Here is a 55,246-nt window from a genome sequence, read left to right as displayed (position 1 = left end):
CCGGATGCCGGGACCTCGGCCAGCGCGGTCGCGTCCGCCATGACGGCGAAGCGCAGGCCGTGCCCCTCGGGCAGGGCGTCGCGCAGCGCGGGAGTGACACCTGACGGGTACCCGCCGTAGGGGCCGCGGTCGCTCGGGGAGAACTGGGTGTATCCCAGCTCGACCACGTCCACGCCGGTCGCCACGCAGGCTTGGAGGTACTCCTCGACCAGGGTGTCCTCGAACTCCCAGTTGGTGTAGTAGCCACCGTCGCGCAGCGTGCAGTCCAGGACCGTGACGTCCGCGCGGGTCACGGCACTCACTTGTCCTCCAGGTCCGGCAGGGTGCTGGTGAAGTCGACGTGGTGGATCCGCCGCATCGGCGCCCAGTTGAGGCGTCCGTCGTTGCCCGGGTGACGGACCAGGAGGCTGCCGCCGCCGTCGTGCATCATGTCGTCCCATTCCTGGACCCGGGGGTGCAGGTCGTTGGCGCGGAGGAAGTCGTGGACGGGCTCGAAGTGGTCCTCGGCCTCGACGTACATGAAGAGCGTGAGCGGATCGATGTAGAAGATCTGCAGCTTGCGGACGCCGATGGTCTCCAGGGCGCCGCCCGGTCCGACGATCTCGGGCCACACCTCGCGGTGCAGCGCGATGTACTTCTCCGCAGCGGCCTCGTCACGAAGGCGGATGGTGAAGGCGTGGTTCTTCATGGGGCGAGCTCCTTGGCAAGGGTGAGCAGGTGCCGATAGGTGCGGTGGACCTCGGTCCAGGACTCTTCGTCGAGGACGTGGCGGCTCGGACCACGGACATAGGTGGTCTTGATCAGGCCGCGTTCCTTCAGAAAGCGCTTGGCGATCGACAGGTAGTAGTCGGTGCTGTTCATCATGTGGCACATGAGGTATGACAGCGGATAGCCGATCCGTTCGGCCTTCTCCCGCTCCCCGGCCTCCAGCAGGCGCCACAGGGTCACCACGATCTCGGCGATCTCGGTCGCGGGGATCGTTCCGACCAGGCCGCGGCGGTGGCAGTCGAGGAGCATCATGCCGCCGTCGCCCTCGAAGATGCGGGCCCGTCCGCCGGTGGCGTCTCGCAGTTGGCTGACCCTCGGCGGCGACGGCTGGGCCTCCGGCTTGAACAGCACCCGCTCGGGGCCGTACCTCTCCAGCAGCCGGGCCTGGGTGCCGATGGTCAGCGGCAGCTTGGCCAGGCTCTTGGCGTGGTGGACGATCACGGGGATCCGGACCGACTCCACGACGCGGGAGTAGTACTCCACCATCCCGTCCTCGTCCAGCGGGATCGTGGCCGGGTGCATGACGAGCAGGGCGTCCACCCCGACGTCCTCGGCGTGCCTGCTGTACTCGACGGCCCCCTCGGGCGTCTCGGCCCCGGTGCTCATCACGGACACGCCGCGTCCGTCGGAGGCCTTGGCGCACAACTCGGCGACGCGCATCCGCTCGGTGTGCGTCAGCCGCAGCACCTCCGAGACCTGCCCGACCACGAACCCGTCGCAGCCGACGTCGAACATGTGCTCCGTCTGGAGGAGGAAGTCCTCCTCGTCGAGGGCGCCGTCGTCGGTGAAGGGCATGATGACGACCGGCAGAACCCCCTTGATCTCCTTGGTTCCGTGGGGCCGTTGCTGACTCATCGGTCTTCTCCGTTCCTCTCGCGCGGCCCCTGCGGCGCCGTCCGGCCGATCACGCGACACCGGCCAGGCGTGCGATCTCGGCGGCGGCCCAGGGCGCCATCTTGAATCCGCCCCCGTTGAAGCCGGTGGCCAGCAGCAACGCGGGCTCGTCCGGGTGTGCGGCGACGCGGGCGCGGCCGTCCGGGGCCCAGCACTCCGCGGCGCGCAGCCCGCCGAGAGAGCGGCTGCCGGGGAGCCACCCCCAGCGCCGGGCGCCCGCCTCGGCGGCCAGCCGGGACTGGGCCGCGTCCACCGGTTCCCGGCCGGGCGGTGAGGGCAGCCGGTGCTGCGTGGGGTGTCCGACGTACACGCCGCCGGAGTCCGGGTCGGGCCGGCCGTTGACGTCGTACTCGTCGTCGGTGTAGGCGGGCTGGTCGGGCACGGGCCCGTCGGGCAGGTACAGCTCGACCTGAACGGCCTGGGCCCACAGGTCGTGCGCCAGTCCCCAGGAGGTCAGCAGGTGCGGGGTAACGGCTCCGGTGGCCAGGATCACCCGGCCGGCCCGGACCGCTCCACCGGTCGTGCGCACCCCGGCGACGTGGCCGTCGCCCGAGCGCAGCAGGCTGTGCACGGCGACGCCTTCGAGGACGGTGCCGCCCCGGCGTCGGCCGGCGCGCAGGAAGCCGCGGGTCACCTCGGCGGGGTCCAGCCAGCCGGACTGAGGTTCCCACACCGCTCCGGTGGTGGCCGGCCCGGCCATCAGGTGGCCGAAGCGCTTGGTCACCTCCTCGGCCTCCAGCCAGGTCACGGGCAGGTCCGCGCCGAGCCGGGCCGCCTCCGCGCGGGCGTGAGCGGCGCGGTCCGGGCGCGGCAGGTACAGGAACCCGCTGGTGTGGAAGGTGGCCGGTTCACCGGTGTGCTCGGCGAAGCGGCGGAAGTAGTGCCATCCGGTGACCGCCCGGTCGGACAGGACCGTGTCGTCGTGGTGGCAGCGGACGATGCCGCCGCTCCAGGCCGTCGTGCCCAGCCCGCTGCGGTGCTGCTCGACGAGGGTGACCCGGGCGCCGCGGGCGGCCAGTTCGTGGAAGACGGCCGTTCCGAGCACGCCCGCGCCGACCACGACCACGTCGGCCGTGTGGCCGGACTCAGTCATGCACCGCCCCTTCCAGGGCGAGCGGTTCGTCGTCGCTGTCCCTCGCCGTCGCGCGATGGTCCAGGACGGAGCGGAGTATCTCGCCTGAGCGGACCGCGACCATGGACAGCAGCGACGAGGTGATGCCGTGCGTATGCTCGGTGCCTCCCTGGACATAGATCCCGGCACTGTCCAGGCCGTCGACGGTGAGCCGGTAGTCCCGGCCGACCCGCAGCCGCCCGGCGGCGTCCCGGGCGCAGTACGGGGCCAAGCCGCCCAGCGGGGACAGCGGGTCCTGTTCGGCGTAGCCGGTGGCGAACACGACCGCGTCGGCGGTGACGTCCTCCTCCGCGCCGGTGGCCTGCGAACGGACCCGGACGGTGACACCCGCTCCCTGGTCGCGCACCCCGGTGACCTCGCTGACGCCGCGGATGTGCAGGCGGGTGCGGCCGCGCACCTTCTCCTGGTAGGACCGCCGGTACAGCTCCTCGATCAGATCGAGGTCCACCACCGCGTAGTTGGTGTTGCGGTGGTAGGTCATCAGCCGTTCCTTGGCGGCCCCGTCTGCGTCGTAGTAGACGTCGACCGCCTCGGGGTCGAAGACCCGGTTGGCGTACGGGCTGTCGTCGGCCGGACTGTAGCCGTAGCGAGCGAAGACCGCCTCCACCTCCGCCTGCGGGTAGGTGCGGTGCAGGTACTCGGCCGCCTCCGCGGCGCTCTGCCCGGCGCCGACCACCACGAACCGGCGGGCGTCCGCGGCGCGCCCGGCGAGCCGGGTCAGCAGTTCGCTGCTGTGCCAGACGTTCGCGCCGGCCTGCACCCCGTCGGGCATGCGGGGGCGCAGACCGCAGGCGACGACCACATTGCGTGCCCGGTGCACGGCGGTGCCGGCGGATCCCTGGACGACCACTTCCAGAAGGTCGCCTGCCGCGCGCACCTCGGTCACCTCGCTGGAGTACGAGACCAGATGGTCGACTCCCGCGGCGGCCCACTCCAGGTAGTCGTGGAACTCCTCGCGGGTGGGGTAGAGGATCTTGTGGTTGATGAAGTCCACCAGCCTGCCGCGTGTGTGCAGGTAGGAGACGAAGGCGAAGCGGCTGGTCGGGTTCCGCAGAGTGACCAGATCCTTCAGGAACGACACCTGCATCGTGGCGCCGTCGATGAGCATCCCCCGGTGCCAGCCGAAGCTCGGCTGCCGCTCCAGGAAAAGTGCTGTGACCGCCTGGTCGCGTGGCGCGCTCTCGTTGTGCTCGTCAAGGGCGATGGCCAGGGCCAGATTGGCGGGCCCGAAACCAATTCCCACAACGTCGTAAACCGGCGAGAGATTGTCGCGCGGATTCCCCATCAAGACATTTCCTTCCCGTCGGGCCGTTGGTTCGATATGCCATTGCCCGAGGCGATTTGGACGCTATCCCGAATCCCGGCCGAGTAGTCGACGGGTAGCGGAACGTGGCAGCGGGCTGCCATCCACGGGACTCCACACCCCACCAACTTGTCTGAAATAACTAGATATTTCACTCCTTGTGCATGACATCTTCCTGCAACATCACCGGTGTGTGCTGGATCGGCACCACGGCGCCCACGCACAGTTGGCCGGGGCAGGAGATGAATGGGAATTACCCTGCCCCACCGGCCGAGCGACCCTTCTCGGGATATGGACAGGGCATGATCACCAAGTTTCGGATAAATGAAGGCGCCGCCGTGAGCGAGTTCGGCATGGCGTGCCAGCGGATCATTCCGTGGCAGGGACACGAGGGCCAGGAGGAACCGCCGTTCGGCGGCATGGCCTGCTTCCTGCCGGCCGGCGCCTCCTCGGACCCCGACTGCCACGACCAGGACGAGGTCATGGTGATCCTCTCCGGTTCCGGAGCCATCGACCTCGCCGGCGAGAAGGGCGAGTTCACCACGGGTGACGTGGTCGTCCTGCCCCGCGACCAGGAGCACGTCGTGCACAACCCGGGACCGGACACCCTGACCTGGCTCTCGGTGTACTGGCCCCTGCACGAGCCGCGGCAGAAACCGCACGGAGAGGTGACCGCATGAGCGCTCCGGTCTGGATCACCGCCACCCCGCCCACGCCCAACGGCGACCTGCACGTCGGCCACCTCGCCGGTCCCTACGTCGCCGGCGACGTGCTGCGCCGCTTCCTCGCCGCCGACGGCGTCGACGTCCGCTACACCACCGGCCTCGACGACCATCAGAGCTACGTCCCCGTGCGCGGCGCGAAGGACGGCGGGCGCACCGGCGAGGAGGTCGCCGACGGCTACGGCGAGTCCATCGTCCGGGTCTGGCGGCAGGTGGAGGTGGGATTCGACCGGGTGGTGCGGCCGCGTAAGGAGGACGGCTACCTCTCCTACGTCCAGGACTTCCTGCGGCGGCTGTACGACGCCGGACACGTCGTCGCCCGCACCCGGCCGCTGCCGTACTGCGCCCCGTGCGGGCGCTGGCTGTACGAGGCGTACGTAACGGGCAAGTGCCCGCACTGCGGCTCCGCGTCCAACGGCAACGCCTGCGAACCGTGCGGCCGCCCCAACGACTGCGCCGATCTGGCCGACCCGCACTGCACTCTCTGCGGCACACCGGCCGAGGTCCGTGACGCCGCCCGGCTGTACTTCCCGCTGGCACCGCTCGCCGATCGTCTCGAGGCGTTCTGGACCCAGGTGGACATGCCGCCCCACCTGCGTTCCCTGTGTGACCGGATGCTCGCCGACGGACTGCCGGAGATCGCCGTGAGCCACCCCGGCGACTGGGGCGTGCCGGTGACCGTGCCCGGGTTCGAGGACCAGCGGGCCTACGTGTGGTTCGAGATGGCACCGGGCTACCTGTGGCAACTGCCCGAGCAGGAGCGGGAGAAGGGGCACTGGCCCGCCCCCGTGCAGTTCTTCGGCTTCGACAACGGCTACTTCCACGCGGTGCTGTTCCCCGCCCTGTTCGCCGCCGTGCACCCCGGGACGGCCCTGGCGAGCACCTTCGTGGTCAACGAGTTCTACCAGCTGGACAGACTGAAGTTCTCCACCAGCCGGCGGCACGCCATCTGGGCCCACGAGGCGCTCGCCGAGGCCGGATCGGACGTCCTGCGGCACCATGTGCTCGGCGACCGGCCCAACGGGCGCCAGACCAACTTCACCCGGGCCGGCCTCGAACAGACCCGGATGCTGCTGACCACACAGTGGAACGGGTGGCTGGACCGGTTGCTGGCGGCGATCGCCCGCGACAGTGACGGCCGGGTTCCCGAGGAGCGGCCCGAGGGGCATGCCTGGCAGCGGCTGCGGGCCCGTCTGCTGCGCACCGTGGACGATCTGCGCGAGGCGTACGGGGTGGAGGGCTTCGACCCGCGCCGCGCCGTAGCCCTCCTGGACGAGGTCGTCGCCTGTGCCAACGACTTCTGGTACGTCCACGAGCACGAGCGCCACCGTTCGCCGTCCGCCCACCGCGCCGCCCTGACCGCCCAACTGGCCGTAGCCGGCGCTCTGTCCGCGTGGGCCGCGCCCGTCATGCCGGCCGGCGCGGCAGGGCTTGCCGTGCTCCTGGGCGAGGACGCGGACCGCTCGGTCGACGCGGCCGCGCTGGTCGCGCCCCCGGCCGGCAGGCCGCTGACCGTGCCCGACCGCCCCGTCTTCGGTGACTGAGGCCATGGCAGGGGGGCGAAAGGCGGACACCTCCCCGGTACGCGTCGCCGTCGTCGGGCCCTTCAGTGGCCCACGGGCCGCCTGGGGCGAGCTGCTGACCCGAGCCGCCGCGGAGCACGGCGATCCGCGTGTCGTCTGGGAGTTCCACGACGACCGGGGTGACGCCGAACAGGCCGAACGCCTCGCGCGCGCCCTGGTGGCGGACCCGCGCTCCGACATACGCGCCGTCATCGGGCACTTCAACAGCCTGGGCGCCGCACGGGCCCTGCCCCTGTACCGGCAGGCCGCTCTCCCGGTGCTGCTGCCGCTGGCCACCGACCCGGACCTCCTCGCCTCCGGCGGCGGAGCGCTGCGCTGGTGCCCGCACGACTTGGGCCAGCCCGCGGCGATCCGCCGAGCCGCACAGGACCTCTCCGTCGGCATACCGGCCGTCGTGGACGACGGCAGCCCCTACGGCTGCCGTCTCGCCGGCCGGTTCGGCGCTCTGCAGCCGGACCCGGCCGGGCCGGGCGGGGCCCTCGTCGTCTGCGGGACCCACCACGGTGCGGCGGCCACCGCGCGCCGCCTGCGCATGGAGGGATACGGGGGACAGCTGTTCTTCACCGACGACTGCGCCGTACCGGAATTCGCCGCACTGCTCGGCGACGAGGCGCGCTCCGCCCGGGTGGTACGGCTGCGCGGCGGCGCGCATCTCCAGGTCGACGCGGCTTTCGCGGCGCTCGTCAAGGCCCTGCGCGCGGACCCGTCCGCCACCGGTGACCGGCTCCTCGCGGCCGTTCGCGCCGCCGCCGGCATCTCCTTCGACGCCGACGGCGATCCCGTGGACGCGGACGACGACGCCGGCTGGGAGGTCGTCCCGGTGTCCCTGCTCACGGCCCCGGCGGCCGACACTGCCACAGTGGCGTCACGACGAGCGGCGGGCAGCCTGGTCACGGGCTACGACGTCGTGGTCGTCGGAGCCGGTGTGGTGGGGTCCGCCACCGCGGCGGAACTGGCCGCGGCGGGCCTGCGCGTGGCTGTCGCCGACCCCGGCCCGGGTGCCGGGTCGGCCACCCGCTTCTCCGGGGGCCTGGTCCGGGCGTACGAACCGGACCCCGTCGTACGCGACCTGGCCGTGCGCAGCCACCGACTGCTGTGGGGCGCCGCGGCCCCGCCCCGGTCGACCGGTTTTCACCGCACCGGCTCGCTGGTGCTGCTCGGCCCGGACGACGTCGCCGAGGCCGAACGCGGCGTCGGCGAGCTGCACGCGGCGGGGATCGAGGCGGACCTGCTCTCGCCCGGCGAACTGGGCGAACGGTGGCCGGACCTGGCGGTGGACGGCGCCGCGGCCGCGGTGTGGGAACCGGGCGGCGGCTACGCCGACCCGGCCGGTACCGCCGCGCTGTATCTCACCCGGGCACTCAGGCACGGGGCCGTGCTGCTGCCCCCGGAGCCGGTGCACGCGCTGGAGCCGCACCGCAGGGGCGTGCGCGTGGGCACCCCGACGGGCTCGGTCACCGCCCGCTGCGTCGTGGTGGCCGCGGGCAGCGGCACCCCTGCCCTGCTCGGCGACCGGCTGCCACCCCGCCCCGGCAGCCCGGCCCCGCGCACCAAACGCATCCGGTACGCCTTCTTCCGCCAGCCCGGCCGGCCGCTGCCGGCGGTCAACGACCTGACCACCGGCGTATGGGGCCGCCCCCAGCTGGACGGGCCGTTCGCCGGCGGCCACCTGACCGGCAGGCCGGTCGACGAGTGGGACGTGCCGGCCACGGGCGGCGACACCGTCACCGACGAGCAGGTCGCCCACATCCGTGCCGGGGTCGTCCACCGATGGCCGTGGATCTCTCAAGTTCCTTATCTGGGCGGGCGGTTCGGCGCGGACTTGTACCATCCAGACGGGCCTTTCCTGGGCCTTCTTCCCGGTGAGTCCCCGGCCGTGGTGGCCGCTTGCTGGTCTGGAGCCGGTTTCAAGACGGCGCCGGGCGCCGCCGAAGAGGCGGCGGTCGCCGTGCGGTGCCTGCTGCGGTGGCAGGGCGCCACGCCGTGACCGCCCAGCCCCCGCACAGCGAAGGTGACACCTTGAGCACTTCCCCGCACCATCCCCTCGGCGACGAACTCCCGGTCACGGACCGGACGCGGCTGCGCCGCATGAAGGAGAAGGGCCGCACCGCCCGCGCGGACCTGGACGCCGTGCTCGCCGCCGGGTTCCTCTGCCACCTCGGCGCCGTAGTCGACGGCACACCCGTGGTGGTGCCCACCGTGTACGGCGCCACCGCCGACACGCTGTACGTGCACGGCTCCGTCGCCGCGCGCAGTCTGGCCGCGGCCCCGGAGCAGACCGTCTGCGTGACCGTCACCCACGTGGACGGGATCGTGCTGGCCCGGTCACTGTTCGAGCACAGCGTCAACTACCGCAGCGCCATGATCTACGGCGTCCCGCGCCTGGTCACCGACCCGGAGGAGACCCTGACCGGGCTGCGCCTGATCGTCGAGCAGGTACAGCCCGGTCAGTGGGACTACGCCCGCCGGCCGAGCCGCAAGGAACTGGCCGCGTCGGCGCTTGTGGCCCTCAGCCTGGAAGAGGCGTCGGTCAAGGTCCGCACCGGACCGCCGGACGACGGCGACAGCCCGGACGCCGACCTCGGCCTGTGGGCGGGCGTCGTGCCCCTGAGCCTGGTCAGGGGCACCCCGGTGCCCGACCCCGCGCTTGCGCCGGGCATTCCGCTGCCACGCCATCTCGGCTGACACCCCGACCGGGGTTGCGCTCCGCGCCTGCCCTCGAGTCGTAGAACGACGAATCAGAAAGGCGAACGCCATGTGCGGACTGACCGGTTGGGTCTCCTACGGACGGGACCTGCGAAGGGAGCAGGAAGCGGTCGCGGCCATGACCGCGACCATGGCCTGCCGTGGCCCGGACGACTCCGGCGTGTGGACCCGGCCGCACGTGGCTCTCGGCCACCGGCGGCTCGCCGTCATCGACATCGAGGGCGGCCGCCAGCCGATGTCCTTCGACACCGGCGGCGGCGAGGTCGCCCTGTCCTACACGGGTGAGATCTACAACTTCGTCGAGCTGCGCGACGAGCTGCGGCACCGTGGCCACACCTTCCGCACCCGCAGTGACACCGAGGTCGTCCTGCACGCCTACCTGGAGTGGGGCGAGGCGCTGGTCGAGCGGCTGAACGGGATGTACGCCCTCGTCGTCTGGGACGGCCGCACGGAACGGCTGCTGCTCGTCCGGGACCGCCTCGGTGTCAAGCCGCTGTACTACACCACCACCGAGGACGGGGTGCTCGTCGGCTCGGAGCCCAAGGCCATCCTCGCCCACCCCGACGTGGAGAAGGCCGTCGACCTCGACGGCCTGCGGGAGGCGTTCTCCTGGATCCGCACCCCCGGGCACGCCGTGTGGCGCGGCATGCGGGAGGTCCGTCCGGGCACCCTGGTCACCGTCGACCGCGCAGGGGTCCGCACCCACACCTACTGGAAGCTCGAGGCCACCGACCACACCGACGACACCGCCACCACAGTCTCCCGGGTGCGGGACCTGCTCGCCGACATCGTGCGCCGCCAGCTCGTCACCGACGTGCCGCGCTGCACCCTGCTCTCCGGCGGCCTGGACTCCAGTGCCATCACCGCGTTCGCCCAGCGGGAACTCGGCGACCGGGAACGCATCCGCAGTTTCTCCGTCGACTTCGAACGGCACACGGACAACTTCGCCTCCGACCCGTTCCGGGCGGACGCCGACGCCCCGTTCGCCAGGGAGACCGCCGCGCACTGCGGCACCGACCACGAGAACCTGGTGTTCGACGCCCAGAGCATGGCCGATCCTGCCGTACGGCGCGCGGTGGTGGCCGCCAAGGACCTGCCGGTCGGGTTCGGCGACGCCGACAACTCCCTCTACCTGCTGTTCAAGGCCATCAGGGAACGCTCCACCGTCGCCCTGTCCGGAGAGTCCGCCGACGAGGTGTTCGGCGGCTACAAGTGGCTGCACCAGCCCGAGGCCCAGCGCGCGGGCACGTTCCCCTGGGTCGACCACACGCATGTGACGAGCCCGCACACCGGCACCGGGGTGTTCGACAGCGGCCTGATGGCCGACCTCGACCTGCCCGGCTACATCCGGCAGCGCTACGCCGAGGCGGTCGCCGAGGCGCCCCGGCGGGAGGGGGAGGACGAGTTCGAGGCGCGGATGCGGCTGGTGTGCTATCTGCATCTGACGAGGTACCTCCGCATCCTGCTGGACCGCAAGGACCGGCTCAGCATGGCGGTCGGTCTCGAGGTCCGGGTGCCCTTCTGCGACCACCGGCTGGTCGAGTACGTCTTCAACACGCCGTGGTCGATGAAGACCTTCGACCATCGCGAGAAGAGCCTGCTGCGGGCGGCCTCCGCCGACCTGCTGCCCCGTTCGGTGGTGGAGCGCCGGAAGGCTCCCTACCCGTCCACCCGTGACCCGTTCTACACGGCCGCGCTCCAGCAGCAGGCCAAGGAGGTGCTCGCGGAGCGGGGCCACGCCGTGCACGCCCTCACCGACAAGGAGTGGGTGCAGCAGACGGTGGCCCGTTCCGCCGCCGACGTCGACGGCGCCACCCGTACGGGCCTGGAGCGCTGGCTCGACCTGGCCACCTGGCTGGAACTGCACAACCCCCGGCTGGTCCTGTCGGCCTGAGCCGGCCCGGGCGGCTCCCCGTACGGATGCCCCGCTCAGCGGGTCGTCAGTTCTGTTGCTCTTCCTCGGCGATACCGCCGGCCCCTGCGCGGCGCCCGACTGGGAACGGGTACCAGCGGTGGACGACAGCGGCAGTGGTGCCTTCGAGGCGCCGCACGGTTTCGGCGAGTTGGTGCGAGGAGAGGCCGAGTGCCTGAACGAACTGCGGTCGTTCTACCGGGAGTGTCCGAGGGCACCGTCTTCACGGATCTCACCCACGCCTTCCGGCCGGGGGCAGCCGCACTTCCCCGGCTTCGGTGACGAGCGGCGGGAAACCCTCTTCGAGGTGGAGCGCGGCGACGGCTTCGCCGTGCATCCGGCGGAGTGACCGGCCGTCACATCAGCGTCCCGGCCCCGGCGTCCGCCCTGCCCGCCCGGCGGACTGACTGCCCGTCACGTCAGCACCCCGGCCAGGGTCCCCGCCACCGTGAGCGCGAGGAAGGCCGCGCCCCAGACCATCGCGTGCCGTATGCGGCGGTACTTGATCCGGGCGGTGCGGGAGACGGTCTCCACCCGGGTCAGGTCCCGGGCCCGCGGTCCGGGCAGGCCGAGGAGGACGAGGGAGGGTGCGCACGCGGCGCAGCCGGCCCACACCAGGAGCTGCGGGACCACGGCGTACTGGCCGGGCACGATGACACCGCTGCCGATCGCGCCGAGCAGGGCGGCCAGCACCCCGCCCAGGGTCGCCAGCGTAAGGCCGGCCTTGCTGTCGGCCTTCACGAGTTCCTGGCGTGCCTCTCTCAGGCGAGCCTGCGCGGGTTCCGCCGCACGATCCGTGTCGGTCCGGCCTACGGGTGTCGTCATACGTCCCCCTGTTCGCTCGCTCGTGAGAGTCCCCGCCCGTGGCACCGTACGCACCGACCGCGGCGGAACGGCTTCTCCGAGTACCCCGGAACAGCGGTTCCACTGCCCTCGGCGTCAGTTGCCCCAGGTCTCGTACGGGTCGCGCGGTACCGCCACCGGCCTGGCCCGGGTGACCTCGACGTACGGGATCGGGCCGTCGTTGACCGGGTCCTTGGTCCGGCGGTGTGTGTAGCGGCCGGTGACCTCCAGCCAGGTGTCCGGGCGCAGGACCGGGGGGATGTCGCCGGTGAGGGCGATCTTGATCGGCTGGGCGTCCGCGGCGCAGCAGTTGAGGCCCATGCGGACCAGGTACGGGGCGCCCGCCCGGTCCAGGGTGACGAATCCGGTGATCTTCAGCTCGCGGTCACGGAGCGAACGGCCGTCGTCGTAGACGGCTCGGCCCGCGTAGTCGGCGACCCCGAGGCGGAGGGGGTCGCCGTCGGGCAGGGCCGGAAAGCCGAGGGGCTTCGTCAGGGCCGTGCCGGTGTGGGCGGCGCTGTAGGAGCCGAGGGCCGGTGGGGAGACCAGGATCAGGGCGAAGACCGGGAGGGTGAGGAGCCAGGAAACACGGGGTTCGTGGTGGTGGGCGCCCGGGGAGGTGCGGCGGCGGTCATACCAGAGGGTCGCTGCGGCCGTCGCGATCAGGACCGCGCCCGCCAGGAGGACCAGGGGGCGCAGGCCCTCCTTGACGTAGCGGAGGTAGAGGTCGGTCGTGCCGGCGTGCAGCAGGGTCGCGCCGAGCAGGAAGAGGAGGGCCGACTGGGCCTGGCGGTTCACAGCAGGACCGTTCCGGTCAGGGCCGACACGACGACGGCCAGGGCGAAGGTCGCGGGGGCGAAGCGCAGGGCGAAGGCGCGGCCGAAGGTGCCCGCCTGCATCGCGAAGAGCTTCAGGTCGATCATCGGCCCCACGACCAGGAACGTCAGACGGGCCGTCAGGGAGAACTGGGTGAGGGACGCCGCGACGAACGCGTCCGCCTCCGAGCAGATGGAGAGCAGGACGGCCAGGGCCGCGAGGACAAGGACCGACAGCACGGGGTGACCGGCCGCGAGTGCCAGCCACTGCGCCGGTACGACCGCCTTGAGTGTCGCCGCGGCCATCGCGCCGACCACGAGGAACCCGCCCGCGTGGGTCACGTCGTGGCGCACCGAGCCCCAGAAGGCCGCCCCCTTGCCCTGGCCCTCGTACGACGCCCGGGCCGGGGGCCGCAGCCAGTCCGCGCGGCCGACGCATTGCCAGAGCCAGCCCATCGCACAGGCCACCAGCAGGCTGGCGACGAAACGGGCCAGGACCATTTCGGGGTTGCCGGGGAACGCCACGGCCGTCGCCGTGAGCACGATCGGGTTGATGGCTGGCGCCGACAGGAGGAACGCCAGGGCCGCCGCCGGGGTGACTCCTCTGCGGACCAGGGCCCCGGCCACCGGTACCGAGGCACACTCGCAGCCCGGCAGCACCGCGCCCGCCGCGCTCGCGACCGGCACCGCCAGGGCCGGGCGCTTCGGCAGGGCCCGGGCGAAGAAGGAGGGCGGTACGAACACCGCGATCGCCGCCGAGAGCAGTACGCCGAGCACCAGGAACGGCAGCGCCTGGACCATGACCGCGACGAACACCGTCATCCAGCTCTGCATCATCGGCGCGGCCAGGGCCCCGCGAACCGGGCCCTGGAACATCACCGCCGTGAGCAGCAGGAGCGTCAGCAGGAGAGGGGAGGTGAGATGCCGGCCCTCCTCCTCCGCCCGGCGCTCCTCCGCCCGGTCCGCCCTGCTGTCCCCGCTCTCCCGCGGGGCGGTCTTCGTGGTGGCCACGGGCCCGGTACCTCCGGTGGTGCGCGAGGGTGGTGCGGCGAGGGCATTCCCCCTTCCCTCCCGATACGTACGAGCGGGGGCGACCGGCCGTTCACGCACCACCGTCCCCTTCTGGAACCAGCCGTATGGGCCGAGGGCCGGATGGTGCCGGCGGCGACGCGGCGGGGGTTGGCGGAGTTGCTGGGGCGGAGCCGGCGGGAGCGGGCCGGGGCGTGACGCCGAGCGGTGTCCCGCAGGGCTCGGCGTCACGAGGTCGACACCCCCCTTACCGCGTGGTGACGTTCTTCAAGTGCCGCTCCGCGAACTCCAGTTCCAGCCGCACCTGCTTGATCCGCTCGTCGACCACCAGCGATCCGTGCCCGGCGTCGTAGCGGTACACCTCGTGGACCGCGCCCCTCGCCTCCAGACGCTTGACGTAGTTCTCGATCTGGCGGATCGGGCAGCGCGGGTCGTTGACGCCGGCCGAGATGTAGACCGGGGCCTTGACCTCGTCGACGTAAGTGAGGGGGGACGACGCCTCGAAGCGGTCGGGGACCTCCTCGGGGGTACCGCCCAGGAGCGTGCGGTCCATCGCCTTCAGCGCTTCCATCTCGTCGTGGTACGCCGTGACGTAGTCGGCGACGGGCACGGCCGCGATGCCCAGTGCCCACGCTTCGGGCTGGACGCCGAGGCCGAGGAGGGTGAGGTAGCCGCCCCAGGAGCCGCCGGTGAGGACGAGGCGGTCGGGGTCGGCGAGGCCGGAGGTGACAGCCCATTCGCGGACCGCGGCGATGTCCTCCAGCTCGATGAGGCCCACGCGGTGCTTCAGGGCGTCCGTCCAGGCACGGCCGTAGCCCGTGGAACCGCGGTAGTTGACACGGATCACCGCGTAGCCGTGGTCGACCCAGGCCGCCGGGCCCGCCGCGAAGGAGTCGCTGTCGTGCCAGGTCGGGCCGCCGTGGATGTCGAAGACCGTGGGGAGCGGGCCGGTGGTGCCCTCCGGCTTCTGGACGAGGGCGTGGATACGGCCTCCCGGGCCCTCCACCCACACGTCCTCCACCGGCACCGAGCCGGGCGACTTCATGCCGGGCGGGTCGAGGACGACACCGCCCGTCGTGGAGCGGACCGCCGACGGCTCGGCCGCCGAGGACCACAGGTACTCCACGCTGCCGTCGGGCCGGGCCGTCGCCCCGGACACCGTGCCGGGCGGGGTCGCGATCTCCGTCAGGGCGCGGCTCGCCAGGTCGTAGCGGAACAGCTCGCTGCGGGCCTCGAAGCTGTGCGCGATGAGCAGACCGGTGCCGTCCGGGTACCACTCGGCGCTGACGTCGCCCGGCAGTTCCAGCGCCAGGTCCGACTGCCCGCCCGAGGCCACGTCCCACACCAGGGGCTCCCAGCGGCCGCGGCGCTGGTGGCCGATGAGCAGGCGGGTGTCGCCGTCGACGGGGGCGAAGCCGAGGACCTCCAGGCCCAGCTCGCGCGTGCCGCCCTCGGTGTCGTCGAGGTCGGCGACCGCCGTGCCGTCGGGGCGCAGGACGCGCAGCGCGGAGTGCATCGCGTCGCCGTGCTCGGTGTGCTCGATGGCGATGAGCGAGCCGTCGTGGGAGAGGTCGCCGACGCCGGCCGACTCGCGGTGGCGGTAGACCTCCACCGAGGCCTCGCCGCTGCGGACGAGGTGGATCGTCGTACCGTCCTCGTCCGTCGAGCGGCCCACCACCGCTGTGCGCCCGTCGCGGCCGAGGGCGAGGCCCGCCGGGTAGGAGGCGTCCAGGCCCTCGGCCGCCGGCTCGTCCGCACCGCCCGTGAAGGGCTGGCGGCGCCACACGCCGAACTCGTCGCCGTCCTTGTCGTCGAACCACCAGATCCACGCGCCGTCCGGCGACAGCACGCCGTCCGTGGTGCCGTTCGGCCGGTCCGTCACCTGGCGCTGCTCGCCCGTCGACCGGTCCCAGGCGTACAGCTCGTACGTCCCCGTCGCGTTCGACACGAACAGGGAGCGGTCCGGCGCGTCCTCCGCCCAGTCGGGCAGGGACACCCGAGGCGCCCGGAAGCGCTTCTCCCAGTCCGGCATCCGCTCCTGCTGTCCCGCCTGTACCGCCTGTACCGCTTGCTCGTGCTGGTCCCGCTGATCCCGCGCTTCGGACCCGTTGCTCTCAGTCATGGCCCCATACTGCCCGCCTCCGCCGACAACGCGCTGGCGAGACCCCCAGCCTGTGGATAACCTCCACCGGTCCCCCTTCCGAGCAGATCAGGAGTGACTGCCTCGCACTCCCCCACCACGGCCGACCGGAACCAGACGAACCGCGCCCACAGGGACGAGCGGATGCCACTGCACGCCGCCGGCGATTTCTACGGCCTCGACGCCTTCCGCGCCGGTCAGGGCCCCTGCGCGACATCGAGCGCCCCGAGGTCGACGAGGCCGTCGACCGCCCCACGAACCGCCGGCGGGCCGGGAGCACCGGGGCGAGCGGTACTGAGCGTCGGCGCCCTCCGGGACCGCCGCCTCGCCGACCCCGCGAGCGGGGCCTGCCCGCCGGCCCCGTACCGTGGGGGTGTGTACCGGTTTCTGCTGACGCCCCGATGGTGGGGAATCAACGTCTTCGTGCTGCTGTCCATCCCCTTCTGCATCTTCATGGGGTCCTGGCAGCTGGGCCGGTTCGAGGACCGCGTGCAGGACCACCGCACCGCGACCGAGCAGGTCGCCGAGGCCGGGCGCGAGGCGCCGCGGCCGCTCGGGCAGATGCTGCCGGTGACCAAGGCGACGTCGGGCAAGCCGGTCACCGCGACCGGGCGCTACGGCGAACAGCTGCTGGTGCCGGGACGGAAGCTCGACGGCAAACAGGGCTTCTACGTGCTGACGTTGCTGCGTACCGACTCGGGGGAGGCCCTGCCGGTCGTGCGGGGCTGGCTGCCCGGGACCGCCGGCACCGCGAAGGCGCCCGCGCCACCGGCCGGTGAGGTCACGGTGACCGGGGCGCTCCAGGCGTCCGAGACGCCCGGGGACAACGGGGTCAGTGCGCAGGGCGGGCTGCCGGCCGGGCAGACGGCGGCGATCAGTGCCGCGTCCCTGGTGAACCTGGTGCCGTACGACGTGTACGACGCCTGGGTCACACTGGCGAAGGGTGACGCGGGGATGAAGGCGGTGCCGGCTGCCGCGCCGCCGGACACGGGGCTGGATCTGAAGGCGTTCCAGAACCTGGGTTACACCGCCGAGTGGTTCGCCTTCGTGGGGTTTGTGATCTTCATGTGGTTCCGGCTGCTGCGGCGCGAGATCGAGTTCGCGCGGGACGCGGAGCTGGGGCTGGTGCCGGACGAGGAGCCCGCGGCCGTGGACGCGGGGGTCAAGTAAGCCGCGACCCGGGTGAGGCGGGCGGCTCAGCAGCCCGGCGGCTCGGAGCGCCTCCCCGAAGCGCTCGGTTCCGCTGAAGCTCTCCTCTCAGCTGAAGCTCTCCGCTCCGCTGAAGCTCTCCGCTCCGCTGAGCAGGGCCCCACCACCCGCCCGCGCCGCCCAGCGGCACGACCGCCCGCAGCTCAAAGCGACACGACACCCCACACCCGAGCCGCACGACTTCCCGCAGCGCAGGCGACACGACGCGCCCACAGCGGTGCGGGTGGGCGGTCCCGAGCGGCACCACCACCGCAGCCCCGCGATTACGCCCCCGCCAGCACGCCCGTCCAGTAGACCGTCCCCGCGCATGCGTTGGGGATCGTCACCGAGCCCGCGCCGGAGCCCGTGCCCGGGGTGTACGTCACTGCCACGCTGCCCTCGGCCGTGCCGTCCTCCGTGGCGAGTTGCGGGGCCGTGCCCGTGTCGCCGCCGGTGGAGGTACCGGCCGTGGTGGTCGGCTCCTGCGAAGGGGTCGGCTCGGGGCTGGGGTCGGGGTCGGGGCCGCCGACGCTGCCGCCGGGGGTGGAGCAGGTCTCCGAGGGAACCCAGGCGAACTTCACGTCGTAGCCGAGGCCCGGCTGGAGCACCAGCTGAGCGGCCTCCAGGGACGGGTCGGGCAGGAGACCGGCCGCCGCGTCCCCGGCGGTGTGCCGGGCCTGGCCGACCTTGCCGGCGTCGGCCGCGCCCTGCGGCGCCGCGCTCACCGAGCCGGTGCTGGTGACCGTACAGGCCGCGCCGGAGACGTTGGTGACGCGGAAGGAGCCGGAGACCGCGCCGGTGGAGTCGGGGGCGTCGCTGCTCGCGGAGGCGGGGCCGAGCTGGGCCGCGGTGCAGGCCGGGACGCCCGCGGCGGCGGTGGAGGAGGGGCCGGCGCCCTCGGACGCACCGGTGGCGGCGCCGGGGCCCTTGCCCGTCTCCTTCTCCCTCTTCTCGTCCTTCTCCCTGGCCTCGGACCCGCCGGAGGAGCCGCCTGTCGTGCTCTGGCCGCCGTCCGGGTCCTTGCCCTGGCTCGCGCCGCCCTGGGTCTCGGAGGCGTGGCCGATGGCGGACGGGTTGGCGTCGGAGCCGGTGGCGTTGGAGACGTGTACCAGGGCGGGGATGGCGGTGCCGATGAAGAGCGCCGCGGCGGCCATGCCGACGACGGCCTGCCGCTTGCGGGTCCGCCGCTGTGGCACCGCCTTCCGCAGGTACTCCAGGGTGCCGTCGCGCGGCTCCACCTCCTGCACCACCTGGTGCAGCATCCTGCGCAGGTCCAGCTCTTCCGAGTCGAACCCCTCGGGGTCCTGGTCGTCGGGGCCGTGGTTCACAGTTCTGTTCCCAGCGTGCGAATGCTTCGGATCTTGCCCGTGCAGCCTTGTCGGCTCGTGCCACTCGAAGGGATCGTGCCGGTCGCGCCCGTCCCGGCGCGCGCCGTCTCCGGCGCTCATGCCGGGGCCTCCATGGCGATCCTGAGCGCCGCGATCCCGCGCGAGCCGTACGCCTTGACCGAGCCCAGCGATATGCCGAGCGTCTCGGCGACCTGCGCCTCGGTCATGTCCGCGAAGTAGCGCAGCACCAGCACCTCGCGCTGGCGGCGCTGCAGGCCCTTCATCGCCTTGATGAGGAAGTCGCGCTCCAGCTGGTCGTAGGCACCTTCCTCGGCGCTGGCCATGTCGGGCATGGGCTTCGACAGCAGCTTCAGGCCGAGTATGCGGCGGCGCAGCGCCGAACGCGAGAGGTTGACGACCGTCTGTCGCAGGTACGCCAGGGTCTTCTCCGGGTCGCGGACCCGCTTGCGGGCGGAGTGGACCCGGATGAAGGCCTCCTGGACGACGTCCTCGCAGGAGGCGGTGTCGTCGAGGAGGAGGGCGGCGAGACCCAGCAGCGAGCGGTAGTGCGCGCGGTAGGTCTCGGTGAGGTGGTCGACGGTGGTACCCGCCGCGACACCGTCCTCGGCGTCGTCGCGCTGGTTCGGGATGCGGGCCGGCCGCGCTGCGGGCACGGGCGCGATCACCGGCATGCCACCGGGCGTACCGGGCATTCGGGGTCGGAGAGCCGCCGGACGGGCCGGTCGAAGGACCGTGCCGCGTGCCGCGCTGAAGTCGAGTACCTCTGCCACGCTTGTTTGACACGCCGACCCCGGTGAGGGTTGTACGTGCCGGGCGTCACTTTCACGCCGACCGTCGACGGTGACGGTCTACCCGCGTCAGGCAGCACAACTGATGGTGCATCAAATGCCCGCATGCGTCCCGCTCTTCCCCTGTGTCCAGATGTGAACGGACGTCCCCACGTCCGTTTCCAGGCGTCCCCACGCCTGATGACGCGCTCCCACGGCCGAAGGGTGACCGCAAAGACGCTCCCCGCCCTCCGCACGGTTGCGGAGGGCGGGGAGGTAAATCCTCTGCTGCCTACGACCCCGGGACAAGTGGTCCGGACCATCGACCGGCTCACACGTCGTCCACAGATCCTACAAACCGCCTGTGACATCGGCCGAGGTTTTCACCGGGGCGAAACTTCACGAAACCCCCGCCGTCACCGATCAGGACAGCTCGGCCGCCACCAACTCGGCGATCTGCGCGGTGTTGAGCGCGGAACCCTTGCGCAGGTTGTCCCCGCACACGAAGAGTTCGAGCGCCGTCGGGTCGTCCAGGGCCCGGCGCACCCGCCCGACCCAGGTCGGGTCGGTGCCGACCACGTCGGCGGGGGTCGGGAACTCCCCCGCGGCCGGGTTGTCGAACAGCACGACACCGGGCGCCGTGGCGAGGATCTCGCGAGCCTTGTCGACGGTGACCTCGCCCTCGAAGCGGGCGTGCACGGTCAGGGAGTGCGTGGTGATCACCGGCACGCGGACGCAGGTGACGGCCACGGGCAGCGTGGGCAGCCCGAGGATCTTGCGGGACTCGTCCCGCACCTTCAGCTCCTCCGACGACCAGCCGTCCTCACGCGCCGTACCGGCCCACGGCACGACATTCAGCGCGACCGGCTCCGGGAACGGCCCGGTGTTGTCCCCCACGGCCCGGCGTACGTCACCGGGGTGGGTGCCCAGCTCCGTGCCGGCCACCAGGGACAGCTGCTGGCGCAGGGTCGCCACACCGGTGCGCCCGGCGCCGCTGACGGCCTGGTACGAGGAGGCGACCAGCTCGCGCAGCCCGAACTCGGCGTGCAGCGCGCCCAGGGCCACGATCATGGAGAGCGTGGTGCAGCTGGGGTTGGCGATGATGCCGCGCGGGCGCATGCGCACGGCGTGCGGATTGACCTCGGGCACGACGAGCGGCACGTCCGGGTCCATCCGGAACGTGCCGGAGTTGTCGACCACCACCGCGCCCTTGGCGGCGGCCACGGGCGCCCATCGCTCGGCGACCTCGTCGGGAACGTCGAACAGGGCGACGTCGACCCCGTCGAAGGCCTCCTCGCCGATCGCCACGACCTCGGTCTCCTCGCCGCGTACGGCCAGCTTGCGGCCGGCCGAGCGCGGGGAGGCGACCAGTCGGATCTCGCCCCAGATGTCCGCCCGCTGGGACAGGATCTGGAGCATGACCGTGCCGACGGCTCCGGTCGCTCCCACCACGGCGAGCGTCGGTCGCGCGGACCGGCCGGTCTGCCCGGATCCGGCCATCAGCGGCCGGTGCCCCCGTAGACGACGGCCTCGTCGCTGTCGGAGTCGAGCCCGAACGCGGAGTGCACGGCACGGACGGCCTCGGGTACGTCGTCGGCGCGCGTGACGACCGAGATGCGGATCTCGGAGGTCGAGATCAGCTCGATGTTCACGCCCGCGTCGGACAGGGCCGTGAAGAAGTCGGCCGTGACACCCGGGTTGGTCTTCATACCGGCGCCGACCAGGGAGATCTTGCCGATCTGGTCGTCGTAGCGCAGCGAGTCGAAGCCGATGCCGGCCTTGTTCTTCTCGAGCGCGTCGATGGCCTTGCGGCCCTCGGTCTTCGGCAGCGTGAAGGAGATGTCCGTCAGGCCCGTGGAGGCGGCGGACACGTTCTGCACGACCATGTCGATGTTGATCTCGGCGTCGGCGATCGCGCGGAAGATCGAGGCCGCCTCGCCCGGCTTGTCCGGCACGCCGACGACCGTGACCTTGGCCTCGGAGGTGTCGTGCGCGACACCGGAGATGAGAGCCTGCTCCACCTGCTTGTCCCCTTGCGTAATCGGCTCGCTGCTGACCCACGTGCCCTGAAGTCCGCTGAAGCTGGACCGGACGTGGATCGGGATGTTGTACCGGCGGGCGTACTCCACACAGCGGTGGAGCAGCACCTTCGACCCGGATGCCGCCAGTTCGAGCATGTCCTCGAAGGAGATCCAGTCGATCTTCCGGGCCTTCTTCACCACCCGCGGGTCGGCGGTGAACACGCCGTCCACGTCGGTGTAGATCTCGCAGACGTCCGCGTCGAGGGCGGCGGCGAGAGCCACCGCCGTGGTGTCGGAGCCGCCGCGGCCGAGCGTGGTGATGTCCTTGGTGTCCTGGCTGACGCCCTGGAACCCGGCCACGATCGCGATGTTGCCCTCGTCCACCGAGGTCTTGATCCGTCCCGGCGTGACGTCGATGATCCGGGCCTTGTTGTGGACCGAGTCGGTGATGACACCTGCCTGGCTGCCGGTGAACGACTGGGCCTCGTGGCCCAGCTTCTTGATCGCCATGGCCAGCAGGGCCATGGAGATCCGCTCTCCGGCGGTCAGCAGCATGTCGAGCTCGCGCCCGGCAGGCATCGGGGAAACCTGCTCGGCGAGATCGATCAGCTCGTCCGTCGTGTCGCCCATCGCGGAAACCACGGCAACCACCTGGTTGCCGTTCTGCTTCGCTTCCACGATCCGCTTGGCGACGCGCTTGATGCCCTCGGCATCGGCTACGGAGGAGCCTCCGTACTTCTGCACGACAAGGCCCACGTGCGCTCCTCGCTCAATCCGTCTCTATCCGCTCATACGCATTCGTACCGCGGTCGGCTCAGTCTAACGAGCGTCCGAAAACTCCTTCCGCGGTATCGCATGGTGAGATTCCGGGGCTCGTCCAGAGTCGCTCATGCCCATCTGGGCACGGGCCACTCGGAAAGTGCCCGGCGTCACAATCCGCACCCCGGGCGAGCCAGGTAACTCAACTTTCAAGCACTATGGTTCAGTTGTGCGTGTACTCCTGGTGGAAGACGACGAACCGGTCGCCGAGTCCCTGCGCCGCGGCCTGAGGCGCTACGGCTTCGAGGTCGAGTGGGTCGCCACGGGCGGGGCGGCGCTGCGGCACGCGGGTCCCTACGAGGTCGTCCTGCTGGACCTCGGCCTGCCCGACACCGACGGCCTGGACATCTGCAAGGCGCTGCGCGAGCGCGGCGACGTCCCGATCATCGTGATCAGCGCGCGCAGCGACGAGACGGACCGGGTGGTCGGGCTGGAGCTGGGCGCGGACGACTACGTCTCCAAGCCGTTCGGGGTCCGGGAGGTCATCGCCCGGATAAGGGCGGTCATGCGGCGCGCGCGGCCCCGTACGCCCGCCGCGGGCAGCGCGGAGAGCGGCCCCGACCGCTACGGCCCGCGCCTGACGATCGACCGCAAGGCGGCCCGGGTGCGACTCGACGGCCAGGAGGTGGCCCTCGCGCCCAAGGAGTACGACCTGCTGGCCTTCCTCACCGAGGAGCCCGGGGCGCTGATGTCGCGCGAGCAGATCATGGAAGCGGTCTGGGACGCGAACTGGTTCGGGCCGACGAAGACGCTGGACGTGCACGTGGCGGCGCTGCGGCGCAAGCTCGCGGGGGCGATCACGATCGAGGCGGTGCGCGGGGTCGGCTTCCGGCTGGAGACCGCCCAGGACGAGGGCGACGGCGCCTCATGATCCGCCGGCTCGTCCGCAGCTACGTCCTGCTCGTCGCGGTCGCCATCGCGCTGTTCACCGTGCCGGTGGCGTTCACGCTCACCAATCAGCTTCGCGACGACACCGAGTCCGCCGTCCTGCGCGAGGCCGACGCCATGGCCCTGCTGCTGGGCGACGGCCGGGCCGCCTCCTGCCAGGCCCTGGAGGAGATGGCCAAGGCGTACGACGACGAGATCCAGGTGACCACCACCGTCGGCTGCCCGGCGGACCTGCGGCGGCCGACGGCTGACGGGGCCCTGGCCGCGGCCCTGGAGGACGGCCGTTCCACGACCGACTGGGGCTCCTCCTTCATCTGGGGTCCCGAGCTGGTGATCACGGTGCCCGCCCGCGCGGCCGGCACGGACCAGGTCGTCGGCGCCGTACGCATCGTGTACTCCACCGGCGAGATGACCGACCGCCTCTGGCAGATCTGGGGCTTCCGGGCGGTCCTGGCCGTACTCGTCCTCGGGGTGGCCGCCCTGCTCGGCGTCGTGGCCGCCCGCCGCCTCACCCGGCCGCTGCGCCAGCTCAACGACATGGCCAGCAAGTTCAGCGACGGCGATCTGACCGCCCGCTCCCCCGTGACGGGCCCGCCCGAGACCCAGACCCTCGCGCGCACCCTCAATCAGGGCGCGGAACGCCTGGACACGCTGATCGCGGCCCAGCGCATCTTCGTCGCCGACGCCTCCCACCAGCTGCGCACCCCGCTCACGGCGCTGCGGCTGTCCCTGGACAACATCTCGGACGGGGTGGACGACGAATTCGTACGGGAGGACGTGGAGCAGGCGACGGCGGAGGTCGTGCGAATGAGCCGCCTGGTCAACGGACTGCTGGTGCTGGCCCGGGCCGAGGCCAAGGTGGCGGCGGCCGAGCCGCTCCCGCTGATGGACATCGTGCGGGAGCGGCTCGCCGTGTGGAGGCCGGCCGCCGACGAGCGCGGAGTCACCGTCGCGCTCGGGGGGAGTGCCGACGGCCGGCTGTCCGTGCTGGCCAGCCCCGGCGCTCTGGACCAGGTGCTGGACAACGTGCTGTCCAACGCCCTGGAGGTCTCACCGGACGGCGGGACGATCACCGTGCGGGTGGACCCCCGGGGCGACGTGGTGGGGGTGTCGGTCCTGGACGAAGGGCCCGGCATGTCGGACGCCGAGAAGTCCCGCGCCTTCGACCGCTTCTGGCGGGGCCAGGGCCTGACCGGGAGGACCGGCTCCGGCCTCGGTCTCGCCGTCGTCAGACAGCTGGTGGCGGACGACGGCGGGACCGTGGCGCTGACGGACGCTCCCCCCGTCTCGGCTTCGCCCGCCCGGGGGCACCCGCAGGGTGGCGGCCTGTGCGTGACGATCACGCTCCGGGCGTCCCACCGGGGCGGCGGCTGAGACTCACCCCTCGGGCATCTTCGAGGAGTGGTGGTTGACGATCAGCCAGGTGCCGTTCGGCTGCTTCTCGTAGGCGTAGGTGTAACGGGCCTTGACGGTGCTCTTCGCGCCCGTCTCGTGGTCGGTGAGCGCGAACTCGTACACACCGGCGTCGATGACGGTGTCGCGGTCGAGGACGTTGACCACGGACTCGACCTTGGTCCCGACCGGCTTGTTCCGCAGGAAGTGCTCGAAGTAGTCGACGATCCCGGCTCTGTCCGTGCGGACCTGGTTGGAGACGGTCGGCAGCAGGACCGCGTCCTTCGCGTACAGGTCGGCGACCTTCTGCGGGTCCCCGGTCCGCAGCGCGGCGTTCCAGCCGTCGAACAGCCCGAGCACCTGCGCCTTGGTGACCGTCCGGGAGTGCTTCGCGGACTCGCTCCCGGAGTCGGCTCCGGCGACCCCCACCCCGAGGGCGAAGGCACCGCCGGCGGCGACGGCGACCGCGGTGACGACTGCTATGCCTCGGCGGGCTGGGCGGCGGTTCATGGCATCTCCATTGCGTGTGAGGGGAGTTGGCTGTGAGGGGAGTTGACTTGCCTCCGCTTTCTCCGCGGTGGAAGTGACTCCAGACTCGCGTCTCACCGGTCAGGGGCCGTACAGCCCACATACAAGGGGCGTACAAGGAGCTGCCAAATCACGCTGCGTGAACATGGGGACGGGCGCTACCGTCTGGGCATGGAGATTCTGCGCTACGTGGCCTTCAGCACCGACCCCAAGGGCGGCAACCCCGCGGGGGTGGTGCTCGACGCCACCGGGGCCGACGACGCGGCGATGCTGGCGGTGGCGGCCGAAGTCGTCTACTCGGAGACGGCGTTCGTGACGGAGTCCGGCGACGGTCCCCTGGACGTGCGGTACTTCAGCCCGCTCGCCGAGGTCCCGTTCTGCGGCCACGCGACGATCGCGACGGCCGTCGCCCACGCGGAGCGGCACGGCACCGGCAGCCTGCCGCTGCGTACGAAGGCGGGCCCGGTCACCGTCACCACGGACCGGGCGGCGGACGGCACCCTCGTGGCGACCCTGGTGAGCGTCGCGCCGCGTACGGCGCCGATGGACGAGGCCACCCTGGCCGAACTGCTGGCGATCCTGGGCTGGCCCGCCGGGGACCTGGACCCGGAGCTGCCGCCCCGCGTGGCGTTCGGCGGGGCCTGGCACCCGGTCATCGCCGCCGCGACCCGGGACCGGCTGGCCGGCCTGGACTACGACATGGCCGCGCTCGCCGCCCTCATGGCCCGCGAGGACTGGACCACGATCGACCTGCTCTGGCGCGAGTCGCCCACGGTGTTCCACGCCCGCAACCCGTTCCCGCCCGGCGGCGTGGTCGAGGATCCGGCGACGGGCGCGGCGGCAGCCGCGTTCGGCGGCTACCTCAGGGAACTCGGACTCGTCACGCCGCCGGCGACCTTGACGATCCATCAGGGCGCGGACATGGGACGGCCGAGCACGATCACGGTGTCCGTGCCGGCGGGGGCGGACACCGGAATCGGCGTCACCGGTACGGCCGTTCCGATCTGACGGGCTACTTCGCCGGGCGCAGGCCCAGCGGGCCCGCGATCTCCTCGGCCATCACGCGGCCCGCCTCGATCTCCAGGGTGTCGTCGCCCATGCCCTGGTCCGTGTCCAGGCCGTCGAGTTCGGCGAGGGGCTGGTTGAGGCGGACGTGTGCGAGGACCGACTGCAGGGCCCGCAGGCTCGCCGAGGCGGTGGAACCCCAGTTGGAGAAGTAGGAGAACTGCCACCACCACAGCGCCTCGGAGGTGCGCCCCGCCCGGTAGTGGGCCATGCCGTGGCGCAGGTCCGTGATGACGTCCGTGAGGTCGTCGGAGATGCGGGCCGGGACCGGGGCCTTGCGGGGCTCGTAGGGGTCGAAGACCTCGGAGTAGACGTCGATGGGGTCCAGCAGGCGGGCCAGGTTCTCGCGGAGTTCGTCGACGTCCGCCTCGGGACCCGAGTCGGGCTCGTAGCGCTCGTCCGGGACGATGTCCTCGTGCGCACCGAGCCGGCCGCCGGCCAGGAGGAGCTGGGAGACCTCCAGGAGGAGGAACGGCACGGCCGATTCCGGCTCGTCGCCCTTGGCGACCTCGATGACGGCGACCAGGAAACTCTCGATCTGGTCCGCGATCTGGACCGCGAAGTCGTCCGGGTTCTGGTTCGTCGCGTGCAGCGTGGCGTCAGACATCTAGGAGTCGTCTCCCCTCGAAGGCGCGGCCGAGGGTGACCTCGTCCGCGTATTCCAGGTCGCCGCCCACCGGGAGGCCGCTGGCCAGGCGGGTGACCTTCAGGCCCATGGGCTTGATCATGCGGGCGAGGTACGTCGCTGTCGCCTCGCCCTCGAGATTCGGGTCCGTGGCGAGGATGAGCTCGGTGACGGTGCCGTCGGCGAGACGGGCCAGCAGCTCCCTGATGCGCAGGTCGTCCGGGCCCACCCCGTCGATCGGGCTGATCGCACCGCCCAGCACGTGGTACCGGCCCCGGAACTCACGCGTGCGCTCGATCGCCACGACGTCCTTCGGCTCCTCGACCACGCAGATGACGGCGGGGTCGCGGCGGGTGTCGCGGCAGATGTTGCACAGCTCCTCCTGTGCGACGTTGCCGCAGGTCGCGCAGAAGCGGACCTTCGCCTTGACCTCCATCAGCGCCTGCGCGAGGCGCCGTACGTCCGTCGGCTCCGCCTGGAGGATGTGGAAGGCGATCCGCTGGGCGCTCTTCGGACCGACGCCGGGCAGCCGTCCCAGCTCGTCGATCAGGTCCTGGACCACGCCTTCGTACAACGGACTGCCTTCCTGGGTCTTCGAGGTCGCTCGCGCCGTACGGCCTTCCCGTACGTACCGTAGTTGTCTGCCGCCTGTCCGAGGAAGGCGGCAGACGGATCAGAACGGCAGGCCGGGGATGCCGCCGCCTTCCAGACCCTGCGCGAGCGGGCCCAGCTTCTGCTGCTGGAGCGCCTGCGCGTTCTCGTTGGCCGCCTGGACGGCCGCCACGACGAGGTCCGCGAGGGTCTCGGTGTCCTCGGGGTCCACCGCCTTCGGGTCGATCTTCAGGGCGCGCAGCTCGCCGGCGCCGGTGACGGTGGCGGTCACCAGGCCGCCGCCCGCCTGGCCGTCGACCTCCGTCTGCGCCAGTTCCTCCTGCGCCCGCGCCAGGTCCTGTTGCATCTTCTGGGCCTGCTGGAGCAGCTGCTGCATATTGGGCTGGCCACCACCGGGGATCACGATCAGCTCCTTGCTCGGTACGGGTTTTCCCGTTCGGCACGAGCCTACGTGGTCGGACCCGCCGTCGCCCCAGCACTCTTTCGGGTGAGTCCCCCTCGCGCCCCATAACCGATCAAGGAATACTTCCGGGCGGAAAAGAGGTGAAAGCTACATCTTCGCCACCCGTTGGGGGGTAGGAAGGGTCGGGCGCGTTGCGGATGCGGAGTGGATCCGTCGCGCGGCGTGATCGGTGAGTGAACCGTGCGTGGTCATTCGTGGTCAGTGAGGAGTGCCGGGTGGGTCAGCCGGAGATGCAGCCCGAGGGGCCGCCTCAGGACGGGCGGGGCGAGGGGGCGGCGGCCCGGCTTTGGCCGGGCGACCTGACCGGGCGGGCCTTTCCGCTCGGGGACTGGGGCGAGCCGGCGGTCCGGCTGGACGAGCTGTACCGGTGGGTGGAGCGCGGGGCGCTGCGGACGGCGGCCTGGTATCTCGCGGACCGAGTGTGGAAGCGGCGGTGCGCGCGGGTGCTGCGCTGCGGGGCCGCGGCGGGGGCGGTGACCGGGGTCGCGCTGCCCCTGCTGGATCTGACCGGGGTCGCGGGCGGCATCGCGCCCTGGGGGTGTCTGGCGCTGCTGCTGGCGGTGGCGTGTGTGGCCGCCGACCGGTACTTCGGGGTGACGTCGGGGTGGATGCGGGACGTTGCCACCGCGCAGGCCGTGCAGCGGCGGCTGCAGGCCCTGCAGTTCGACTGGGCTGCGGAGAGTGTGCGGGAGGTGCTGGGACCGGCGGAGGGGACGGCCGGCGAGGCGGCCGAGCGGTGCCTCGGGGTGCTGCGGAGGTTCTCCGAGGACGTGACCGAGCTGGTGCGGGTGGAGACGGCGGACTGGATGGGGGAGTTCCGGGTGGGGGGTGCCGCGCCCGTGGGGGTGCAGGCGGCGGTGTTCCACGGTGCGGCGCGGGGGACCGAGGTGGGGGTGAACGGGCGGTTCGCGGTGCCTCCGGCGGGCGGCGCGCGGCCGAACATGCCCCGCCAACGGCCACCCGAGCCCAGGTGACCGCGGGGTGCGGCTGAGGGGGCGGGCGGGTCCGCGTACCCGGCGGGCGGTGTCCCACCGCGCCCACCCCGTACGGCCGTACGCGCGGGCGCCCGGACTTCGTCGACCGGAATGCGCCGTACGTTCAACAGCCGCACGGGAAGCGGAAGTTGTCACTGCTTCGTGTACGTCAGCCGTTCCCCGCTGCTCGTGTTGACGCGCTGGAGCGTGCCGTCCGGCAGGAGGGTGACCTCGGTGGCCGCGCCCGGGGTGCAGGCGGTGCGCGGCTGGCCGACCTTCACGGTGGACGGGCCGATCCTCAGCGGGCCGCCGGCCCCGGGGGCCGTGGTCAGCCGTCCCTCGAACACGCAGTGGTAGGTGCCGCCGCCCCTGGTCGGGCCGTCCGCCACGAGGGACAGGACCGTGTCGCCCGGCTCGCCCTGCTGGAGGGTCAGCGAGCGGCTGTGCTGTCCGTCGGCGTTGTCGATGGTCGTGGTCCAGGTGCCGAGGTACCCCGTCGGGATCGTGCCGCCCGCCAGTGAGGGGGAGGTGCCGGGCTGCGAGGTCGTCGGGGACGGGCCGGGCGTGGTCGGGGGCGCGCCGGTGCGCTGCGTGGGGGTGGGGTCGGCGCCGCCGGCCCGGTGGTCGCGGTCGCCGTCCTGCATCAGCGCGTACACCGACCCGCCCGCGGCCAGCGCGACGACCAGGGCGATGACGACGAGCAGCGCGGTGGACCGGCCGTTTCTCCGCGGCGGCTCGTGCGGGGGGCCGTACGGCGGGGTCGTGCCGTAGGGCGGGGTGGAGCCGAGGGCGCCGTAGGCGGGGTGGGCCGGGGCGCCGGGCTGGGGGTGCTGCTGGGGATAGCCGTACGCCGGGTACGGATGCGGGGGCGGGGGCGGGGTCGTCTGCGGGTGGGGCGCGTTGGCGGGGCCGGGGGGCTGCTGGGGCGCCGGGGCGGCGCCCTGGCCCGCGACCATGGTGGGCAGATGGTTCAGCGGCGGCCCCTCGCCCGGCCGGCCCGGCGAAGGCGGCCCGGGGTTCGGGATGGGGTTCGGGGCGGGCGCCGTCGCGGCGGCCGGGGACAGCGCGGGGCCCGGCGCCGATTCGTCGGCGGCGGGGGCGTGTTCGGGGGTCGCGCCGGGGCCGCCCGCGGGGACCGGCGGCGGAACGGGGCCCGGGCCGGAGCGAGCGACGGGGCCGGAGTCCGGCTGGGTGACGCGACCGTGGCCCGGCTGAGCCACGGAGCCGGAGCCCGGCTCGGCCGGGAAGCCGGAGCCCGGCTGGTCCGCGGGCCCGGCCCCAGGAGCCCCGGCGGAACCGGCCCGCTCCCCCACGGCAGCGGCACCCGCACCCGCACCCGCACCCGCACCCGCACCCGCACCCGCACCCGCACCCGCAGACATACCGGGCCGCACCCCCGCCCCGGCCCCCGCACCCGGCGCGGCGGATGAGCCGCCCCCCTCCTGCTCCCCCGCCGGATCCTCCGCGTCCAGCAACCGCACGGCGTGCCGCCCCAGTTGCGCCACCAGCGCACTCGGCAGCCACGGGTCGAGGGCGCGGCCGTCCGAGACGGTGTCGTCCGCACCCGTGCGCTGCAGGACGCGGTCGAGGGAGGGCCGGGCGGCGGGGTCCTTGCGCAGGCAGTCGCGGACCAGGTCGGCGATGCCCTCGGGGACGCCCTTCAGGTCCGGTTCCTCCTGGGCGATGCGGAACATCAGGGCGTGCACCCCGCTGCCCGCGGTGCCGAAGGGCAGGGCGCCGGTGGCGGCGTAGGCGAGGACCGAGCCGAGGCAGAAGACGTCGCACGCCGGGGTGATGCGGTCGCCCCGCACCTGCTCGGGCGCCATGAAACCGGGCGATCCGACGAGCGCGCCGGTGCGGGTCAGCCCGCCGTCCGTCACGGTCTCCAGGGCGCGTGCGATGCCGAAGTCGATGACGCGCGGGCCGTCGATGGTGACCAGCACGTTGGACGGCTTGAGGTCGCGGTGGACGATGCCGGCCGCGTGGATGTCCTGCAGCGCGTGGGCGAGCCCGGCCGCGAGGATCCGGACCGTCCGCTCGGGCAGGGCGCCGTGGTCGTGCCCGACGACCTGCTGCAGGCTCGGCCCGGCGACGTACCCGGTGGCGACCCACGGCACTGCGGCCTCGGTGTCCGCGTCCAGCACCGGCGCCGTCCAGTACCCGCCGACCCGCCGCGCGGCCCGCACCTCCTGCCGGAACCGCTCGCGGAACTCCTCCTGCGCGGCGAGCTCCTCGCGCACGAGTTTCACGGCGACCGTACGGCCCCGCTCCGAGCGGGCCAGATAGACATGCCCCATGCCACCCGCACCGAGCCGCGCCAGCAGCCGGTACGCACCAATCCGCTGTGGATCCCCGGGCCCCAGCTTCTCCATCGCTCCGCCGCCTTCCCCCCACACGTGAGCAACGGATCGAGAATAGTGCGGGGCCGGGACGGGGTGGCCGGGCCGCTGCCTACGGTTCCGTAACAGGCGGAGGCTCAGTGACGGGCGGCCCCACCTTGTCGAGCACCTCCGACAGCCGTTCCAGCACTCGCACCGTCTCCGCCAGCTCCGTCTCCCCGAACACCTCGGCCAGCCGGTCGGCGAAGGCCGCGTGCCCCGGGTCGATCCGGGCGATCGCCGCCCGCCCCTCCCCGGTCGGCGCGAGAAGCTTGGCGCGCCGGTGCGCCGGGTTCGGCCGGTACTCCGCGAGTCCCCGCTCCACCAGCAGGTCGGCGATGCGCTGCACGCTCTGCCGGGTGATGCCCATGGCGCGGGCGATGCCGGAGACGGGCAGTGGTTCGCCGAGGACCGCGCCGAGCACCTGCCACCAGGCGGCCGTCAGCCCGGCGGGCCGGGCCAGTTCCTCCGCCACGCCGAGGAACTGGCCGTTGAGCCGGAACACCCCGAGGGCGCTGCGGCTGAGCAGGTCCTGACGCTCCCGGCTCACAGCGCGCCGGCCTTCTCCAACACCGCGTACGCCGCCGCGTCGGAGTCGTGGAACAGCCGGTACCAGGCGTCCAGCACCTCGCCCTCGTAGACCCCGAGCAGCCGGAGGACCTCGCGGGCGAAGGCGACCGGCTCGGTGGGGCCGGCCGTGATCAGGAGGCCGTCGGTGACCGCGTCGGTCTCGACGTAGCGTCCGGCGCCCGCGTAGCCGGTCGCGGCCAGGTAGAAGGAGACCGCGCTGGTGTGGTCGCGGTCGTCGAGCAGGCCCTCGCGGGCGAGTCCGGCGGTGGCTCCGCAGATCGCGGCGACCGGCACGCCCGCGTCGAGGAAGGCCCTGGCTTTGCGGGCGAAGGGCGCCAGGTCGTCCGACGTGTCCCAGAGGCCGGCGCCCGGGAGGATCAGCAGCGCGCTGTCCTCGGGCCGTACGTCGTCCAGGGCCAGGTCGGGCTGGACGCGCAGTCCGCCGGCGCTCGTGACCGGGGCCGTGGACGGGCCGACGGTCCGGATCCGCCGGCCAGCGCGGGCGAGCTGGGCCGTGGCGTGGCCGGGCTCCCAGTCGGCGAGCGTGTCGTAGACGGCGAGATGGACGGGCTTGTGGCCTGCGGTGGCGTTCATGGCTCCTCCTCGGACCCGGTGCCTCATGACAGCATCCTGACATCTAGACAGCACGCTGTCAATCACCTCCATCCCGTCTGGACAACCTGTCGCGGAATGCCGCCGACGGCAGACAGGCCGCCGATGTCACCGCCCTCTCCCCCGCCCCTACGCTCGCCCGCATGACCCCTCAGCCGAACCCCGAGGCCGGTGCCGCCGTGAAGGCCGCCGACCGTGACCATGTGTTCCACTCCTGGTCCGCTCAGGAGCTCATCGACCCGCTCGCCGTCGCCGGTGCCGAGGGGTCGTACTTCTGGGACTACGACGGCCGCCGCTACCTGGACTTCTCCAGCGGCCTCGTCCACACGAACGTCGGCTACCAGCACCCGAAGGTCGTCGCCGCGATCCAGGAGCAGGCGGCGCGGATGACGACCTTCGCCCCCGCCTTCGCGGTCGAGGCGCGGTCGGAGGCGGCCCGGCTCATCGCCCAGCGGACCCCGGGCGACCTGGACCGGATCTTCTTCACCAACGGCGGCGCCGACGCCGTCGAGCACGCGATCCGGATGGCCCGGCTGCACACCGGCCGCCCGAAGGTGCTCTCGGCGTACCGCTCGTACCACGGCGGTACGCAGCAGGCCGTGAACCTCACCGGCGACCCGCGCCGCTGGGCCTCCGACACCGGCACGGCCGGGGTCGTGCGTTTCTGGGCGCCCCACCTCTACCGCTCCCGCTTCTACGCGGAGACCGAGGAGCAGGAGTGCGCGCGGGCGCTGGAGCACCTGGAGACGACGATCGCCTTCGAGGGCCCCTCGACCGTCGCGGCGATCATCCTGGAGACGATCCCGGGCACGGCCGGGATCATGGTCCCGCCGCCCGGCTATCTCGCGGGCGTGCGGGAGCTGTGCGACACGCACGGGATCGTCTTCGTCCTGGACGAGGTCATGGCCGGGTTCGGGCGGACCGGTGAGTGGTTCGCGGCGGACCTGTTCGATGTCACACCGGACCTGCTGACCTTCGCCAAGGGCGTGAACAGCGGATACGTGCCGCTGGGCGGCGTGGCGATCTCCGGCGCGATCGCGGACACGTTCGGGAAGCGGCCGTACCCCGGCGGACTGACGTACTCCGGGCACCCGCTGGCCTGTGCCGCCGCCGTCGCGACGATCAACGCCATGGCGGAGGAGGGCGTCGTGGAGAACGCGGCCCGGCTGGGCGCGTCCGCCGTCGGGCCGCAGCTGCGGGCGCTCGCCGAGCGGCACCCAAGCGTCGGAGAGGTGCGCGGGGTCGGCATGTTCTGGGCGCTGGAGCTGGTGCGGAACCGGCAGACGCGGGAACCGCTGGTGCCCTACAACGCGACCGGGCAGGCGAACGCGCCCATGGCAGCCTTCGCCGCCGCCGCGAAGGACGGCGGGCTGTGGCCGTTCGTGAACATGAACCGCACGCACGTGGTGCCGCCCTGCACCATCACCGAGGCGGAGCTCAAGGAAGGGCTCGCGGTGCTGGACGCGGCACTCTCGGTGGCGGACGAGTACACGACGTGAACCTCTGTAAACCCGTCAGTAACCGACACCCTCGGGTGTCATTCGAACGCGTAAGGTGGCGTGCTCGTAGACATAGACGCGCACGCCACCCGAAAGCGACGAGGGAGACGCCCTGACCATGCCCGGCAGCACCGGCAACGGCGCCGTGACGCGCAGCACCCTGCGGCAGCAGATCGCCGAAGCGCTCCGTGACGAGGTGCTGGGCGGGCGTCTGCAGCCGGGGCAGGAGTTCACGGTCAAGGAGATCGCCGAGCAGTACGGGGTGTCCGCGACGCCGGTGCGGGAGGCGCTGGTCGACCTCTCCGCGCAGGGGCTCCTCGACGCCGACCAGCACCGCGGCTTCCGGGTCCACGAGTACTCGGTCGAGGACTTCCGCGGCATGATCGAGGCGCGCGGCCTGGTCATCGAGGGGATGTTCCTCGCGCTGACCGAGGGGCGTCCCAACGCCGTGCGGCCCGACGATCCCCGGGCCGCCGTCGTCGTGGCCGGGGTCCGCCGGCGCGGCGAGGAGGCGCAGCGGGCCGCCGCCGCCGGTGATCTCACCGTCCTCATCGGCTACGACCTGCGCTTCTGGCGCGAGCTCGGCGCCTGCTTCGGCAACCCCTACCTCGCCGACTTCCTGCACCGGCTACGCGTGCAGACCTGGGTGTGCGCGGTGCAGCATCTGCGCCGGCTCACCGACCTGCGCGGCGAGCTGTGGGCCGGTCACACCGAGCTGGTCGAGGCGCTGATCGCCGGCGACAACGACACCGCGCGGGCGATCATCGCCCACTACAACACGCACTCGCTGGCAATGATCGAGCGGCTCGCGTCCGGATGACCCGCGTCGCATCGGTCCGTATGGGTATGGGACATGCACGGCAGGAGCCGCGACCGTGCCGCACCGCTACCCTTCTTGACCACCGTGCTACCCGACCACCGCGCTGAGCGAGGAGCCTTCTTTGGCCTGTGACCTGTGGCTGGTACCGCTTGTCGACGTGTTGTGCCACACGCCGGACAACCCGTTCGCCGAGGAACTCGCGCAATACAACAGGGTGCTCGCCGAGGCCGGGCTGCCCCCGGTGCCGGTGTACCAGTACATGCCGGGCCTGTCCGGCGACGTCGCCCCGGTCGCGGGCTTCGACTACGACGCGCTGCACTTCCTGCGCCGTGTCTACCTGCTCCAGGTGCGCGGCCTGCCGGTGACGCCCGTGGACGAACTCGGCGGCGACTACGAGCAGTTGCTGGAGATGTTCGAGTCCACGGCCCAGCAGTCGCACCTGGTCTGGCACTACGACCACGCGGGCGCGTACGTCCCGGTCGACTTCCCGAGCCCGCTCGCCGACGACGCCCTCCTCGCGGGCGGCGGACCGCTCGGGTCCTCGCACGCCCTGCTGCGCGAGTTGGAGCTGGTCGCGCCCGCCCTGGGCATCGACCCGGCCAACCCGCCGACGGCCCCCCAGCCGCCGCTCGCCCCGACCGAGTTGGAGGAACCCGCGGTCCCCGCCCCGTACGACCCCAGCCCGTTCGCCCGTGAACGGCACGTCTGGCTCGGCCTGCACGCGGCCGTGACCCGCAGCCTCGCCCAGGGGTCGATGATCGTCTTCAGCTGATCCGGCGGCTCAGCGTCCCAGCTGGGAGAGGCCCTTCTGCACGTCCTCGGCGTTCATCACCGGCGTGTAGGTGATCTCCGCGCCCAGTTGGAGGAAGAAGGGCTCGCTGATCACCGGCATCTGCCAGCTGTCCTGCATGTCGAAGACTATGTAGGCGGTGCGCTTGCCGTGGTCGGAGGTGAAGTAGGCCGCCTCGGGCTTGATCTGTTCCATCGACTCCTGGAGCAGCTTCCCCAAGGTGCCGTTGCGGATGGCCTCGTTGGCCTTCTCCGTGTCCATGGAGGCCTTGAGCAGTACGCGCATCGCACTCACCTTCTTCTGGTCGACGCACACGGAGGTATGACTTTCAGCCTAAGCCCGATCATCGGCGCCCGCGCGGGAGGCATCCGCGAGCTGCCTCCTACGCAACGGTCGGCGCGGCCAAGGGCGGCCCCCGGGGGGACAGCGGCGCGTAGCGAACGGGAAACGGTGACACGGCACCGCCTGCCACGTTGGACAGCAGTCCGCGTCCGGGCGTGGACGGCAGCACCTGGGCGCCTAGGCGCGCAGGTCACGGATGGCCTGGCCGAGCGGGTCGCGTACGTCCGGTGACTTGCACCCCACCAAGTGCGTCGGAACAATCACAGCGGCCGTTGCCGGCGGCGCAATTCCCGTGGCGAACCTGCTCAAGCTCAGGGCGTTGTCAAGAAGGTAGGCAGGGTCGGTCAAGGAGGCTGCCTACCTGCTGATACGCGCACAACTCGGAACGCACTGACGATTCTGACGAGCGGTGTCCACCGCGGCTCTCGCCACCTCCGGCGGCCGGCTCGCGAAGGCGGGCCGACCGCCGGAGGCGTTGTGCCGGGGTGGGATCAGAGGAACGAGTTGATCTCGATCGTCTCGTCCCGGCCCGGGCCCACGCCGATCGCGGAGATCGGGGCGCCGGACATCTCCTCCAGCGCCTTGACGTACGCCTGGGCGTTCTTCGGCAGGTCGGAGAAGGACTTGGCCTTGCTGATGTCCTCGCTCCAGCCGGGCAGCATCTCGTAGACCGGCTTGGCGTGGTGGAAGTCGGTCTGGGAGTAGGGGAGCTCCTCGACGCGCTTGCCGTCGATCTCGTACGCCACACAGACCGGGATCTGCTCCCAGCCGGTGAGGACGTCGAGCTTGGTGAGGAAGAAGTCGGTCAGGCCGTTCACGCGGGTCGCGTAGCGGGCGATGACCGCGTCGAACCAGCCGCAGCGGCGGTCACGGCCGGTGGTGACGCCGCGCTCGCCGCCGATGCGGCGCAGGGCCTCGCCGTCCTCGTCGAAAAGCTCGGTCGGGAAGGGACCGGCCCCGACGCGGGTGGTGTAGGCCTTGAGGATGCCGATGACCCGGCTGATCTTCGTCGGGCCCACGCCCGCGCCCGTGCAGGCGCCGCCCGCGGTCGGGTTGGACGAGGTGACGAAGGGGTACGTGCCGTGGTCGATGTCCAGCAGCGTGCCCTGGCCGCCCTCGAACAGGACGACCTTGTCCTCCTCCAGCGCCTGGTTGAGGACCAGGACGGTGTCGGCGACGTACGGGGCGAGCTTGTCGGCGTAGGCCAGCAGCTCCTCGACCACCTGGTCCACGGCGATCGCGCGCCGGTTGTAGAGCTTGGTGAGGATCTGGTTCTTGGCGTCGAGGGCCGCCTCGACCTTCTGCGTGAGGATCGACTCGTCGTAGAGGTCCTGCACGCGGATGCCGACGCGGTTGATCTTGTCGGCGTAGGTCGGGCCGATACCGCGCCCGGTGGTGCCGATCTTCCGCTTGCCGAGGAAGCGCTCCGTCACCTTGTCGACCGTCACGTTGTACGGCGTGATGATGTGCGCGTTTCCGCTGAGGAGGAGCTTGGAGGTGTCGACACCACGCTCGTTCAGACCGCTCAGCTCGGAGAGCAGGACCGACGGGTCGACGACGACACCGTTTCCGATGACCGGCGTACAACCGGGAGACAGGATTCCGGAAGGGAGGAGGTGCAGGGCATACTTCTGGTCGCCCACGACCACCGTGTGGCCGGCGTTGTTGCCGCCCTGGTAGCGCACCACATAATCCACCGAACCACCGAGCAGGTCGGTGGCCTTTCCCTTGCCTTCGTCACCCCACTGAGCACCGAGCAGCACAAGTGCGGGCACGCGCGTACACCCCTTCCGGGCGGGGCATGTCCATGGTCGAGGGCGCACGCGGAGGGTATGCAGCCGCGTGCACCGCGACCGCCGTTGGCCGCCAACCGTCGGACCGGATGCCCCGGAATAGACGAAGCCCCTGGCGCAATAGCGCAAGGGGCTCTTGCACAAAGATGCTACCCGAGGAAGCGAGGCATGGCCGAGGTGGCGACTTCCACGACGTCCGAGCAGCTGCTGGTGGTGGTCGACCCGGTCGCCCGTAGGTCGGACGGCGAGTCCGTACGGATCGCGAAAGACGTGCTCGGAGCGGGTGCCGGGATGAAGCTGTGCCTGCCGGACGGGCCGGAGGAGTTCGCGCGGGCGCTGGCCCGGCGCGGCTCGCGGCGGCCGGTGGTGGTGGGCGACGACCGGGCGCTGCTGCGGGCGGTGTCGTACCTGCACCGGCAGCGGGAGCTGGCGGCCTGCGGGCTGTCGCTGGTGCCGGTCGGGGGCTCGCTGTCGCTCGCCCGGTCGCTCGGGGTGCCGACGGGGACGGTGGCGGCGGCGCGGACGGTGCTCGACGGGGTCGAGCGGCGGATGGACCTGCTGGTCGACGACAGCGACGGGGTGGTGCTGGGCGCGCTGCGGATACCGCCGCTGTCGCCCTTCCCCGCCGGGGAGGACCGGGAGAGCGCGCAGGAGCCGGAGGACACGCCGGGCCGCCCGTGGCTGCGGACCTGCCAGTTCCTGGTCAGGAACCTGGTGCCGGCCGCCCGCCCGTCCCGGCTCGCCTCGGCGCCGGAGTCCGGGCCGTCGCGGCTGCGGGTCGAGGTGGACGGGGAGACACTCGTCGATCTGGACCAGCCGGTGGAGGCGGTGGCGGTGGCGCCGGCCGCGGCGGGCGTCGCGTCGGTGGAGGTCAGACCCGTGTCGGTGGGCGCGGAGGCCTCTCCGCTGCTCGCGGAGGGACGGACGGTGACGGTGTCCGGGGCGCACTTCCGCTACCGGGCGGACACGCTGGTGTCGGGGCCGGTGCGGACCCGGACGTGGGTGGTGCGGGAAGGGGCGTGGGGGCTGACCGTGCCGGCGGGGCCGTGAGGGATGCGGGGAAGGGTCGTGGAGGCTGACCGCCGTGCCGGCGGGGCCGTGAGAGGCGCGGGAAGTGGCGAGGAAGCTGACCGTGCCGACGGGGCCGTGAGCCATCGCCTGCTCGTCATTCCCGCCTGCTCGTCATTCCCGCCCGCTCGTCATTCCCGCCCGCTCGTCATTCCGCCCGAACGTCTTCTCCCGGTGCACGCGCCAGCGTTCCATCAGCTCCGCGAGTTCGCTCTCCATGAACTCGAAGAAGGCGAGCGTCTCGGACATGCGGCGGCCGGCCGGGGTGTCGGCGCCGAGGCTGGTGACCCCGTCGCGCAGGGCCACCTCCCACCGCTTGAGGACGGCGTCACGGTTGGCCAGCGCCTCGTACCACTGGTCCCCGTGCACCCGGTAGCGCTCGCGGCGCGAGCCGGGCTCCCGTTCGCGCGAGACCATGTGCGTCTGGGACAGGTAGCGCACCGCGCCGGACACCGCGGCGGGGCTGATGCGCAGTTGCTCTCCCAGTTCGGCGGAGGTCATCGAGCCCGCGTCGGAGGAGAGGAGCGCGGCGAAGACCCGGGCCGGCATCCGCTGCATTCCGGCCTCGACGAGCTGCGCCGCGAAGGACTCGACGAACCTCGACACGGCCTCCTCGTTCCGGTCCCTCCCGGCTGATTCCGTCATGCGCCCATCCTATCGATGATTTACACCCTTCCTTAACTTCACAAATTTCTGAAGTAAGCGTACGTTCTGGAGCATGACGAAGGCCATCACCGTCTCCGGACTGCACAAGTCCTTCGGGCGGACCCACGCGCTGGACGGGCTCGACCTGGAGGTCGCCTCCGGCGAGGTCCACGGCTTCCTCGGCCCCAACGGCTCGGGCAAGTCCACCACCATCCGGGTCCTGCTCGGCCTGTTGCGCGCCGACGCGGGCGCCGCACAGGTCCTCGGCCGCGACCCGTGGTCGGACGCCGTGGAGGCGCACCGCCGAATCGCCTACGTCCCCGGGGACGTGACGCTGTGGCGCAACCTCTCCGGCGGCGAGGTCATCGACCTGTACGGCAGGCTGCGCGGGGGGCTCGACCCGCGGCGCCGCGCGGAACTGGTCGAGCGGTTCGAACTCGACCCCACCAAGAAGGGCCGCACCTACTCCAAGGGCAACCGGCAGAAGGTCGCCCTGGTCGCCGCGTTCGCCTCGGACGTCGACCTGCTGATCCTGGACGAGCCGACCTCGGGCCTGGACCCGCTGATGGAGGAGGTCTTCCAGCGCTGTGTGGCTCAGGAGCGCGACCGGGGCCGCACGATCCTGCTCTCCTCCCACATCCTGAGCGAGGTCGAGGAGCTGTGCGACCGGGTGAGCATCATCCGCAAGGGCCGCACGGTCGAGACCGGTTCGCTCGCCGACCTGCGCCACCTGACCCGCACCAGTGTCGTCGCCGAACTCGCGGGCCCGCCCAACGGGCTGGCGGACCTGCCCGGCGTCCACGACCTCGACATGCAGGGGCACCGGGTCCGGCTCCAGGTCGACACCGACGGGCTGGACGCCGTCCTGCGGTCCCTGAGCGAGTCGGGCGTACGGTCGCTGACGTCGACGCCGCCGACACTGGAGGAACTGTTCCTGCGCCACTACCAGGACGAGGCGGCCACCCGATGACGGCCCTCGCGGTGCGTCCCGGCAGCGCGCGCCAACTGGCCGGCACAGGGACGCTGCTGCGCTTCACCCTGCGCCGCGACCGGCTGGTGATCCCCGTGTGGATCGCGGTGAACGCCCTGATGGTCCTCTCCATGCCGAACACCCTGGAGGGCCTCTACGGCACTCCCGCCGAACGCGCCGACCTGATCCGGCAGGTGGAGACCAACGCCTCGCTGCGCGCGATGGTCGGCCCGGTCTTCGGCGACTCGCTGGGCGCGCTGACGGCCTGGCGGGCCGGCGTCTACGCCGGTGCCCTGGCGGCCGTGATGAGCCTGCTGGTCGTCGTACGGCACACCCGGGACGAGGAGGAGAGCGGTCGTCAGGAGCTGGTGGCGTCCGGCATGGTGGGCCGCCGGGCCTCCCTCACGGCGGCACTGCTGGCGGCAGCGGTCGCGAACGGGGTACTGGCGCTGCTGCTGACGGCCGGTCTGGCCGGACAGGGCACGACCGGAGCACTGGCTCTCGGACTCGGCATCGCCGGAGTCGGCATGGTCTTCGCCACGATGGCGGCGATCGTCGCGCAGTTGACGGAGAGCGCGCGGCTGGCCCGCGGCCTGACGGCGGCGGTGCTGGGCGCCGCGTTCGTGCTGCGCGCGGCGGGCGACTCGGCGACTGGCGACGGTTCATCGGTGCTGACGTGGGTGTCGCCGCTGGGCTGGCTGGAGAACCTGCGGCCGTATGCGGACGAACGCTGGTGGGTGCTGGCGCTGCTCGCCGGGGCGGTCCTCCTCCAGGGCGCAGCGGGGTACGGGCTGACCGGCCGCCGGGACCTGGGCATGAGCTTCCTGCCCACCCGGCCGGGCCCGGCGACCGGGCGCCTTGGCAGCGCGGGCGCGCTGGCCTGGCGGTTGCAGCGGGGCAGCGTGCTGGGCTGGAGCATCGGCTATCTCCTCGCCGGGGTCGTCTACGGCGGCATGGCCGAGGGCGCGGCCGGCCTGGTCGGCGACAACGAGAACGCCCGGCGGATCATCGAGCGCATGGGCGGCCAGGCCGGCCTCACGGACGCGTTCCTGGCGTCGATGGCCGGGATGCTGGGCCTGGTCGCGGCGCTGTACATCGTGGCGTCGGTGCTCCGCCTGCACGGCGAGGAGAACTCCGGCCGGGCGGAACCGGTCCTGGCGAACGCGGTGAGCCGCCTGCGCTGGGCCGCCGGGCACCTGGTGATCGCCTTCGGCGGTTCGGCGCTCCTCATGCTCCTGGCCGGCCTCGGCCTGGCCGCCGGTTACGGCAAGGAGACCGGCCCGATCCTGGGAGCGTGCCTGGTGCAGTTGCCGGCGGTGTGGGTGATCGGCGGGCTGGCGGTGCTGCTGCACGGCGTACTGCCCCGGGGAGCCGCGGCGGCCTGGGCCGTGGCAGGGGCGGTCCTGCTGATCGGCTGGGTCGGCCCCGCGCTGGATGTACCGCAGGCGGTGCTGGACCTCTCGCCGTTCGGGCATCTGCCGAAGCTGCCGGGAGGATCCATGGAGTGGGGGCCGGTCGTGGTGCTGACCGGGCTGGCGCCGGCCTTGGTGGCTGCGGGGCTGGCGGGGTTGCGGAGGCGGGACATGACGACGTGATCAGTCGATCCGCCCGCGTCGATCACCCCACCTCGACGGCCAGCCCCTCCAGCCCCCTGATCACGAAGTTCGGCTTGCGGGCCGGCTCGGTGGCCAGTCGCAGCGTCGGCGCCCTCTCCAGCAGCGCCCCCATCGACGCCGCCAGTTCGATGCGGGCCAGGGGTGCGCCGATGCAGTAGTGGATGCCGGCGCTGAAGGAGATGTGGGGGTTGTCGGTGCGGGTCAGGTCCAGGGCGGACGGGGTGTCGAACACCGCCGGGTCGTGGTTGGCGGAGCCGAAGAGCAGGGCGATCTCCGCGCCGCGGGGGATCGTCGTACCGGCGATCTCGATCTCGTCCAGGACCCAGCGCTCGAAGAGCTGGAGCGGGGTGTCGTAGCGCATCAGCTCCTCGACCGCTGAGGGGATGAGCGTGTGGTCCGCGCGCAGCAGCTCCAGCTGGGACGGGTTGCGGAACAGGGCGTACCAGCCGTTGACCGTGGAGTTCACCGTGGCCTCGTGGCCGGCGTTGAGGAGGAGGACGCAGGTGGAGATCATCTCCTGCTCGGTGAGGCGGTCGCCCTCGTCGTGCGCCTCGATGAGACCCGAGATGAGGTCCTCGCCCGGCTCCTTGCGGCGGGCCGCGATCAGCTCGCGCAGGTAGTCGGAGAACTCGACCGACGCCCGGACCGCCTTCGCCGCCGTCTCCTCGGACGGGTTCAGCTCGTACATCCCGCAGATGTCCGCCGACCAGGGGCGCAGCGGGGCCCGGTCGGACTCCGGGATGCCGAGCATCTCGGCGATCACCGCGACCGGGAGGGGCTCGGCGACGTCCTTCAGCAGGTCGCCGCCGCCCGCCTCGGCCAAGGCGGACGCGAGCTCGTCCGCCAGGCCCCGCACGTAGGGCTTCAGGCGCTCCACCGTGCGCGGGGTGAACGCCTTCGACACCAGGCGGCGGATCCGGGTGTGGTCCGGCGGCTCCAGGTCGAGCATCCCGTGGTCGTTGAGCGTGTGGAACGGCTCCTGCTCCGGCGGGGGCGCGGTACGGCCGAACTCCTCGTGCGTGAACCGGTGCTGGTACGTCCGGCCGAGGCGCCGGTCGCGCAGCAGCGCCGAGACGTCCGCGTGGTGCGGGACGAGCCACTGGTCCGTGGGCTCGAAGTAGTGCACGCGGCCCCGGGCACGCAGCTCGGCGTAGGCGGGGCAGGGGTCGGCGAGGAACGCCGGGTCCCACGGGTCGAACGCGAGGTCGGAAGCAGCTGCCATGGACGGACGCTAGCCCGTCGGACCGGGCTCTGACCAGGGGTGCTGCGCTTTGAGCGCCTCGATGAACAGAGTGCAGGATCCGGTGGGGACGGAGAGGGTGCCGTAGGAGTGACCTCTGGGGCTGGCGCCGCGTGGCCACAAGCGGCCATCGGGGCACGTATGTGTGGTGCGAGCCGACGGCCGCGTACGGGGCTGGTCGCGCGGAACGCCGTAGTCGCGTCGCCGTGCCGCCCTCCCGGCACGGGCGGTCCCTCACTGAGTGTGAGTTCGGTCAAGGTCGCGCCGTGGGTTCAGGGGTGGTCTGCTTGATGTATCGCGTAGGAGGGCGTGCCGATGCGCTTCACTCGGAACTCCGTCCTCGTCCCCACGCGGACGCCCGCGCCGACCGGAACCGGCGGAGGGTTGCTGCCGAAGAGGGATCTCGCAGCCGCCTGGTTCCTCGTCGTCCTGATCGCGGTGCCTGCGTGGGTGCTCACGATCGGCCAGGCCCGTGACATGGGGGTCGGGCCCGGCAGCATGGGGATGGCGCTCCCCCTGTTCCTGCTGCTGTGGGTGGCGATGATGGCGGCCATGATGCTGCCGTCGATGGCGCCGGTGGCCATCACGTGGGTGCGGGGGATCGGCCGTCGGTCCTCCGGCTGGACCCGGGCCGCTCGCACCGCCGAGTTCCTCGGCGGGTACCTGATGGTGTGGACCGCCTTCGGTGCGCTCGCCTATGCGGGCCTGGCCTTCACCGGCGATCTGGTGGCGGATCACCCGACCGCGGGGCGCTGGATCGGCTTCACCGTGTTCCTGCTGGCGGGTCTTTATCAGCTCGGCCCGCTGAAGTCCGTGTGCCTGCGGCACTGCCGCGATCCCATGAGCCACCTGATGCATTACGCCGGCTTCCGGGCACCCGCGCGCGACCTGCGGGTGGGTGCCCATCACGGCGCCTACTGCGTCGGCTGCTGCGCTGGGCTGATGGTGGTCCTGATCCCGCTCGGTGTGATGAACGTGGCGGCCATGGCCGGACTGGCCCTGGTGATCTTCGTGGAGAAGCTGTGGTCCTGGGGCCCGCTGCTCACCCGGGTCGTGGGCTTGGCGTTCCTCGTCCTGGCCGTGCTCGCACCGTTCCAGGACTGGCTGCTGCCGGGGCTGCAGGACTCGATGCCCCCGGTGGACGGCATGTGACCCACCTGGTCATCGTGAGTCCGACGGACACACAGAACGGCACCAGCCCCTGATGAGGAACAGCCGGTCAGGTGGGGCCGGTCCAGTCAAAGGGGAAGTGCTTGCTCGACTTTCCCGACCGGTCCCAGGTGAAGCCGAAGGCGTCGGCCCGGTCAGTGGTGGCCCGGCCCCAGGTGGCGATCTGGCCGGGTCCCACCTCGGCGCCGGGGGCGTTGTGCACTTGCACCCGTGCGCCTTCCGGGGTGGTCGGGCCGGTCAGCGCTTCGGCGGTTGCCATCACCTTTCCGGGGATCTCCGCCCGCCAGGCGGACATGTCCTCGTCGACCTCGATGCGGATGGGGGCGAAGTCCATGCCCCTCATCTCGGGGCCGAACATCTCGCCGAACTCCGCGGGCCATCCTCCCGCCTCGCCGCCGAAGATCGTCTGGAGGGCGGCGCGCTGCTGTTCGTCGGCGCGTTCGTCGAAGAAAACAGCGGCGTAGGCGTCCGTGTGCTCGCGGGCCCAGACGTTGCCCACGAAGGAGCCGAGCATCAGTACGTTGAGGCCGTCGAGCCGCACGTCGCCGAAGTTGCCCTCTCTTATGTGCCAGGAGAGCACGCCCTCGCAGTCGCCGTAGGTCGGGGCCTGCGCGAACGTACAGGGGCAGGGGATCGCGCACTTGCACACATCGAACCAGTCGCCTGCCAGATGCCACGGCGGATGACCGGTGGTGGGTTGCTCTGTCATCTCGCTTCCTCCCGCCCGGTTCGCAGTGAATAACTCCTTTGTCCCAGCTTGCTCCTCGTCCGTTCCGCGGGCGAGGTGGTACCAGGCATGTGTGACTGGTGGTGCTGGTGAGGCCGACTGGTCACGCAACCCCGATCACGCCAAGACGTTCTCCGTCTTCCTGCCTCGCCGCCCTCCCTGGGCGTTCACCCCGGCGTCACCAGCCGTGCCTCATACGCGAACACCGCCGCCTGGGTGCGGTCGCGCAGGCCCAGTTTCACCAGGATCCGGCTGACGTGCGTCTTGATCGTCGACTCGGCGACCACCAGCCGCCCGGCGATCTCCCCGTTCGACAGGCCCTGCGCGATGAGGACCAGCACCTCCGTCTCCCGGTCGGTGAGATCGCCGTACGCCGCCTTCGCGGAGGGCATGAGGCGCGGGGTCTCGGACAGCTTGGAGAACTCCGTGATCAGGCGCTTGGTCACCGAGGGGGCCAGGAGGGCCTCACCGGTGGCCACGACCCGCACCCCGTCGGCGAGCTGGCGGGCCGATGCGTCCTTGAGGAGGAAACCGGAGGCGCCCGCGCGCAGCGCCTGGTACACGTACTCGTCGAGGTCGAAGGTGGTGAGCACCAGCACCTTCGCCGCACCGTCGGCGGCGACGATCTCGCGGGTCGCCTCGATGCCGTTCAGCTCGGGCATGCGGATGTCCATGAGCACGACGTCCGGGGCGAGCTCGCGGACCTTCGCGACGGCTTCCCGGCCGTTCACCGCCTCACCGACGACCTCGATGTCCGGCATCGCGTTCAGCAGGACCGAGAAACCCTCGCGCACCATCATCTGGTCGTCCGCGATCAACACGCGAATGGTCATGCGTCGTCCCCGTCCGGCAGGGCGACCGGCAGGAACACCGCCACCTCGTATCCTCCGTCGTCCGTCCGGTCCGCCGTCATCTCGCCGTTCAGCATCGCCACGCGTTCCCGCATGCCGGTGATGCCGTGCCCGGCGCCCGGCGAGGGCTTGATCAGGCCTGGGTTCGGCGGCGGGCCGTTGACTATGCGCAGGCCCAGGCCGCCGAGAACGTACCCGATCTCCACCCGGGCGGTCGCGCCCGGCGCGTGCCGCAGGACGTTGCTCAGGGCCTCCTGCACGATCCGGTACGCCGACAGCTCCACGCCCTGCGGCAGCTCGCGCACCGCGCCGATCACCACCTTCTCGACACTCAGTCCGGCCTCCCGCACGTTGGCCAGCAGCCCTTCCAGGTCGGCGAGCGTCGGCTGCGGGGCGTCCGGGGCCTCGTAGTCCTCGGCGCGGACGACGCCCAGGACGCGGCGCAGTTCGGTCAGGGCCGCCACCGCGTTCTCCCGGATGGTGGCGAAGGCCTTCTCCAGCTCCGGCGGCGGGTTCTCCACCCGGTAGGGCGCGGCCTCGGCCTGGATGGCGACCACCGACATGTGGTGGGCGACCACGTCGTGCAGCTCCCGGGCGATCGTCGTGCGCTCCTCCAGCAGGGTGCGGCGGGAGCGCTCGTGGGCGGTGACCGTCTGCTGGGCGGTGACCTCCTGCACGGCGTCGCGGCGGACGTGCCAGACGGTGACGCAGAGCAGGATCACCGCCGAAAAGATCAACATGGGTGCGGAGTTGGTGCCGTACGCGTTGGTCAGGCCGATGCCGACATCCGCGACGAGGGCGTACAGCGCGGTCAGCGCCCACATCCACCCCGCCGTGCGCGGCCTGGTGCGTATCGCCACGACTGTCAGCACCGTCAGATGGCAGGCGAAGCTGCCGTCCTGCCACGGCCAGTCGCCCCAGCTGCCGCCGACCACCCAGGTGATCGGGGTGGCGGCCATGGACAGCCAGAACGCCCCCACCGGCCGGATCATGGTCACCAGAACCGGGAGCACGGTCAGCGGCACCACCAGCAGTATCTCGCCGTCGGTGTCGGCACCGGCGAGCAGCAGGGTGAACAGGGCGGCCACCAGGATCAGGGCGTGCGGCGTCCAGGTCGCGTACTTCCGCAGGCGGCCGGGCAGCCGCCGGACGAACCGCCCGTCCATGCTCCTGCGGGGCAGCGGCCGGTAGGCGAAGGCGTCGTGGAAGAGGTCCTGCCGCAGGCCTCGCAGGGAGTCCACGGCCACCCGGTACTCCGGGCTGCGCGGCTTGGCCCGGTCCTCCGGCGGCGGGATCTGCAGGTGAGTCGTCTCGGTCACGTACAGAACGGTATGCGCACCGCCGGATCGCGGTCGTCCCCAGTGAGAGGGGTCACCAGGGGTCCCTCTCAGGTACTACGGGGGCCACCGGGGGCCTCAGTACCCCGACGGCCGGACCAGCCCCGACTCGTACGCGAACACCGCCGCCTGTGTCCGGTCCCTCAGGCCCAGCTTCACCAGGATCCGGCCCACGTGGGTCTTCACCGTCTGCTCGGCGACGAAGAGGTGCTTGGAGATCTCCGCGTTCGACAGGCCCTGCGCGATCAGGGCGAGCACCTCCGTCTCCCGCTCGGTCAGGTCGCCGATGCGTTCCTTGAGCGGGGCGCGGGGCTTGCCGTCGAGCCGGGAGAACTCGGCGATCAGCTTGCGGGTGATGACCGGCGCGAGCAGCGCGTCGCCGGCCGCGATCACCCGGACCGCCTCGGCGAGCTGCTCCGACGACGCGTCCTTCAGCAGGAACCCGGAGGCCCCCGCGCGCAGCGCGTCGTACACGTACTCATCGAGATCGAAGGTGGTGAGCACCAGCACCCTGATGTCCGGGTTCGCGCTGGTGATGCGCTCGGTGGCCTCGATGCCGCCGATCCCGGGCATGCGGATGTCCATGAGGACGACGTCCGGGGCGGTCTCGGCGGCCTTCGCGACACCGCCCTCTCCGTCCTTCGCGTCGCCTACGACCTCTATGTCGGGCTGGGTGCCGAGCAGCACGGTGAAGCCCTGCCGGACCATCGCCTGGTCGTCGACGATGAGAACCCGGATGGGGTTGCCGGTGCCGCTCGTCATGAGATCCCTTTCCTGGGGGCCGTGATGGAGTCGGTGCCCGGGGCGTCGGCGGGCGGGATGTCGGGAAGGAACGCGGTGACCTTGAAGCCGTCCCAGTGCCACGGGTGCGCCGTCATGGTGCCACCGAGCATCGCGACCCGCTCCCGCATGCCGAGCAGTCCGTGCCCCGCCCCCGTGGACGGCGGCGCCGGCCCGGTCGGACGGCCGTTGACGACCTCCACCTCCAGGCCGTCCGGCTCGTAGGTGAGACGGACCGTGATCCTCGCGCCGGGCGCGTGCCGCAGGGCGTTGCTCAGCGCCTCCTGCACGATCCGGTACGCCGACAGTTCCACGCCGGGCGGCAGCGGGCGCCGCTCGCCGTTGATCTCGGTGAGGACCTCGCGGCCGACGGCCCGGGTGTTCTCCACCAGGGCGTCCAGCCGGTCGAGGGCGGGCTGCGGGGCGTGCGGAACGGCGTCGCCGCCCGGCCCGGCGGACGGCCCCCCGGGGCCGGGGGGCTCCGAGCGCAGTACGCCCAGCACCCGGCGCAGCTCGGTCAGCGCCTCCAGCGCGTTCTGCCGGATGCCCGCGAGGTTCTCCCTGAGCTCGTCGGGCGGGTTCTCGACCAGGTGCGGAGCGACCTGCGCCTGGATGGAGATGACCGACATGTGGTGGGCCACCACGTCGTGCAGCTCCCGGGCGATGCGGCTGCGCTCCTCCAGCAGGGTGCGCCGGGTGCGCTCCTCGGCGGTGAGCGTGGTCTGCTCGACGAGTTGCGCCCGGGCCTCGCGACGGCCGCGCAGGGCGGTGCCGAGGACCACGACGACGGCGAACAGGGTGACCGCGAGCACCCCGGTGGGCGAATAGCCGCCCGCGCCCAGCAGCCCCTGGACGACGTAGGTGGGGAGCACGGTCAGCGCGAGCGCCTCGACGGACACCCGGGTCCGCACCCGCAGGGCGAGCAGCAGCAGCACCGCCATGTGTCCGATGATCCCCGCCGACGTCCAGGGCCAGGTGAAGTCGGGGGCGCCACCGGCCAGCAGCTGGCGGCGCACCTCGAGGGCGCCCAGCACCATGGCCGCCGTCGACAGCCACCACGCCGGGACGGGCCGCCACAGCGCGAGCAGCATGGCACCGCCCTGCGCCAGCCCGAGCGGGAAGGCGATCTGCGGACCCACCCCGCCGTTGCCGACGAGCTGCCCCACCGCACCGAAGGTGACGCCGAACGCGGCCAGGCACACCAGCCCGTGCGGCAGCCAGCGCAGCCAGGTGGAGGGCGGCAGCGGGTCCGCGCGGGCCGTCCACAGGTCCTGGCGCAGCACCCGCAGCCAGCCCCTGACCCGCGCTCGCAGCGCGCGGCCCACCCCCGTGTCCGTCACGCGGCCCAGCCTAGACATGGCGCGCCTTCGACGCTGTCCCCCGGCCGGGCGCACGGTGCGCCCGCACCACCCGCGACCGGCGGCCCCGGTCGGCACCGCTCTGCTCGACGGAACGGAAGGCGGCCCCGCAGACGGCGAGGGCCAGGGCGAACACAGGCAGCCACAGGAGCCGGGCCCCGACCCAGCCGAGACCGTCGGGCACCGTGTGCAGACCGGGGAGCCGGCCCACGAGGAGGCCGGTGGCAGTCGTGGCCATCAGGGCCGTCTGGTGCCACAGGAAGACGGTCATCGCGGAGACGTTGACGAGGGCCACCGCCGCCCACGCCACGGGCCGACGCATCGCGTGCCGCAGCCGCTCGCGCAGCAGCAGGGCGAGACCGCACTGGGCCAGCCCGAAGGTGACGACGGCCAGCGTCGGCGGGTCCAGGTTGGACATGCCCTCCCCCGGGACGCCGACCATCGACGCCGGATAGCCCGCCCACGCGACGAGCCCCGCGGTCGCCGCCGCACCGCCGGCCAGCAGCACCCAGCCGGCGCGGCGGTGCTCCAGCTCGCCCCGGGTCCAGGCCGCGCCCAGCGTGTAGGGCACCAGCCAGCCAGCCCCCACGTTCACCCAGCCCAGCCAGGAGGGGCCGCCGAGGCCGAAGCGCAGCAGGTCCACGTGCAGGACGACGGCCAGCGGCCAGAGCGGGTTCAGCCGGGTCAGCAGCGGGGTTGCCGTCGTCAGGGCCGCGAACACCACGAGGAACCACAGCGGGGACAGGGCCAGTTTCACGAGCGTCCGCACCGTCATGAACTCCGCGCCCGACAGCAGCAGCGCGAGCGCGGCGACCTTCCACAGGCCGAGGACGGCGGCGACCGGTAGGAACAGCCGGGACAGCCGGGCCGCCAGCCAGCGGTGGTACGGGACGCCCCGGGCCCGGGCCGAGGCATGGCTGCGCGTCGCCACATGACCACCGACCAGGAAGAACACCGCGAGTGTCTGGAACAGCCACGAGACGGGCGTCAGCCAGGGCATGTGCTGGAGAGGGCTGGCCGTGCGCAGCGTGCCGCTGTCGGCGACGAGTGCCGTGACCAGCCAGTGCCCGAGGACGACACCAAGGACGGCGGCGGCACGCAGAGCGTCCACGGCCCGGTCGCGGCCGGGCGGGGTGGCAGAGCCTATGCGGTCGGCACCATGGCGCAGGCCTGGGCGGAGTCCGCGCAGGCCGATGCCGCGAAGGCCGGCAACACGAGGGCCGACGTCACGCGGGCCGACGTCACGCGGGCCGGCGCCGCCCGGGCCACTGCCGCTCAGCTCCCTGCCGCTCACCTCACCGCCGATCGCCTCACCTCCCCTCACCTCACGTCCGCGTACGCCGATGTCAGTCATGAGTCACCGCCTTGGTCTCGCCCAGGACGATCCGGGTCAGGTTGGTCAGGGAGGTCGAGCCGGGCCTGAAGTAGTCGCTGTGACCGCCGTCGCCTGCCGCGAAGACCCGGGCGCCGAAAGCCGGGGAGACGGGGTCGGTTCCGAAGCCGACGGTGGTGCCGAACAGGGATGCGCTGATGTGCGGGATGTTCTCCACCCAGTCCTCGCCGCCCCGGGCCGCCCAGACGCGGGCGCGGGTGCGCAGGCCGGTGGCGGAGGCCGCGCCGGTGCCGGGGCTGCCGACCAGCGCGATGTCGTTGACGGCGAGCCCGGCGGCGGCCCGGCCGCAGACGACCGAGCCGTACGAATGGCACAGCAGCGAAATACGCGGTCCGCCGCCGGTTATGGAACGCAGGCCGGCCACCAGGGCCCGCAGCCGTGGGGCCGCCTGCTCCGCCCGGCCGGTCGTCGTGACCGTCGCGCTGACCGTGCCCGGCGTCTCGTAGCCCAGCCAGGCCACGACCGCCGTGCGCGTGCCTGCGGGGGCCTGCCGGACGAGCTGCCCGTAGAGGGCGGCGGCGGCCGCGTGGAACCGGCCGTAGGTGTCGAGGCTCGTGTCGGAGCCGGGGACCAGGACGGCGATGCGGTCGGCGCGGGCGAGGTCGCCCAGGACCTCCGTCACCCGGCCTGAGCCGCGGCCGTCGAACGCGAGGAGGTGCCGGGCCGGGCCGGTCAGGGAGCGGTCTCTCGCGGCACGGCCCCGGTCATGGTGAGCGGCCGCCATACGGGCCGCCTCGGCGGCGTTGGCACGGTTGGCCGCGTACGCCTCGTCGAGCGTCGAGGCGCTGAGAGGAGCGAGGGAGGCGGGTGTCGGTGCGGGAATCTCGGGTCGCACCGCCCCGGAAAGAGGGACAACCACCGCACCCGTGACGAGGGCGGCGAGCGCGGCCCGGCGCCACCGCCCGACGCGACGGCGGTATCTCGATGCGAACCCCACGGTCGTCCCCCTCCACCGCACCCGCCATCGGGTCCGTGTGGAAGGAAAATTACGGAGCCGCCCTCGTCGTCCGCGTCCCGCCGCAGGACTCACCTGCGGCCTAGCTCTCAGGTACTACGGGTACGACCGGGGGCGGCCCTACGGTTACGACTGGCAACCGCCCTACGAGTACGCCCCGCGAACGCCCTCGGCAAGGGGCCTACAGGTACCGCCCCGCGAACGCCCCACGGGCATGCCCCGCGAACGCTCCCCAGCTACGACCGCAACCGCTCCCCCAGCTACACCGGGTACGCCACGACGCCGACCCACACCGCACGCCGACACCGTCGGCACCGCCCACACCCCCGGCACCACCCACACCACCGACACGGCCGACACGGCCGACACGGCCGACACGGCCGACACGGCCGACACGGCCGACACGGCCACCGCAGCCAACACCGCCACTGCCACTGCCACTGCCACCACGGCCCCTCACCAGGCCAGTTGGGCGATCTCCTCCACCACCACCGCGCACGCGTCCGCCGCCGGGTCGATGAGCGGGAAGTGCCCCACGTCCTCCAGGAGCGTCACCCCCACCATCTCCCCGGCCTTGGCCGCCGCCTCCGCGTACGACTCCGCGACCGCCTGCGGCACGTCGAGGTCCGTGCGGCCCTGGACGAGGGTCGTGGCGACACCCGTGGGCAGCAGCAGCGCCGGGTCCGCGTACGGCTGCCGCTCGGCGAAGTGCTCGTCGCCGCCAAGGAGTTGCCGTACGGCCCCGCCGCACACGTCCAGCTTGTCGGCGATCGCGAGGTCCACGATCGGGGCGAGGGCGACCACACCGCGCAGGGCCGCCGCGTTGTCGCCGCGCCAGGGCGAACCGGCCGGCAGGACGTGCCGGGCCGCCCCCCACAGCGCGAGATGCCCGCCCGCCGAGTGACCGGTGAGGACCGTACGGCGCGGGTCGGCCCCCGGCAGCAACTCCCGTACCAGGCCCGGGAGGGCGTCCAGCGCGGCGGCGACGTCGTCGAAGGTGTCGGGCCAGCGGCCCGCGACGGAGTCGTCGTCACCACCGCGCCGGTACTCGGCGCTGGCCACGGCGAACCCGCGACGGGCGAGGAAGTCCGCGAACGGGCTGATGTGACGCCGGTCGTACGGGGCCCGCCAGGCACCGCCGTGCAGCACGAGGACGACCGGGGCGGGCCCGCCCGGGCCGCCCTGCCCGCGCGGGGCATAGAAGTCGATCACCTGGTCGGGGTGGTCGCCGTAGGCGGCGGTGGCGTCGGGGGCGACGGGCGCGTGGGAGAAGACCGACTTCTCCTCGGCGGCGGCCCGTGCTGCTGCGACGTCGTCCGTCATGCTCCAACCTCTCAGCGCTCAAACGTCTGTGGCGGACCAGGCGGGGAGGGGCCGGCCATTGGCCGGGACGGTACCAGGGCGCGCGACATGCGCGGACACGGGGATGTCACGCTGGGTTACCCCAGGCGGAGGGCGGAACGAACGACAGCCGCGTGACGTCGTGACACCGTGACCCCGTGACGTCGTGACCACAATGAACTCAATCTTCAATGATCACACAACCGAGACAGGATATCTCAGGAATCGCACACTCATGGCTCCGGATCGGCCCAAGCGAAAGAGATGAGCCATGAGAACACGACGAGCCGCACTTGTCGGAGCTCTTGCTGCCGCATCCATGATCGCGGTCAGCGCCTGTGGCGCCACCGCCGACAAAGAGGAGTCCGGGAGCGGAGGCGGGGGCTCGAAGCCCGTGACCGGCCTCCGCTTCATGGTCCCCAACACCCCGGGCAGCGGGTACGACCTCACCGCCCGCACCGTCTCCCAGGTGATGCAGGACACCAAGGCCGCCTCCGGTGTCCAGGTGTTCAACCTGCCCGGCGCCAGCGGCACGGTCGGCCTGCAGCGCCTGGTGAACGACAAGGGCAACGGCAAGATGGCCATGCAGATGGGCCTCGGCGTCGTCGGAGCCTCGTACACCCAGAAGTCCAAGGTGACGCTCACCGACACCACACCGCTCGCCAGGCTGATCGAGGAGGCCGGCGCGATCGTCGTGCCGAAGGACTCCCCGTACAAGACGATCGACGACCTCGTCACCGCCTGGAAGAAGAACCCCAAGAAGCTCGCGGTGGGCGGCGGCTCCTCGCCGGGCGGCCCCGACCACCTGCTCCCGATGCAGCTGGCCAAGGCGGTCGGCATCAAGCCGGCCGACGTCAACTACGTCTCGTACGACGGCGGCGGCGAGCTGCTTCCCGCCCTGCTCGGCAACAAGATCGCCTTCGGGGCGAGCGGCTTCGGCGAGTTCCTCGACCAGGTCGAGGCGGGCCAGGTGCGGGTGCTCGCGGTCAGCAGCGAGAAGCCGGTCGACGCGCTGAAGGACGCGCCCACCCTCAAGGACTCCGGCATCGACCTGGTCTTCACCAACTGGCGTGGAATCGTCGCCCCTCCGGGCATCACCGACGAGCAGAAGCAGACCTGGGTCGACGCGCTGACCACGATGCACGACTCCGACGAGTGGAAGACGCAGCTGAAGAAGAACGGCTGGGTCGACGCGTTCCAGACCGGTGACGAGTTCGGCAACTACCTGACCGAGCAGGACAAGGCGGTCGCCGACCTGCTGGCAGAGCTCGGGCTGGCATGAGTCCCCAGGCGAAGGAACGGACCGTGGAGGACTCCCGTCCGTCCCGGGAGGGCGGGGACCGCGCACAGTACGGCGTGTGCGCGTTCCTCGCCCTGCTGGGCGCCGCCGTGATCGTGGACGCCTTCGGCATCCCGCACGTCACCAGCGGCATCGACCCGGTCGGGCCGCGCGCGGTGCCCCTGATTCTGGGCGGCCTGCTCATCCTGCTCGCGGTGCTGTACGCCGTCGACGTGGCCCGGGGCGGCCGCGGTGAGCCGGAGGCCGGTGAGGACGTCGACCTGTCCCAGGGGAGCGACTGGCGCACCGTGCTGCTGCTGATCGGCGTGTTCCTGGCGAACGCGCTGCTCATCGAGCGGCTCGGCTGGGTGATCAGCGGCGCCCTGCTGTTCTGGGGCACGGCGTTCGCCCTCGGTAACCGTCACTACATCCGCAACCTCCTGATCGCGGTGACGCTGTCCCTGACGACGTTCTACGCGTTCGCGATCGGCCTCGGCGTGAACCTCCCCGCCGGTGTCCTGCAAGGAATCCTGTGAGGCCTGGGCGATGGACAATCTGAACAACCTCATGCAGGGCTTCGCGGACGTCATGGCCCCGATGAACCTGCTGCTCGCCCTGACCGGCGTCCTCATCGGCACCGCGGTGGGCGTCCTGCCGGGCATCGGCCCGGCGATGACGGTGGCCCTGCTGCTGCCGGTGACGTACGGCATGGAGCCGGTGCAGGCGTTCATCATGTTCGCCGGCATCTTCTACGGCGGCATGTACGGCGGTTCGACGACGTCGATCCTGCTGAACACCCCCGGCGAGTCCTCGTCCGTGGTCACCGCGATCGAGGGCAACAGGATGGCGAAGGCGGGCCGGGCGGCCCAGGCCCTCGCCACGGCGGCGATCGGCTCCTTCGTGGCGGGCACGATCGGCACCCTGCTGCTGGTCCTGGTCACACCGTTCGTGGTGGACTTCGCGGTCAGCCTGGGCGCGCCCGACTACTTCGCGCTGATGCTGCTGGCGTTCATCGCGGTGACGTCCGTGCTGGGGTCCTCCCGCATCAGAGGCTTCGTCTCCCTGGCGCTGGGCCTGACGATCGGCCTGGTCGGCATCGACTCGGTGTCCGGCCAGCAGCGCCTGACCCTGGGCGTCCCGCAGCTGGCCGACGGCATCGACGTCGTCGTGGTGG

Annotated in this window: 53 protein-coding genes (2 of these 53 cut by a window edge); 21 read left to right on the top strand and 32 right to left on the bottom strand. The window is 72.1% G+C overall.

The features are described 5' to 3' along the window. The 5 genes in view from ACZ5TL_RS03095 to ACZ5TL_RS03075 are tightly spaced (at most 49 nt apart) and all read right to left on the bottom strand, a layout consistent with a single transcriptional unit that may run on beyond the window. A protein-coding gene (locus tag ACZ5TL_RS03095) for a beta/alpha barrel domain-containing protein (protein WP_468587012.1) crosses the window boundary here: on the bottom strand, positions 1 to 302 show its beginning. Its footprint begins 733 nt before the window's first position; 302 of the gene's 1,035 nt are visible here — the first part of the coding sequence; the start codon lies at positions 300 to 302; the stop codon falls past the left edge of the window. Continuing rightward, a complete protein-coding gene (locus ACZ5TL_RS03090; protein ID WP_468587010.1) occupies positions 299 to 688 on the bottom strand; it encodes an L-rhamnose mutarotase in 390 nt (129 codons plus the stop codon). Before ACZ5TL_RS03090 ends, ACZ5TL_RS03095 begins: the two co-directional genes overlap by 4 nt. Then, complete coding sequence (locus tag ACZ5TL_RS03085; RefSeq protein ID WP_468587008.1) at positions 685 to 1,623, bottom strand: dihydrodipicolinate synthase family protein; 939 nt, start codon at positions 1,621 to 1,623, stop codon at positions 685 to 687. Before ACZ5TL_RS03085 ends, ACZ5TL_RS03090 begins: the two co-directional genes overlap by 4 nt. Positions 1,624 to 1,672: 49 nt before the next feature. Beyond that, positions 1,673 to 2,755: an NAD(P)/FAD-dependent oxidoreductase gene (locus ACZ5TL_RS03080; protein WP_468587006.1), complete on the bottom strand. Its 1,083-nt coding sequence runs from the start codon at positions 2,753 to 2,755 to the stop codon at positions 1,673 to 1,675. Beyond that, positions 2,748 to 4,079, bottom strand: coding sequence for a lysine N(6)-hydroxylase/L-ornithine N(5)-oxygenase family protein (locus tag ACZ5TL_RS03075; protein WP_468587004.1), 1,332 nt, complete (start codon positions 4,077 to 4,079; stop codon positions 2,748 to 2,750). Before ACZ5TL_RS03075 ends, ACZ5TL_RS03080 begins: the two co-directional genes overlap by 8 nt. Before the next feature lie 320 nt (positions 4,080 to 4,399). On the opposite strand from ACZ5TL_RS03075, the gene ACZ5TL_RS03070 reads away from it, so the two are divergent. The 6 genes from ACZ5TL_RS03070 (at position 4,400) to ACZ5TL_RS03045 (ending at position 11,369) form a co-directional block, all read left to right on the top strand. Next, positions 4,400 to 4,777, top strand: a complete 378-nt coding sequence (locus ACZ5TL_RS03070) for a cupin domain-containing protein (protein WP_468587002.1) — start codon at positions 4,400 to 4,402, stop codon at positions 4,775 to 4,777. Beyond that, complete coding sequence (locus tag ACZ5TL_RS03065) at positions 4,774 to 6,363, top strand: methionine--tRNA ligase (RefSeq protein ID WP_468587000.1); 1,590 nt, start codon at positions 4,774 to 4,776, stop codon at positions 6,361 to 6,363. Before ACZ5TL_RS03070 ends, ACZ5TL_RS03065 begins: the two co-directional genes overlap by 4 nt. A gap of 4 nt (positions 6,364 to 6,367) precedes the next feature. Beyond that, on the top strand, positions 6,368 to 8,389 hold the full coding sequence (locus tag ACZ5TL_RS03060; protein WP_468586998.1) for an FAD-dependent oxidoreductase: 2,022 nt from the start codon (positions 6,368 to 6,370) through the stop codon (positions 8,387 to 8,389). A gap of 101 nt (positions 8,390 to 8,490) precedes the next feature. After that, positions 8,491 to 9,087: a pyridoxamine 5'-phosphate oxidase family protein gene (locus tag ACZ5TL_RS03055; RefSeq protein ID WP_468587094.1), complete on the top strand. Its 597-nt coding sequence runs from the start codon at positions 8,491 to 8,493 to the stop codon at positions 9,085 to 9,087. Positions 9,088 to 9,157: 70 nt separating this feature from the next. Beyond that, the gene (asnB, locus tag ACZ5TL_RS03050; protein ID WP_468586996.1) at positions 9,158 to 11,002 is read left to right on the top strand and encodes an asparagine synthase (glutamine-hydrolyzing); all 1,845 of its coding nucleotides are present in this window, start codon (positions 9,158 to 9,160) and stop codon (positions 11,000 to 11,002) included. Positions 11,003 to 11,120: 118 nt separating this feature from the next. Next, entirely contained in the window at positions 11,121 to 11,369 is a 249-nt protein-coding gene (locus tag ACZ5TL_RS03045; protein WP_468586994.1) for a hypothetical protein, read from the top strand. Between the two features lie 65 nt (positions 11,370 to 11,434). Here the strand turns inward: ACZ5TL_RS03045 and ACZ5TL_RS03040 are convergent, their stop codons facing one another. From ACZ5TL_RS03040 to ACZ5TL_RS03025, 4 genes are all read right to left on the bottom strand, one after another. After that, the gene (locus ACZ5TL_RS03040) at positions 11,435 to 11,845 is read right to left on the bottom strand and encodes a Pycsar system effector family protein (RefSeq protein ID WP_468586992.1); all 411 of its coding nucleotides are present in this window, start codon (positions 11,843 to 11,845) and stop codon (positions 11,435 to 11,437) included. Between the two features lie 114 nt (positions 11,846 to 11,959). Further along, complete coding sequence (locus tag ACZ5TL_RS03035; RefSeq protein WP_468586990.1) at positions 11,960 to 12,661, bottom strand: TIGR03943 family putative permease subunit; 702 nt, start codon at positions 12,659 to 12,661, stop codon at positions 11,960 to 11,962. Beyond that, a complete protein-coding gene (locus tag ACZ5TL_RS03030; RefSeq protein ID WP_468586988.1) occupies positions 12,658 to 13,689 on the bottom strand; it encodes a permease in 1,032 nt (343 codons plus the stop codon). The genes ACZ5TL_RS03035 and ACZ5TL_RS03030 overlap by 4 nt, the downstream gene beginning before the upstream one ends. Positions 13,690 to 13,954: 265 nt before the next feature. After that, positions 13,955 to 15,829, bottom strand: coding sequence for a S9 family peptidase (locus tag ACZ5TL_RS03025; RefSeq protein WP_468586986.1), 1,875 nt, complete (start codon positions 15,827 to 15,829; stop codon positions 13,955 to 13,957). Between the two features lie 393 nt (positions 15,830 to 16,222). Between ACZ5TL_RS03025 and ACZ5TL_RS03020 the strand changes: the two genes are divergently transcribed. Next, the gene (locus ACZ5TL_RS03020) at positions 16,223 to 17,017 is read left to right on the top strand and encodes an SURF1 family protein (RefSeq protein WP_468586984.1); all 795 of its coding nucleotides are present in this window, start codon (positions 16,223 to 16,225) and stop codon (positions 17,015 to 17,017) included. Between the two features lie 302 nt (positions 17,018 to 17,319). Here the strand turns inward: ACZ5TL_RS03020 and ACZ5TL_RS03015 are convergent, their stop codons facing one another. The 4 genes from ACZ5TL_RS03015 to ACZ5TL_RS03000 all read right to left on the bottom strand — a co-directional run bounded on the left by ACZ5TL_RS03015 (position 17,320) and on the right by ACZ5TL_RS03000 (position 21,928). After that, positions 17,320 to 18,363, bottom strand: a complete 1,044-nt coding sequence (locus ACZ5TL_RS03015) for a hypothetical protein (RefSeq protein WP_468586982.1) — start codon at positions 18,361 to 18,363, stop codon at positions 17,320 to 17,322. A gap of 116 nt (positions 18,364 to 18,479) precedes the next feature. Next, entirely contained in the window at positions 18,480 to 19,055 is a 576-nt protein-coding gene (locus ACZ5TL_RS03010; protein ID WP_468586980.1) for a SigE family RNA polymerase sigma factor, read from the bottom strand. A 519-nt stretch (positions 19,056 to 19,574) separates the two neighbouring features. Then, complete coding sequence (locus ACZ5TL_RS03005; protein WP_468586978.1) at positions 19,575 to 20,651, bottom strand: aspartate-semialdehyde dehydrogenase; 1,077 nt, start codon at positions 20,649 to 20,651, stop codon at positions 19,575 to 19,577. Continuing rightward, complete coding sequence (locus tag ACZ5TL_RS03000) at positions 20,651 to 21,928, bottom strand: aspartate kinase (RefSeq protein ID WP_384153443.1); 1,278 nt, start codon at positions 21,926 to 21,928, stop codon at positions 20,651 to 20,653. Before ACZ5TL_RS03000 ends, ACZ5TL_RS03005 begins: the two co-directional genes overlap by 1 nt. Positions 21,929 to 22,160: 232 nt before the next feature. On the opposite strand from ACZ5TL_RS03000, the gene ACZ5TL_RS02995 reads away from it, so the two are divergent. Next, a complete protein-coding gene (locus ACZ5TL_RS02995) occupies positions 22,161 to 22,862 on the top strand; it encodes a response regulator transcription factor (RefSeq protein ID WP_468586976.1) in 702 nt (233 codons plus the stop codon). Beyond that, a complete protein-coding gene (locus ACZ5TL_RS02990) occupies positions 22,859 to 24,253 on the top strand; it encodes a sensor histidine kinase (protein WP_468586974.1) in 1,395 nt (464 codons plus the stop codon). The genes ACZ5TL_RS02995 and ACZ5TL_RS02990 overlap by 4 nt, the downstream gene beginning before the upstream one ends. A gap of 3 nt (positions 24,254 to 24,256) precedes the next feature. Here the strand turns inward: ACZ5TL_RS02990 and ACZ5TL_RS02985 are convergent, their stop codons facing one another. Next, complete coding sequence (locus tag ACZ5TL_RS02985; RefSeq protein ID WP_468586972.1) at positions 24,257 to 24,781, bottom strand: SgcJ/EcaC family oxidoreductase; 525 nt, start codon at positions 24,779 to 24,781, stop codon at positions 24,257 to 24,259. A gap of 189 nt (positions 24,782 to 24,970) precedes the next feature. Between ACZ5TL_RS02985 and ACZ5TL_RS02980 the strand changes: the two genes are divergently transcribed. Next, complete coding sequence (locus ACZ5TL_RS02980) at positions 24,971 to 25,807, top strand: PhzF family phenazine biosynthesis protein (RefSeq protein WP_468586970.1); 837 nt, start codon at positions 24,971 to 24,973, stop codon at positions 25,805 to 25,807. Positions 25,808 to 25,811: 4 nt separating this feature from the next. On the opposite strand, the gene ACZ5TL_RS02975 is transcribed toward ACZ5TL_RS02980, so the two are convergent. From ACZ5TL_RS02975 to ACZ5TL_RS02965, 3 genes are all read right to left on the bottom strand, one after another. Then, positions 25,812 to 26,471 carry a DUF5063 domain-containing protein gene (locus ACZ5TL_RS02975; protein ID WP_468586968.1) on the bottom strand — a complete coding sequence of 220 codons (660 nt, stop codon included), beginning with the start codon at positions 26,469 to 26,471 and terminating at the stop codon, positions 25,812 to 25,814. Next, positions 26,464 to 27,063 (bottom strand): recombination mediator RecR, encoded by a 600-nt coding sequence (gene recR / locus ACZ5TL_RS02970; RefSeq protein WP_003991835.1) that lies wholly within the window; start codon positions 27,061 to 27,063, stop codon positions 26,464 to 26,466. The genes ACZ5TL_RS02975 and recR overlap by 8 nt, the downstream gene beginning before the upstream one ends. A gap of 99 nt (positions 27,064 to 27,162) precedes the next feature. Then, on the bottom strand, positions 27,163 to 27,504 hold the full coding sequence (locus ACZ5TL_RS02965; protein WP_468586966.1) for a YbaB/EbfC family nucleoid-associated protein: 342 nt from the start codon (positions 27,502 to 27,504) through the stop codon (positions 27,163 to 27,165). A 275-nt stretch (positions 27,505 to 27,779) separates the two neighbouring features. On the opposite strand from ACZ5TL_RS02965, the gene ACZ5TL_RS02960 reads away from it, so the two are divergent. Then, on the top strand, positions 27,780 to 28,538 hold the full coding sequence (locus tag ACZ5TL_RS02960) for an SLATT domain-containing protein (protein ID WP_468586964.1): 759 nt from the start codon (positions 27,780 to 27,782) through the stop codon (positions 28,536 to 28,538). 152 nt (positions 28,539 to 28,690) lie between these two features. On the opposite strand, the gene ACZ5TL_RS02955 is transcribed toward ACZ5TL_RS02960, so the two are convergent. The 3 genes from ACZ5TL_RS02955 to ACZ5TL_RS02945 form a co-directional block, all read right to left on the bottom strand. Next, positions 28,691 to 30,910 carry a serine/threonine-protein kinase gene (locus ACZ5TL_RS02955; RefSeq protein WP_468586962.1) on the bottom strand — a complete coding sequence of 740 codons (2,220 nt, stop codon included), beginning with the start codon at positions 30,908 to 30,910 and terminating at the stop codon, positions 28,691 to 28,693. Between the two features lie 79 nt (positions 30,911 to 30,989). Further along, positions 30,990 to 31,466 carry a MarR family winged helix-turn-helix transcriptional regulator gene (locus ACZ5TL_RS02950; RefSeq protein ID WP_468586960.1) on the bottom strand — a complete coding sequence of 159 codons (477 nt, stop codon included), beginning with the start codon at positions 31,464 to 31,466 and terminating at the stop codon, positions 30,990 to 30,992. Further along, on the bottom strand, positions 31,463 to 32,080 hold the full coding sequence (locus tag ACZ5TL_RS02945; RefSeq protein WP_468586958.1) for a DJ-1/PfpI family protein: 618 nt from the start codon (positions 32,078 to 32,080) through the stop codon (positions 31,463 to 31,465). The genes ACZ5TL_RS02950 and ACZ5TL_RS02945 overlap by 4 nt, the downstream gene beginning before the upstream one ends. Before the next feature lie 161 nt (positions 32,081 to 32,241). Here ACZ5TL_RS02945 and ACZ5TL_RS02940 point away from each other — a divergent pair, with 161 nt between their 5' ends. The 3 genes from ACZ5TL_RS02940 to ACZ5TL_RS02930 all read left to right on the top strand — a co-directional run bounded on the left by ACZ5TL_RS02940 (position 32,242) and on the right by ACZ5TL_RS02930 (position 35,189). Then, entirely contained in the window at positions 32,242 to 33,597 is a 1,356-nt protein-coding gene (locus tag ACZ5TL_RS02940; protein WP_468586956.1) for an aminotransferase class III-fold pyridoxal phosphate-dependent enzyme, read from the top strand. Positions 33,598 to 33,715: 118 nt separating this feature from the next. Further along, on the top strand, positions 33,716 to 34,417 hold the full coding sequence (locus ACZ5TL_RS02935) for a GntR family transcriptional regulator (protein WP_468586954.1): 702 nt from the start codon (positions 33,716 to 33,718) through the stop codon (positions 34,415 to 34,417). Between the two features lie 121 nt (positions 34,418 to 34,538). Beyond that, complete coding sequence (locus ACZ5TL_RS02930; protein WP_468586952.1) at positions 34,539 to 35,189, top strand: hypothetical protein; 651 nt, start codon at positions 34,539 to 34,541, stop codon at positions 35,187 to 35,189. Between the two features lie 9 nt (positions 35,190 to 35,198). On the opposite strand, the gene ACZ5TL_RS02925 is transcribed toward ACZ5TL_RS02930, so the two are convergent. Beyond that, positions 35,199 to 35,492: a hypothetical protein gene (locus ACZ5TL_RS02925; RefSeq protein WP_468586950.1), complete on the bottom strand. Its 294-nt coding sequence runs from the start codon at positions 35,490 to 35,492 to the stop codon at positions 35,199 to 35,201. A 548-nt stretch (positions 35,493 to 36,040) separates the two neighbouring features. Beyond that, complete coding sequence (locus ACZ5TL_RS02920; protein ID WP_468586948.1) at positions 36,041 to 37,324, bottom strand: adenylosuccinate synthase; 1,284 nt, start codon at positions 37,322 to 37,324, stop codon at positions 36,041 to 36,043. A gap of 186 nt (positions 37,325 to 37,510) precedes the next feature. Between ACZ5TL_RS02920 and ACZ5TL_RS02915 the strand changes: the two genes are divergently transcribed. Next, positions 37,511 to 38,392 carry a diacylglycerol kinase catalytic domain-containing protein gene (locus ACZ5TL_RS02915; RefSeq protein WP_468586946.1) on the top strand — a complete coding sequence of 294 codons (882 nt, stop codon included), beginning with the start codon at positions 37,511 to 37,513 and terminating at the stop codon, positions 38,390 to 38,392. 132 nt (positions 38,393 to 38,524) lie between these two features. Here ACZ5TL_RS02915 and ACZ5TL_RS02910 read toward each other — a convergent pair whose 3' ends face one another. Further along, positions 38,525 to 39,055, bottom strand: coding sequence for a GbsR/MarR family transcriptional regulator (locus ACZ5TL_RS02910; protein ID WP_468586944.1), 531 nt, complete (start codon positions 39,053 to 39,055; stop codon positions 38,525 to 38,527). A 73-nt stretch (positions 39,056 to 39,128) separates the two neighbouring features. On the opposite strand from ACZ5TL_RS02910, the gene ACZ5TL_RS02905 reads away from it, so the two are divergent. Both ACZ5TL_RS02905 and ACZ5TL_RS02900 read left to right on the top strand, forming a co-directional pair. Then, positions 39,129 to 40,025 carry an ABC transporter ATP-binding protein gene (locus tag ACZ5TL_RS02905; RefSeq protein WP_468586942.1) on the top strand — a complete coding sequence of 299 codons (897 nt, stop codon included), beginning with the start codon at positions 39,129 to 39,131 and terminating at the stop codon, positions 40,023 to 40,025. Then, positions 40,022 to 41,620 carry an ABC transporter permease gene (locus ACZ5TL_RS02900; RefSeq protein ID WP_468586940.1) on the top strand — a complete coding sequence of 533 codons (1,599 nt, stop codon included), beginning with the start codon at positions 40,022 to 40,024 and terminating at the stop codon, positions 41,618 to 41,620. Before ACZ5TL_RS02905 ends, ACZ5TL_RS02900 begins: the two co-directional genes overlap by 4 nt. A gap of 22 nt (positions 41,621 to 41,642) precedes the next feature. Here ACZ5TL_RS02900 and ACZ5TL_RS02895 read toward each other — a convergent pair whose 3' ends face one another. Then, positions 41,643 to 42,863: a cytochrome P450 gene (locus tag ACZ5TL_RS02895; RefSeq protein ID WP_468586938.1), complete on the bottom strand. Its 1,221-nt coding sequence runs from the start codon at positions 42,861 to 42,863 to the stop codon at positions 41,643 to 41,645. Between the two features lie 333 nt (positions 42,864 to 43,196). On the opposite strand from ACZ5TL_RS02895, the gene ACZ5TL_RS02890 reads away from it, so the two are divergent. Continuing rightward, a complete protein-coding gene (locus ACZ5TL_RS02890) occupies positions 43,197 to 44,033 on the top strand; it encodes a DUF2182 domain-containing protein (RefSeq protein ID WP_468586936.1) in 837 nt (278 codons plus the stop codon). A gap of 67 nt (positions 44,034 to 44,100) precedes the next feature. Here the strand turns inward: ACZ5TL_RS02890 and ACZ5TL_RS02885 are convergent, their stop codons facing one another. The 8 genes from ACZ5TL_RS02885 to ACZ5TL_RS02850 form a co-directional block, all read right to left on the bottom strand. Then, positions 44,101 to 44,760, bottom strand: coding sequence for a DUF1326 domain-containing protein (locus tag ACZ5TL_RS02885; protein ID WP_468586934.1), 660 nt, complete (start codon positions 44,758 to 44,760; stop codon positions 44,101 to 44,103). A gap of 185 nt (positions 44,761 to 44,945) precedes the next feature. Continuing rightward, on the bottom strand, positions 44,946 to 45,611 hold the full coding sequence (locus ACZ5TL_RS02880; protein ID WP_468586933.1) for a response regulator: 666 nt from the start codon (positions 45,609 to 45,611) through the stop codon (positions 44,946 to 44,948). Next, on the bottom strand, positions 45,608 to 46,948 hold the full coding sequence (locus ACZ5TL_RS02875) for a sensor histidine kinase (protein WP_468586931.1): 1,341 nt from the start codon (positions 46,946 to 46,948) through the stop codon (positions 45,608 to 45,610). Before ACZ5TL_RS02875 ends, ACZ5TL_RS02880 begins: the two co-directional genes overlap by 4 nt. Positions 46,949 to 47,044: 96 nt before the next feature. Continuing rightward, positions 47,045 to 47,728, bottom strand: a complete 684-nt coding sequence (locus tag ACZ5TL_RS02870; protein WP_468586929.1) for a response regulator — start codon at positions 47,726 to 47,728, stop codon at positions 47,045 to 47,047. After that, the gene (locus ACZ5TL_RS02865) at positions 47,725 to 49,104 is read right to left on the bottom strand and encodes a sensor histidine kinase (RefSeq protein ID WP_468586927.1); all 1,380 of its coding nucleotides are present in this window, start codon (positions 49,102 to 49,104) and stop codon (positions 47,725 to 47,727) included. Before ACZ5TL_RS02865 ends, ACZ5TL_RS02870 begins: the two co-directional genes overlap by 4 nt. Then, positions 49,097 to 50,458 carry an acyltransferase family protein gene (locus tag ACZ5TL_RS02860; RefSeq protein ID WP_468586925.1) on the bottom strand — a complete coding sequence of 454 codons (1,362 nt, stop codon included), beginning with the start codon at positions 50,456 to 50,458 and terminating at the stop codon, positions 49,097 to 49,099. The genes ACZ5TL_RS02865 and ACZ5TL_RS02860 overlap by 8 nt, the downstream gene beginning before the upstream one ends. Beyond that, positions 50,451 to 51,455 (bottom strand): alpha/beta hydrolase, encoded by a 1,005-nt coding sequence (locus ACZ5TL_RS02855; protein ID WP_468586923.1) that lies wholly within the window; start codon positions 51,453 to 51,455, stop codon positions 50,451 to 50,453. The genes ACZ5TL_RS02860 and ACZ5TL_RS02855 overlap by 8 nt, the downstream gene beginning before the upstream one ends. 453 nt (positions 51,456 to 51,908) lie before the next feature. After that, positions 51,909 to 52,775, bottom strand: coding sequence for an alpha/beta hydrolase (locus tag ACZ5TL_RS02850; RefSeq protein ID WP_468586921.1), 867 nt, complete (start codon positions 52,773 to 52,775; stop codon positions 51,909 to 51,911). A gap of 289 nt (positions 52,776 to 53,064) precedes the next feature. Here ACZ5TL_RS02850 and ACZ5TL_RS02845 point away from each other — a divergent pair, with 289 nt between their 5' ends. The 3 genes in view from ACZ5TL_RS02845 to ACZ5TL_RS02835 are tightly spaced (at most 10 nt apart) and all read left to right on the top strand, a layout consistent with a single transcriptional unit that may run on beyond the window. Continuing rightward, on the top strand, positions 53,065 to 54,075 hold the full coding sequence (locus tag ACZ5TL_RS02845; RefSeq protein ID WP_468586919.1) for a Bug family tripartite tricarboxylate transporter substrate binding protein: 1,011 nt from the start codon (positions 53,065 to 53,067) through the stop codon (positions 54,073 to 54,075). Continuing rightward, on the top strand, positions 54,072 to 54,608 hold the full coding sequence (locus ACZ5TL_RS02840; RefSeq protein WP_468586917.1) for a tripartite tricarboxylate transporter TctB family protein: 537 nt from the start codon (positions 54,072 to 54,074) through the stop codon (positions 54,606 to 54,608). The genes ACZ5TL_RS02845 and ACZ5TL_RS02840 overlap by 4 nt, the downstream gene beginning before the upstream one ends. 10 nt (positions 54,609 to 54,618) lie before the next feature. Continuing rightward, positions 54,619 to 55,246: the beginning of a tripartite tricarboxylate transporter permease gene (locus ACZ5TL_RS02835; protein WP_468586915.1), read on the top strand. It continues 875 nt past the right edge of the window; the window shows 628 of its 1,503 coding nt (coding positions 1-628); the start codon lies at positions 54,619 to 54,621; its stop codon lies beyond the right edge, outside the window.

The organism is Streptomyces sp. NPDC033136 (genome assembly GCF_055578235.1).
This window is presented reverse-complemented; position numbering and strand designations above follow the sequence as displayed.

Bases quoted from the DNA above. Each gene is read 5' to 3' on its own strand.
- asnB (WP_468586996.1), top strand. From the start codon at position 9,158: ATGTGCGGACTGACCGGTTGGGTCTCCTACGGACGGGACCTGCGAAGG.
- ACZ5TL_RS02880 (WP_468586933.1), bottom strand. From the start codon at position 45,611: ATGACCATTCGCGTGTTGATCGCGGACGACCAGATGATGGTGCGCGAG.
- ACZ5TL_RS02895 (WP_468586938.1), bottom strand. From the start codon at position 42,863: ATGGCAGCTGCTTCCGACCTCGCGTTCGACCCGTGGGACCCGGCGTTC.
- ACZ5TL_RS02975 (WP_468586968.1), bottom strand. From the start codon at position 26,471: ATGTCTGACGCCACGCTGCACGCGACGAACCAGAACCCGGACGACTTC.
- ACZ5TL_RS03025 (WP_468586986.1), bottom strand. From the start codon at position 15,829: ATGACTGAGAGCAACGGGTCCGAAGCGCGGGATCAGCGGGACCAGCAC.
- ACZ5TL_RS02985 (WP_468586972.1), bottom strand. From the start codon at position 24,781: ATGAACCGCCGCCCAGCCCGCCGAGGCATAGCAGTCGTCACCGCGGTC.
- ACZ5TL_RS03075 (WP_468587004.1), bottom strand. From the start codon at position 4,079: ATGGGGAATCCGCGCGACAATCTCTCGCCGGTTTACGACGTTGTGGGA.
- ACZ5TL_RS03070 (WP_468587002.1), top strand. From the start codon at position 4,400: ATGATCACCAAGTTTCGGATAAATGAAGGCGCCGCCGTGAGCGAGTTC.
- ACZ5TL_RS03090 (WP_468587010.1), bottom strand. From the start codon at position 688: ATGAAGAACCACGCCTTCACCATCCGCCTTCGTGACGAGGCCGCTGCG.
- ACZ5TL_RS02990 (WP_468586974.1), top strand. From the start codon at position 22,859: ATGATCCGCCGGCTCGTCCGCAGCTACGTCCTGCTCGTCGCGGTCGCC.
- ACZ5TL_RS02955 (WP_468586962.1), bottom strand. From the start codon at position 30,910: ATGGAGAAGCTGGGGCCCGGGGATCCACAGCGGATTGGTGCGTACCGG.
- ACZ5TL_RS02905 (WP_468586942.1), top strand. From the start codon at position 39,129: ATGACGAAGGCCATCACCGTCTCCGGACTGCACAAGTCCTTCGGGCGG.
- ACZ5TL_RS02910 (WP_468586944.1), bottom strand. From the start codon at position 39,055: ATGACGGAATCAGCCGGGAGGGACCGGAACGAGGAGGCCGTGTCGAGG.
- ACZ5TL_RS02845 (WP_468586919.1), top strand. From the start codon at position 53,065: ATGAGAACACGACGAGCCGCACTTGTCGGAGCTCTTGCTGCCGCATCC.
- ACZ5TL_RS02935 (WP_468586954.1), top strand. From the start codon at position 33,716: ATGCCCGGCAGCACCGGCAACGGCGCCGTGACGCGCAGCACCCTGCGG.
- ACZ5TL_RS02915 (WP_468586946.1), top strand. From the start codon at position 37,511: ATGGCCGAGGTGGCGACTTCCACGACGTCCGAGCAGCTGCTGGTGGTG.
- ACZ5TL_RS03060 (WP_468586998.1), top strand. From the start codon at position 6,368: ATGGCAGGGGGGCGAAAGGCGGACACCTCCCCGGTACGCGTCGCCGTC.
- ACZ5TL_RS02925 (WP_468586950.1), bottom strand. From the start codon at position 35,492: ATGCGCGTACTGCTCAAGGCCTCCATGGACACGGAGAAGGCCAACGAG.
- ACZ5TL_RS03080 (WP_468587006.1), bottom strand. From the start codon at position 2,755: ATGACTGAGTCCGGCCACACGGCCGACGTGGTCGTGGTCGGCGCGGGC.
- ACZ5TL_RS03055 (WP_468587094.1), top strand. From the start codon at position 8,491: ATGAAGGAGAAGGGCCGCACCGCCCGCGCGGACCTGGACGCCGTGCTC.
- ACZ5TL_RS02850 (WP_468586921.1), bottom strand. From the start codon at position 52,775: ATGACGGACGACGTCGCAGCAGCACGGGCCGCCGCCGAGGAGAAGTCG.
- ACZ5TL_RS03010 (WP_468586980.1), bottom strand. From the start codon at position 19,055: ATGCCGGTGATCGCGCCCGTGCCCGCAGCGCGGCCGGCCCGCATCCCG.
- ACZ5TL_RS02860 (WP_468586925.1), bottom strand. From the start codon at position 50,458: ATGACTGACATCGGCGTACGCGGACGTGAGGTGAGGGGAGGTGAGGCG.
- ACZ5TL_RS02840 (WP_468586917.1), top strand. From the start codon at position 54,072: ATGAGTCCCCAGGCGAAGGAACGGACCGTGGAGGACTCCCGTCCGTCC.
- ACZ5TL_RS02885 (WP_468586934.1), bottom strand. From the start codon at position 44,760: ATGACAGAGCAACCCACCACCGGTCATCCGCCGTGGCATCTGGCAGGC.
- ACZ5TL_RS02980 (WP_468586970.1), top strand. From the start codon at position 24,971: ATGGAGATTCTGCGCTACGTGGCCTTCAGCACCGACCCCAAGGGCGGC.
- ACZ5TL_RS03040 (WP_468586992.1), bottom strand. From the start codon at position 11,845: ATGACGACACCCGTAGGCCGGACCGACACGGATCGTGCGGCGGAACCC.
- ACZ5TL_RS02900 (WP_468586940.1), top strand. From the start codon at position 40,022: ATGACGGCCCTCGCGGTGCGTCCCGGCAGCGCGCGCCAACTGGCCGGC.
- ACZ5TL_RS02940 (WP_468586956.1), top strand. From the start codon at position 32,242: ATGACCCCTCAGCCGAACCCCGAGGCCGGTGCCGCCGTGAAGGCCGCC.
- ACZ5TL_RS03085 (WP_468587008.1), bottom strand. From the start codon at position 1,623: ATGAGTCAGCAACGGCCCCACGGAACCAAGGAGATCAAGGGGGTTCTG.
- ACZ5TL_RS02865 (WP_468586927.1), bottom strand. From the start codon at position 49,104: ATGTCTAGGCTGGGCCGCGTGACGGACACGGGGGTGGGCCGCGCGCTG.
- ACZ5TL_RS02870 (WP_468586929.1), bottom strand. From the start codon at position 47,728: ATGACGAGCGGCACCGGCAACCCCATCCGGGTTCTCATCGTCGACGAC.
- ACZ5TL_RS02945 (WP_468586958.1), bottom strand. From the start codon at position 32,080: ATGAACGCCACCGCAGGCCACAAGCCCGTCCATCTCGCCGTCTACGAC.
- ACZ5TL_RS02890 (WP_468586936.1), top strand. From the start codon at position 43,197: ATGCGCTTCACTCGGAACTCCGTCCTCGTCCCCACGCGGACGCCCGCG.
- ACZ5TL_RS03005 (WP_468586978.1), bottom strand. From the start codon at position 20,651: ATGGCCGGATCCGGGCAGACCGGCCGGTCCGCGCGACCGACGCTCGCC.
- ACZ5TL_RS03065 (WP_468587000.1), top strand. From the start codon at position 4,774: ATGAGCGCTCCGGTCTGGATCACCGCCACCCCGCCCACGCCCAACGGC.